The organism is Xanthobacter pollutisoli, from assembly GCF_040044995.1.
GTDB lineage: Bacteria > Pseudomonadota > Alphaproteobacteria > Rhizobiales > Xanthobacteraceae > Xanthobacter.
Map to the genome: position 1 here is coordinate 1 of NZ_JBDZDP010000016.1, position 55898 is coordinate 55898.

The window sequence follows — 55898 nt, forward strand, 5'->3', positions numbered from 1 at the left end:
TGCGGTTGGATCGTCCCAAAAGACGGTTTCTGAAGCCGTCGGGTCAGGGATCAAGACGCAAAACGGGATTGGAATCAGCGGTTGCCCGGCCAGCCTACTCGATCAAATTTCCATCGCGGATTTTGGGTGGTGTCGCTGGAATTGAATAGCCGGATGAATGTAGGTACATTCAATTGGAAATTCTGAATCTGGGAGCTCATCGAACGCAGCGTGATTTCGCTTTTTGGTTGATTTGTTGTATTTATGCAATCCGATGTCCATTTGGCGAGCGCGTGCATCGTGAAGGTTGCGGTTCAAAAATACCACGATGCCCTACCCCCGTCTGATGCGGCGAATGGCCGGATCACCCATTCACCGGCTGTGCGCGACAGCCGTTTACTCGTAGGAAAGGCCTCCATGCCTCGGAGCAAGAAGACCGAAGCCGATAAGCTGGCGAACAGCGCGACCCTACGCGAATCCTCGAAGCGCAGGGAGGAAAACGGCTGGTTCGTGGATCCGCGCGTCACCGGCCTCGTCAAGAGCCAGGTGGAAGACGTGCTGCTGGTCAACCAGCGCAGATCCCAGTTCGTGCACACGGCAATCGAGCTATTCTCCCGCAAGGGCTATAACGCCACGACGGTGAAGGAAATCGCCGACGCCGCGAAGGTCAGTCCCGGCCTCATCTATCAATACGTCACGGACAAGGAAGAGATTCTCTTCCTCGCCCTTCAGCTCATCGTACATACCAACAAGGAAGTCATCCCCGCCGCGATGGCCCCGCTGTCGGATCCGGTTCACAGATTCATCGCCGGGTTCAACGCCTATTGCCGCGTGTTCGATGCCAATCGCCAAGCCTGCATCCTGACGTATCGCGAGACGAAATCCCTGCGCCTGGATCATCGCCATGCCATCAAGAGCATGGAAATCGAAACCAACGAATTGATCGCGGCGAGCGTTCGCGCCTGCATCGAGCAGGGGTTTTTTCGGAAGATCAACATCGAGATTTTTGTTTATCAAACCATCATGGCCGCTCATACTTGGGCACTCAAGCATTGGCGCCTAAGTGAGTTTGTCACACTGGATTCCTACATTCGGGATGTGACTGATAATTTGATGAATACAGCGCTCACCCGAGAGGGGTGGAGCCGTTATCTCGAATATATACGCCTCGACACGATGGTGCCGGGCTGACGCTCCCCAGGCAGACAACCAACCTCGCTTGAGGCGAGGCCCGACCCGGGAGGGGGGTGGCCGTAACGTCGTTTGCTCCATAAGCATTTTGCCGGGCCGTTTCGCCGCTGTATCGCAGCGTGCGTTCGCCTTGTTGGCAAACGTTTTTTGTTTGACAGATCGATTAGCGCATCGTAATGAATGAATAACCATTCAATCGAGCCTCACTGGCTGGGTTTCAATCTTTTCGGTGAGGATCATGGTCCCGCGGGGCGCCGGTTGCGACCCCATAGGATGGGTTTTCGCGTCCTGTGCCGAAAGGGCGATAATGATCAGGAGCGATCAAAGGGAGCCTACTCTCTAAAAGGGAGATCACTCCCCAAGACGTTCAATCGGCTCGATGAAGCTGAACGCATCACTTTGAGGAAAGCCAGGAGCAACTCATGCGCGCCGTTGTTGTCCACGCGTTTGGAACCCCGGAAAGCCTTGCGGTTGAAACCATTCCCGATCCCCAGCCGCGGCCGGATGAAGTCGTCATCGACGTGAAGGCCTCGACGGCGAACTTCGTGGACACTCTGGTCATCGCCGGAAAGTATCAGTTCCTTCCTCCGCTGCCGTTCACGCCCGGCAAAGGGCCTGCGGGCGTGATCTCGGCGGTTGGGTCGAACGTCAAGAACCTCTCGGTCGGCGACCGGGTGCTGACCACCGCAGAGGAAGGTGGCTATGCGGAGAAGGCAGTGGCGAAAGCCAGCCATTGCTATCGGATATCGGACAATATGTCGTTCATCGACGCCGCCTCCATCAGTCTGGCCTTTGACACGTCTTGGTTCGCCCTTCGCGAACGCGCCCATGTCAAGCCGGGCGAAGTCGTGCTCGTGCTGGGCGCATCCGGTGCCGTGGGCACCGCAGCCGTCCAGCTCGCCCACGCCTTCGGCGCCCGCGTCATCGGCGGGGTTTCCTCTCCCCAAAAGGCTGCGGCCGTCCGCGAGGCCGGGGCCTTCGCCACCGTGGACCTGAGCGCCCCCGACCTGCGCGATAGCCTGCGGCAGCAGGTCTATGCGCTCAACGACGGGCGGGGCGTGGACGTGGTGATCGACCCGATCGGCGACCGCTTCCTTGCGCCAGCCCTGAGAACGCTCGACTGGTGCGGACGCTATGTGGTGGTTGGCTTCGCCGCCGGCGAGATACCTACGCTCAAGGTCAATTATCTGCTTCTGAAGAACATTCAGATATCCGGCCTTCAGGTGAGCGATTATCGCAAACGCCGCCCCGAACGGATGAATGAATGCTTCAAGGAGTTGCTGGAGCTTTACGAGAAGGGCGCGATCCGGGCGCCGACCTCGCGGCCTGTACCCCTCGAGCAGTTCGCGGATGCGCTTGATCAGGTCGTCAAGCGCGAAGCTGGTGCACGCTTGGTGCTGACCCCGAGCTGAACCCGGCGCTTTCCCCCGGCGGACCGTCATGGTCGGTCCGCCGCCTCAAGGGAGAGACGGGAGCGCAAGCTGTGAACCCGTAACAGGCAGACGCAACACGGACTGTCCTTCAATGACTGAACGTTCAATTAGCCAACGCATCTTCGACACCGCGGAATCTCTCGAGCCGGCAAAGACGGTGGCGTTTCCGTCCGCAAGCGCAGGCATGGGCGTGCTTCCCATGGCGGAGCGCACCATCGGGCGGATTTTGGCGCGCGCGACAGCGCTTTACGGCACCCGGCCGTTCGTGCGCTGGCGCGGCGAGACGTTCAGCTTCAGCGAGATGAACCGGCGGGCAAACAAGACGGCCAACGCCTTGTCGGCTCTCGGCATTACCCGAGGCACGCGCGTCGCTATTCTCTGCTTCAACCGCCTCGAATATCTGGATCTCTGGTTCGGGCTTGCCAAGATCGGAGCGGTCCAGGTGCCGCTGAACACCGGCTATAGGGCGCCGCAGATTCTCCACACCCTATCTAGGGCGGACATCCCGTTCATTGTGGTTCAGCGCGAACTGGCGGAGGAGTTCACGAAACTTGGCACGGACGTGACCGGGCGCTGTCATGTCCTGACGCTGGATGGTCCCATCTCCACGGGGCTTGCGCCCCAGCAGTCCGCGCTGGAGGGGCTCGTCGCCGCCGCTTCGGATATCGAGCCGCCGGACCCGAAGATCGACGGCACCGATATCGGCGCAATCATGAATACGTCAGGAACGACGGGCCTCGCGAAAGGCGTTCTGCTGCCGCACGCGCAGCAATATTGGCTCGGCTACCGCATCGCAGACGCGCTTTCGCTTCGCGCTGACGATGTGTTCTATAATTTCTATCCGCTGTTTCACAATACGTCGCAGGCCATGATCGTCGTTCCCGTCATGTTGGCGGGCGCGCAATTGGTTTTGACTGAAAAGTTCAGCCTTTCGAACTTCTGGCCGGATGTCCGTTCCAACGGGGTTTCGATTTTCTATTATATCGGCGAGATCCTGCACCTGCTGGTGAAGGCGTCCGCTGGCGACGAGGCGCGGGGCACGCGCTTGCGCGCAGGGATCGGCATCGGCGGTGCGCCGCGCGATGTTGCCGCTTTCCAGCGCATTCATAACGTTCCGCTCGGCGCCTGCTACGGCTCGACCGAAGGCAATGTGCCGGTGTTCCGGCCGCTTGGGGAGGGCGCCGACACCGCGAGCGCCGGCCGTGTCCTGCCGGAGTTCGAGGTTCGCATCGTCGATCCCACCGGCGAGCCCGTGCCGGTGGGGGAGGTGGGCGAGATCGCCATCCGCTCCGATGAGCCTGCCATTGTCTTCGCGGGATACGACGGCGATCCGCAAGCGACGTCGGAAGTCCGCAAGGACGGCTGGTATCACAGCGGCGATGCTGGGCGCTTCGACGCCGAGGGCAATCTCTATTTCGTCGCCCGCATCAAGGACGTCATCCGCGTCAAGGGCGAGAGCGTCTCCGCTTTCGAGGTCGAGGATGCGCTGGTCTCATTCGCCGGCGTGCAGGAGGCTGCCGCCATCGCCGTTCCCAGCGAGATCGGCGGAGACGAGGTGAAGGCCGTGATCGTGCTTTCTCCGGGAGCGGTTCTGGACCCGACCGCACTGGTGGCGCACTGCAACCGCCTGCTGCCGAAGTTTTCCGTGCCGCGCTATTTCGAGTTCGTCGAGGCCCTGCCCAAGACCCTCACCAACAAGATCCAGAAGAACGTGTTGCGCGAGACCCCCTTCACGCCGCGCACGTGGGATCGGCTGCAGGTCACGATATCCAGGGACAAGTGAAGCTCTCGCGGGTCGACTGCCCTCGGGCCGGAAACGACGCGTGACGGGCAAGAAATAAAGGGAGATCAATGTGAACGAAATCGTTGCGCCGGCGTTGCTTCAACGCAAGTCGAAGATCATCGAAATCGACGCTGCGCTGGACCATGTGCGGGACGGAATGACGGTCGCCATTGGCGGTTTCATCAATGCCGCCCATCCGATGCTGGTGGTGCGTGGCCTGATCCGTCGCGGCCTCAAGAACCTCACGGTCGTCGGGGCGGCTTCGGCGGGGCTGGAACTGGACCTTCTGATCGCCTCGGGCTGCGTGGCGAAGGTGGCGGCACCCTATATTTCCGGCGAGAAACTGGCACCCATCGGGCCGGCGTTCCGCGCTGCCGCCGAGGCCGGTCGGCTTTCCGTCTACGAACTGGATGAGGCGCTCTATTATTGCGCGCTGCGGGCCGCCGCCCAGCGGGTGCCGTTCAATCCCTGGAAGGCGGGTGTCGGCACCTCCTTTCCGAAGGTGAACCCGGCGATCAAGGAGATCGACGATCCGATCTCCGGCGAGCGCATCCTGGCGATCCCCGCGCTGAACATCGACGTTGCCTTCCTGCATGCCGCAGTTTCGGACCGCTACGGCAACGTTCAGCATAACGGCCATGGCTATGGCGACCGCGCCATCGCGGCGGCGTCCGATCTGACCTTCGTGCAGGTTGAGCACATCGTCTCCAACGAGGAGATCAAGCGCGATCCGCTGCGCACCACGGTCGCCGGCGCCGACGGTGTGATCCGCGCCCCGTTCGGCGCCCATCCTTATTCCAGCCCCGGCTTCTACCGCGAAGATCAGCAGCACATCCGCGAATATGTTGCGGCCGCGACGACGCTCGCCAAGACCGGTGATGACGGCGCGATCCGCGCTTACATCGCCCATTACGTCACCGAGCCGGCGGATCACGTCGAATATCTAGAGCGTGTCGGACTGCGGCGGCTTCTGTCGCTCGACGAATACTGAACGAAGACTGGTGAGGACGCCGGAATCATGAACATCTACAACAAGCCGGAAACGACGTCCGACGACGTCATGAGCCTGCCCGTCACGGCACGGGAAATCATGGCAACCGTCCTGTCCCGCGACTTGGAGGACGGGCAGTGGGTCGAGGTCGGCGCGAATCTGCCGGTTCCCCGCGCCGGCGTCCTCCTCGCCCATCTCCACCACGGCCCGAACATGACCGTGATGATGGCGATGACAAAAGCCAATCTGCTGAATGAACCTTCAGTCGAAGAGTTCGAGCTGATCACCGACGCGCGGGCCACCCGCTGGGCCGAGGCGTATTACATCCACAACGATCTCGTCGAGAACATGAAGTTCCGCAGGAACGGGGTGTTCTTCGCCGGCGCGCTGCAGATCGACCCGTGGGGCAACAGCAACCTCATCGGTGTCGGCAAGGACTTCAACCGCCTGAAATTCCGGGGGCCGGGCGCCGTCGGCACCACCAACGCGACCGTGATGAATAGCCGCTTCCACCTGGTGGTGAACGCGCACGACACGCGCATCTTCGTGGAAGAGTGCGATTTCGTCTCGTCCTACGGCTGGGGTCGCGGCAAGGGCGACCGCGAGCGCCTCGGCCTGCCCGGCGGCCCACGCTACTGCGTGACCCCGCTCTGCGTGATGGACTTCGACGACGACACACGGCGCATGCGCCTGAAGTCCGTGCACCCCGGTGTCCCGGTGGATGAGGTCGTGGCCAAGACCGGCTTCGAGCTGATCATCCCGGACGACGTGCCGGAAACCCCCACGCCCACGCAACGCGAACTCGAAATCCTGCGCAAGCGGATCGACGTTGCCGGCAACCTGCGCTGAACCCAGGAAGGACATGACCATGGCGAACCATTGGCAAACGAAGATCAGCCGCGTCCTGCCCGGCAAGGTCATCATCCACGGCTACGACCACAAGCACCTCATCGGTGGGCCCTCCTATGCCGCCGGCGTTTTCCTGACGTTCCGCGGCGATCTGCCGACGCCTAAGGAGGAGCGCATGATGGATGCGATGCTGGCGAGCCTCTACGACCACGGGTTCGTCGCGGCGAGCGTGCTCGCGGCGCGCTATTGCGCCTCCGGCAATCCCCAGTTGATCCCCGCGACGGCTGCGGGCCTCCTCACAGCCGGAAGCAACACCATCAACCCGCAGCACGGCTGCGACTTCATCCTGGAGGCATGGGCCCTAATGAAGCGGGAGGGGCTCTCCATGGAGGAGACCGCGCGGCGCGTGGTCGGCGAGCGACGCGCTGCCAAGCAGCGGATTCCCGGGTTCGGCCATCCCACCCACAAGAGCGAGGATTTCCGCGCCACCAAGCTGTGGGAGATCGCCGAGGAGTGTGGCTTCGTCGGTGAGCGCACGCGGCTTTACCAGGCCATCAACGCCGAGTTCCGGCGTGCCACCGGACGCGAGATCTGCATCAACGTGGACGGGGCGCTCGCCTGCATCGGCATGGAGATGGGCTTCAAGCCCATCCATATCGCGGCCATCGCCGCACTCGCCGTGCTTCCCGGCATCATGGCCCACGTCATCGAGGAGATCGAGGAGGGGGTGCCGCTGCGCGTCATTCGCGACGAGGACATGGACTATCTGGGCGCCGCCGAGCGCCCCATGCCCGCCGACGCGGAGCCCGCGCCGATGGCCCCGGTGACCTGAACAGGCGCCCTCAGAATTTCAGGATAATGGAAGGATCGGTTCCATGGGATTGGATAACAACACCATCAAGTGGCAGCACGTCGACAAGTGGTACCAGCGCGAGGCCATCAAGACCAATTGGAAGCCCTGGGGCATGCCCGAGATCGTCGATCCGAAGGGCAGCGCGTTCGCGGATGTCGATACCATGCCGAAATGGAAGGTTCCCGAGAAGATCGCCATCTCGGCGACCATGAACGGCGCCTTCTTTACCAAGAATGCGAACCCCAACGTGCCCACGACGCCCGAGGAGATTATCCGTTCGGCGGAAGAATGCATCGCCGCAGGCGCCAAAATCATCCACTTGCATGTCCGGGATGAGAAGGGCTACAACGTCCTCGACATCGATCTCTTCCGCCGCACCATCGAGCCGCTGCGCGAGCGGCATCCGGATATCGCCATCGATGGCTGCCTTGTCGCGGTGAACGACGAGGAAAGCCAGCAGATGGAGAAGATGATGACCGCCGGTCTGCTGGACGCGGTCCCCATCAACACCTGCGCGATCCTCATCGGCGACAACATGTTCTTCAAGTCGCCCCACGCCATCATCAAGAAGGCGCAGCTTGCGCTCCAGGCGGGCGTGCGGCCGCAGATTGCGGTGTACAGCGATGGCGACATCGACAACGCCCGCCGCTTCCTGATCGACACCGGCCTGCTGGAGCCCCCCTTCTTTTGGCTTGTGCTTCCCGCGCTTCCGGGATGCAGCCCCATGTACAGCCCGGAGTCCATGATCAGCGGCCTGACCCGCTATGTCGGCATGATCCGCGAGATCAGCCAGGAATCCATCATCTCGGTCTGCGCCGCCGGCCGCGCGAGCACCTACCTCACCACGCTCGCGACGCTGATGGGCCTGCACATCCGGGTCGGCATGGAGGACACCATTTACAAGTGGCCCCATCGCGACGACATGCTCACCAGCAATGTTGAGCACTTCCGCCTCGCCAACACGATCGCCACCTCGCTGGGTCGCGAACTGATGAGCGCGTCGGAATATCTCTCGCTGATCGGCGCAACACCCGCCGCAGCACTGCGCGCAGCGGAATAGCTGAAGCCGTCGCATAGGAGCGGAAGATGTCACGCATGGACGGAAAGGTCGCGCTCGTCACCGGTGGCGCGCGCGGCATTGGCCAGGAAACCGCGCTGGAGCTTGCCCGGCGCGGGGCCAAGGTGGCCATCGCCGACCGCAAACTCGACCTCGCCGAGGAGACGGCGGCCACGTGCCGGAAGGAATCCGGTCAGGATGCCCACGCCTTCATGGTCGATCAGGGCAAGGGCGAAGACGTGGAAGCCTGCGTCGCCGCCGTCGTCGAGCACTTCGGTGGGATCGACCTGCTGTTCGCCAATGCGGGCACCGGCAAGTTCTCGCCGCTCGCCGAGATGGCGAAGAAGGACTGGAACCTCATCATCCAGGTGAACCTCAACGGCACGTTCTATTTCTGCCAGGAGGTTGCGAAGGCGATGATGGCCCGTGGGCAGGGCGGCAAGATGGTGCTGACGGCCTCGTCGGGGGCAGAGGTCATCGCCGATCAACTCGGCGCTTATTGCGTCGCCAAGGCCGGCGTGGTGATGCTCATGAAGCATCTTGCTTCCGAGCTCGGCAACTACCGCATCAACGTCAACGCCATCCTGCCGGGCGTCATCGAGACGGCGATTACTGCCGAGAAGATGCAGCATCCCCCGGTTCGTAACATGCTGGTGCGGCAGACGCCGGTGGGGCGGTGGGGCAGCGCCATGGATGTCGCGAAGCTTGTGGCGTTCCTGCTCTCGGACGATGCAGGATACATCAACGGTGAAGGCATCATGATCGATGGGGGCTCGACCCTCCATGGTTATCCGCGCTGGTATGCGCTGGACTACACAGAACAGAACAAAGCCGACTGGGAGGAAATGTTTGACCAATATCCTTACCGGTGACCCCGGCCTCGGTGGCGTGCTGGGCCAGATGCGCCTGAACCCTGTCGCCGCGCAAGAAATCCACGGCAAGGTCGCGCTGGTGACCGGCGCGTCCTCCGGCCTGGGTCTCGGCTTCGCCGAGGCCCTGGCCGGAGCGGGCGCGAAGGTGATCGGCGCGGCGCGGCACGCGGACAAGCTTCAGCGTGCGGTGGACAAGATCAGGGCGGCCGGTGGCACCGCCCATGCCATGACCGTGGATGTCGGATCGGTCCGTTCCATCCGCGAGCTTGTCGCCGCAATCGCAGACGAGGTCGGCCCCATCGACATCCTGGTTAACAATGCCGGCGTCTCGCGGGAGGAAATGCTCCTCGAGGTGGAGGAGGAGGACTTCGACCTTCAGGTCGGGACCAATTTCAAGGGTGCATTCTTCACCGCCCAGGCGGTCGCCAGGCAGATGGTCGCGAACAAGATCGAAGGGCGCATCGTCAATATCGGCTCGATCGCCGGAAGCCGGCCAGTCGGCAAGGTGGGAATCTATGGCGCCAGCAAGGCGGCCGTCGTTCACATGACGCGTCAGATGGCCCGCGAGTGGGGCCGATACGGCATCAACACCAACGCCATATGCCCCGGCTACATCGCCACCGAACTGAACGCGGAGTTCCTGGCCACGGAAGCCGGGCGCAAGATGGCGTCCTCGCTCCCGCGCCGACGCGTCGGCGAGCCCGAGGACCTCAAGGCCCTGCTGCTCCTGCTGTGCGCTGGCCGCTCGGTGCGCCTGCTGAACGGTTCCATCGTCGCGGCGGACGACGGCTTCACCTGCTTCTGAGATTTTGGCGGCGACAGCCTCGCGCCGCCTCAAGCAAGGCATATGACCATGACACAATCCTCGCTCACGCCGGCCTCTCCCGCGCCTCAGCGCGCGAGCGCCCGTTCGATCCTGGAAGTGGTGGACGCGGATGCGCGCCTCGACGATGCCGAAAGCGCGATGATCGATCAGGTCCGCCGGCTCGTCGAGACGCGGATCGCGCCGCGGGCGGCTGGCTATGACGAAAGCGGCGACTTTCCCCGTGAGAACATGGCGGACATCAACGCGCTCGGCCTCAACACCATGTTCCTGCCGGAAGACTACGGGGGCGCCCCGCTTTCCTATGCCGCTTATCTGTTCGCGCTGCGCGAGATCAGCAGCGGCTGTGCGTCGACGGGACTGACCTGGGCGACGAATTTCCACGCCACAAACCCGATCATCGACAGTGCGCCGCCAGAGCAGTTGCAGCGGTTCCTGCCGGTGGTGGCGGAGGGCGGCCTAGCCGCCATCGCCATCACCGAGGCAAGCGGTGGCTCCGACGCCACAGCCATGTCGACGCGCTTCGTTCCCGACGGTGACGAGGTGATCATCCAGGGCGAGAAGCTCTACATCACCAACGGCGATGTGAGCGACATGATGCTGGTGTTCGGCAAATGGGCACCGCTGGGCACCGGCAAGGAGGCGATTTCAGCCGCAGTCGTCACCGGCCGGCCCGTCGGCCTCGAAGTCCGCCGGCGCGAGAACAAGGTCGGTCACCGTGCCTCGAGCACCACAATGCTCGGCTATTGCGACGTGCGAATTCCCCGCGCGAACCTGATCGGCAAGCCGGGCACAGGCCTTTCCATTCTCCAGACCGGCCTCAACAAGTCCCGGCCGAGCGTTGCCGCGCATCTGCTGGGAATCGCCCAGGCAGCTATCTTCGACATGCTTGCCTACGGGGCGGAGCGAAAGATCCGCGGCCGGCCGGTAACCTCATACCAGACGGCGCAGTTCAAGGTCGCCGAGGTCATAAGCGCCTTCGTTCTCTGCAATACCCTCATGTGGCGAGTTGCACGAATGGAGGACCCGTTCGCGCCGGAGTTCGGGATTCTTTCCGGGATGCTGAAGCTCCGCGCCAGCGAGGTCGCGACGCTTGCCACCGAAGCCTCGCTTCAGATGCACGGTGGCGCAGGCTATTGCCGGGAGTTCCGGGCGGAAAGGCTGTGGCGCGACGCGCGTCTCGGCCCCGTGGGGGAGGGGGCCAGCGAGATGCTGCTCGATCTGCTCGGGCGCAGCCTTACCCGCACTGCCTAAGGCAACGCCGATTCGAGGAGGTCACCGCTCATGTCTTCGCCCCTCGCGGACGATGTCCGCCCCTTACGCCTGGGCGTTATCCTGCCGAGCGTGAATACGGTGGTCGAGCCGTGGTTCTCGCGCACGCTGCCCACGGACATCAACCTGCACGCCGCTCGCATGCTGATTCCGCCGACGCTCTCTCCGGAAAGCATCATTGAAATGGATCGGTCCGAGGGCACGCTGGCGGTGCGGCAGATGGCAAGCTGTCGGCCTGCGGTGATCGGGTATTGCTGCACAGCCTCCAGTGTGGTGCAGGGCCAAGCTTATGACGCGCATCTGCGGCAAGAAATCGAACGGGAAACGGGCGCCAAAGCGACCACGGCCACCCATGCCATCCTGAGCGCGCTCTCTGCACTCAAGGCGCGAAGGGTCGTGATCGTGTCCCCCTATACCGACGACATTGATGCGATGGAGCATCACTTTTTCGCCGATGCGGGTCTGGACGTGGTTGGCTCGGCAAATCTCAGCATTACCGACACGTTCCATCTGGCCGAGCCCGGCAAAGCGCAGATCGTAACTCTCGCGCGGCACGGCTGGCGACCGGAAGCAGACGCTCTCATTATCACCTGTCTCAACCTTCATTCCCACTTCGCTGTAGGACAGCTTGAACGCGAACTCGGGAAACCCGTCATCAGCTCCACCACATCGATGCTGTGGCATATGCTCCGACTCGCCGGACGCGCGGACCAAGTAGAAGGCTACGGCCGTTTGCTAACCTTGCATGCGGCGTGAACCGCTGGATGCGGAGTCCCGCCTTCGATTGTCGCGGGAGTGCCGCACGTCGTCGGTAGCTTTCGAGGTTCATCTCGAAGATGGTGGCATGGTGGATGAGGCGATCGACGGCCGCGAGGGTCATGGCGGGGTCGGGGAAGATGCGATTCCATTCCCCGAACGGCTGATTTGCGGTGATCAGCATCGAGCGGCGCTCATAGCGGGTGTCCGCCGTCAGCACCAGTGGCACAGATTTGAGGTTGTGATTTATGGGCCAGATGGGCTTCTTCGACGTTTCGAAGCGCTATGCGGGGCTGGACGCGAAGGCAGATCCGCTGGTGAAGCTGAACGCGATGGTGCCCTGGGACGCGTTCCGGCCCCGGCGGGAGCCAGTCTGGCGGCGGCGCGCCGTCTGGCTCATGTGGTTCAGACGGGCTAGGGCAAACGTTCACGGCACGGAACCGTTACGACAGGAGGTCAGAGATGGCGGAGCAGATGGAAGGCCCGGTTCGGCTCGGCGTCGTCCTGCCCAGCGTCAACACCGTGGTCGAGCCCTGGTTCTCTCGCGTCGTTCGGAGGGCGTGAACGTTCATGCGGCGCGCATGCTGATCCCGACCAAGCTGACGCCCGCGGGCATCATCGAAATGGACCGGAACGAGGGGATGTCGGCCGTCCGCCAGCTCTCGGACTGTCGTCTCGATGTGGTCGCCTATTGCTGCACGGCCTCCAGCGTGGTGCAGGGGCAAGCCTATGACGCGCATCTGCGGCACGAGATCGAAGTGAAAACCGGGGCCAGGGCAACCTCGGCTACCCACGCCTTGCTGAGTGCCATCGCGGCGCTGGGGGGCCGGCGGATGTCCGTCGTGTCGCCTTATACCGAGGAGGTGGACACGTTGGATCGCCAATTCTTCGAGCAGGCCGGTCTCCACGTCGTCAGTTCCGCCCACCTCGGCATCGAGGACGTTCGCGCTCGCGACGCCGACCGCCGCGGACCTGCTGGATCTGGCGCGGCGCGGTTGGTCCGCGGACGCGGATATCCTCGTCATCACCTGCCTCAACACGCATTCGGAGCGCGTGGCGGCAACCATCGAAGCGGAGATCGGCAAGCCGGTCGTCACCTCCACCACCGCCACCCTATGGCACATGCTGCGCCTCGCCGATTGCAAGGACAACATACCAGGATTCGGCCGCCTCCTCGGCTTGGCCTGAAGAGAATCCGGCTGCCGGTCGCAGACCGTCCCGGCACGTCGGTAATCGCAAGATAAATGGGGAGAGCGGCCTTGGATACGTTGCCACTGAACATCCCTCACTATCCCATGCTGCGCTTTGTAACCCGCCACGGTCGGGTTCTGGTGACGCTCGCGGCGATCCTCCTGCTCGCGGCCGGGTTGGTCATGATCCAGCAGATGACGGACTGGGTTCCGGGCCTGGCCTGCGTTGTGCTAGGCGTTATCGTATTCGTGGTCGGCCGCACCCTGGTGGAGATGGTCGAGCTCATCACCGATATGCTGTTGCCGAAATGAATGCGGCAGCTTCGGTCCGTCGCCGCCCCCTGCGCGTGGCTGTCGTCGGCGGTGGCATCGCCGGCATGGTGTTCGCGGTGCGCTCCGCCGAATTCGGCTGCGACGTGGTGCTCCTCGAGCAGGGCGAGGATGCCCTCTACCGCTGCAACAGCCGGTTTACCGGCGGCGCCTTCCACATCTGCTTCCACGACATCGACGAGCCCGCACCGGAGCTCGCAGCGGCGATCAGGGTGACCACAGCGGGCTTTGCCGTCGATGCGCTGGTCGATGCGGTCGCCGAAGATGCGCGAAGCGCCGTGCGGTGGCTCGGCGGCAAGGGCGTGCGGCTGATGAAGGCGGGGCCGGACGCATGGCGCCAGCATATTCTGGCACCGCCGCATTTCATGAAGGCCGGGCTGAACTGGCAGGGCCGCGGCGGAGATGTCCTGCTTCGGACGCTGCGGGCGCACCTCATCGCCGGCGGCGGCCGGATCCTGCTGGGGGCCCGAGCGGTTGGGCTGGTGATGGACGGCGTCCGGTGCGCGGGCGTGGAATATGTGCGCGCGGGGCAGGTTGGCCGCCTGGAGACCGATGTCGTGATGCTTGCCGACGGCGGGTTCCAAGCCAATCTCGACATGCTGAAACAATATGTCAGCCCGGCGCCCGAGCGGCTGAAGCAGCGCGGCGCGGGCGTGAGCCGGGGCGATGCCATCGCGCTCGCGGCGGAGGCCGGCGCGGCGCTGACGGGGATGGAGAGCATCTACGGCCATCTGCTGTGTCAGGACGCCCTGCACAACGAACGCCTTTGGCCATATCCGATCATAGATTCGGTGGCCGGCGCCGCGATTGTCGTCGACCGCAGCGGTCGCCGTGTCATGGATGAAGGCCTGGGCGGGGTCTATATGACCAACTGCTTGGCACGCCTGCCTGATCCTCAGGCAACGGTGGTGGTCTTCGACCGGGCCGTCTGGCAAGGGCCAGCCACCGAGTTCATCCTGCCCGCCAATCCCAATCTGGCGCTGTCGGGCGGCGCGATCGAATCCGCCGACTCGCTTCGCGACTTGGCCATGCGTATGGGCGTGGACCCGTTCGGATTGGAGCGCACCATCGCAGATTACAACGAGGCCCTCGCCCTCGGCACCGCTAGCGCGCTTACGCCGCCGCGAACCGCCGCGAATGCCCTGGCGATCCAGCATCCGCCGTTCCATGCGGTCCGGCTGGTTCCCGGCATTACCTTCACCATGGGCGGCATCGCGATCGATGCGCATGGCCGCGTGCTGCGCGAAAGCGGCGATGCCATTACAGGACTTTACGCATCGGGCTGCTGCACCGGAGGTCTGGAAGGAGGTGTCCGCTCCGGCTATGTCGGAGGACTTGCGAAATCGGCAACCATCAGCTGGCGGGCGGCTGCATTCGTCGCACAACATGCATACGAAAATTGAGAGACGGGGTACCATTGAAGAATCGAAAGGCCGCTGTCTGCCGTCAGCTGTCGCTTGGCACTTAATTGTAAGAATGTGACGGTTAGGCTCAAGCTTGGCACCTAATTGTGAGAATCATTGCTGCATGATTCTCAAATTAAGTGCATCTGCGATGAAGCTTTCCACTTACGACCTCGGGCTATCATGTTCTCGGTGGCGTCAGTGAACCGGACCCTGTTGTCACCCATCATGTGCCCCCGTAGCATCCGGAGCATCTCCGGTCCGGCACGCTCGACGATGGCAACGCCGGCGAGCAGAGCCGGCCGCAGGTGGAGCGGCAGGATCGGCTTTGCAGGTGTAGGCAGGTTCTCCTGTCGCTCGGCGATGACATGGTCGAGATCGGGGATGACTGCGCCGAGCAGCCGGAAGCGCCAGAGGTCGTGCTCGCGGGGTACAAGCGTTGGAACGCGTCGCATCAGGAGAAGCCGAGCAATGTCGGCTGGTGATGTCCAGGTTCCGATACCCCGTTCGGCTTCATCGTCGAGCAGCCTTTCGCCATGAACGGCCGCAACGCGATGTTGCCGGAAAGGGGAGGCGAGTTCGCGACCGCCGGCATCCCGGAGTTGGTTTCCACACAAAGCGCACGTAATACGCCACCCCAGAAGCTGGCTTCGCAGGATCGGCGCCGGTTCCGCATGTCCCGGGCTGCAACTCGTGCAGACCTGCGTTGGCCGCGTGGCGATGAGCCGACGCGATGATTGCGCGACATTTGTGAAGATCATTCGACGCACCACGGCCGGTTCGGTGCCGAATATGTTGGCCAGGCGGATTTCCTGATCACTGCTTAGATGGAGATCGGCCGCGCGCAACGCGGAGGCCTCCGGCAGGCAATGCCGAAGCATGACAAGCGGAGGGACCGCGTAGAAGGCGGCATGGCGACTGATCCAGGAGGACAGGAGTTCATCAGAATGGGGCGGCAAGCACACCGGCAACTGCCGTGGCGGTGGGTTCTCAATCATGCGAATGCCGCCTCGGCATCGAACTCTGGCTCCCAGTTCTCGACGGCTTCGTCGTTGATGTGCTCGCGGCCGCTCTCGATGGCTTCGACGGCCAGGCTGTTGATCACGTGGAAGATGCTGGCGGTGATACCCTCTGTGATCTGCAGGATCCGTCGCAGCGATTTCGGCGTAAGCACCGAGGGTCGACGCAGCGGCGTGTTGCGCAGGATCGAGGCCACCAGGGTCTCGAACTGTTCGTTTGCAGCCCACCGGCTCAAGGTGAACTGCTCGAACCGGCGCGCAAGCTGGACGTCACCACTGATGGCCTCCCGCGCCTCGTTGACACCGAAGCAGACCAGGGAGATCTGCAGACGATTGCTGAGGAAGCGGAGCGTATTCAGGACGATGCGTTGCTCGCGGTAGGATCCGGCGAGGATGTTGTGCACCTCGTCGATGACCAGCACCTGCACGCCGATCGCTTCCATGATCCGCAACGCCGCCTGTTCCATCTGGGCGATGTCGGCGCGAGGCCGCTGCGGCGCGCCGAGAAGGGTAAGTAGTTCGGAGTAGAACCGTCGCTCGCCGGGACGGCTGGTCATTTCCATGGCCAGGACCGGTGTCTTTAGCGTGCCTGTCAGTGGATTGAAGCTCGGCGGGTGCTCGTCCCGGAACCGCTTCATAATCATGGTCTTTCCCATACCGCTGTCGCCATAGATCGCGACCGAGGGCATGCGCGTGCCTCGCGGATGGTCGAGGAGGCCACTCAGCCGGTCGAGCGCCTGCTTGGCGCGCGGGTAGAGAACCCAGCGGCGTGATCGTATCGCTCGAATGCGTCGCTCGTCAGTTTCGGCAAGCAGTGCTGCTGCGCTGGCGGTCAGGTGGGAGACTGATCAAACCCATCCGACAAAAAGCCCTTACCATAGGAGGAGTCCACATATGAATCACCTCGGCTCTGATTTGGGAAGCCCAAACGATTTCGTCCGATCGGCTGCCGCTCTAAGTGAAAACCGACATAAAAACGATAAAACTGTAAAATAATAAAAAATGAAAAATTATCGTTGACTATCCATGAGGCTTGGTCTTTGTTTTCTGCCAAGCGAGCGGTGCCGCAGCAGGGTGTCCTTGGTCCGGGGCGTCCTCCGTCCGAATGTGTGCACGCCAGAAACGAGGCGCCGCCAGCGCCCATAAGACAACGGGAAGGAAACGGTCTGACATGAATATTCATGACAAACATGCGCCTCTATCCGGCCTCGTCGAGGAAAACGGCGGCGTATTTCAGGTCGATAGATCGATCTATACCGCTCAGGACATCTTCGATATCGAGATGAAAACGATATTCGAGGCCGGGTGGGTGTATATCTGCCATGAAAGCCAGATCGCCAACGAAGGTGATTATTATTCAACGGCGATGGGGCGCCAGCCGGTCTATGCGATCCGCGCCAAGGACGGCTCGGTCAATGCCTTCATCAACGCCTGCTCCCATCGCGGCGCGGTTCTGACGCCCATGCGGCGCGGCAATGCCCGCACGCTGACCTGCCGCTTCCACGGCTGGTGCTTCAATCCCGAGGGCCGCTGCGTCAAGGTGAAGAACGAGAAGACCGGCTGGCCCAACGGCGCCGAGAAGTCGCGCTTCAGCCTCGTTCCGGTGCCCCGCGTCGATGTCTACAAGGGCTTCGTCTTCGCCTCGCTGAACGCCGACGTGGAGCCGCTCGCCGACCATCTGGGCGAGGCCAAGGTGTTCATCGACCTCCTCGCCGACCAGTCCCCCGAAGGCATGGAGGTGGTGCCCGGCGGACAGACCTACCTGATCCGCGGCAACTGGAAGCTCCAGGCCGAGAACGGCGTCGACGGCTACCACGTCTCCACCGTCCACCGTGTCTTCGCCGGGGCCATCGCCAAGCGCGAATCCCTGCAGCCCTCCACCGGCATGTCCAAGACCGAGGCCGGACGCATCGCGGGAACCGTGCAGACCGGCTGCTACGATCTCGGCAATGGCCACATGGTGATCTGGGCCAAGCGCGAGAATGTCGGCGCCGCGCCGCTGTCCGCCTCGCTGCCGCAGCTTCAGGAGCGCTTCCCCGACGATCGCATCGAATGGATGCTGCGCCGCGGCCGCAACCTGCTGGTGTTTCCGAGCATCCATCTCATGGACCAGCCGTCCACCCAGATCCGCGTGCTCATCCCGCTCGCCCCGGACCGTACCGAGGCGCGGGTCTACTGCATCGCCCCGAAGGGCGAGCCGCGGGAGGCGCGCGCTGCGCGGCTGCGCAAGTTCGAGGACTTCTACATGATCACCGGCATGGCGACGCCGGACGACATGGCCGCGCTCGAGGACATCCAGCGCGGTTCGCTCGGCACCACCGCGCGCTGGAACCACGTGGACCGCGGGGCCGACCTCGCGACGCCGGGTCCCGATGCGGAGATCGCGCCGCTCGGCGCCCACCCGGTGGCCAGCAACCCCAGCTGGGAAAATGAAACGCTCTACAACAGCTTCTACCGGCGTTGGATCAAGGAAGTGAGCGCCCAATGAACCAGCATTTCGCCCATCCCGCGCCCGCCGCCCCGGCCGCCCCCGCCGTGTCGCTCGAAGCCGTGGAGCAGCTGCTCTTCCTCGAGGCGGACGTGCTCGACCGCCAGCAATGGGACCAGTGGACCCAGCTCTATGCCGACGACTGCCTCTACTGGGTGCCGTCCTGGCGCAACGAGGAGAGCCTGATCGAAGACCCGGAGATGGAGGTCAACATGATCTACATCAAGGGCAAGGCCGGACTGGAGGCGCGCCTGTTCCGCATCACCTCGCGCGATTCCTACGCCTCGCTGCCGCTGGCGCGCACCTCGCACCTGATCGGCAACGTGCGCATCGTGGGGGCAGCGGAGAACGGCGACATCCTCGTCTCCGCGAAATGGGCGGTGGTCTCCGCCGACGGGCGCCGCGGCAAGATGGTGCGCAGCGGCTGGTACGACCTGACGCTGGCCCATACCGAAGACGGCCTGCGCATCCGCAAGAAGAAGATCATTCTGCTCGAAGACATGATCGACGGCACCATCGACATCTTCCAGATCTGAGGGCGGGATGCTTGCAATCTCCAAGGTGGCGGCAGGGCTGAACGGCCTTGCTCTGGTGGACAGACCCGTGCCCGAGGCCGGACCCGGCGAAATCCTGCTGCGCGTCGAAGCAGCCGGCATCTGCGGCACCGACATCCAGATCTACAACTGGGCCCCGCGTATGGCCCGGCGCATGCACCTGCCCCGCATCCTCGGCCACGAGGCGGCGGGCGTGGTGGAGGCGGTGGGCGAAGGCTGCACCCGGGTGCGCGTGGGCGACCACGTCTCGCTGGAGAGCCACATCTTCTGCGGCACCTGCCACCAGTGCCGCACCGACCGGGCGCACCTGTGCGTCGCGACGCGCTATCCCGGCATCGACATAGACGGTGCCTTCGCCCGCTACGTGGCGGTGCCGGAACAGATCGCCTGGGTGCATCCCGCTCCGGTGCCGTTCGAGATCGCGGCGGTGTTCGAGCCGCTCGGCATCGCCGTCCACGCCTGCTGCGAGGGCCGTGGCGTCGAGGGGCTGCCGGTGCTGATCAGCGGCTGCGGGCCCATCGGCCTGATGGCGGTGGCCGCCGCCCGGGCCTTGGGGGCGAGCCGGGTCATCGCCGTCGAGCCGTTCGCCCTGCGCCGCGAGGCCGCGCTGCGCTGCGGCGCCGACACGGCGCTCGATCCCACCGCCTGCGACGTGGAGCAGGAGGTCCGCGCCATGACCGGCGGCAACGGCGTCGAGGTGGCGATGGAGTTTTCCGGCTCGGAACAGGGCTTTGCCGCCGCGCTGCAATGCCTGACCAAGGGCGGCGACTTCCGCATGGTGGCGGCGCCGTCGAACCCGGTCACCCTCGACCTCACCCGGTGGCTGCTGCAGTGCCCGGTGATCTACACCATCCACGGCCGGCGGATCTGGCAGAGCTGGGATCGCCTGTGGGCGCTCTACAGCTCCGGGCGGATCGACCTCGCGCCGGTGCTGAGCCACGTGCTGCCGCTGTCCGAGGGGCAGCACGCCTTCGAGCTCATCCGCCGGGGCGAGGCGCTCAAGCCCGTCCTGATCCCGGCCTGAGACATCCGGTGGACCGATGACACAGCATCACATCACCCTGATCTTCGAGGACGGGGTCACCAGCGTGGTCGCCGCCGGGCCCGGGGAGACGGTCTACCAGGCCGCCGCCCGCCAAAACGTGCCGATCCAGACCGATTGCCGCGAAGGCGCCTGCGCGGTCTGCGCGGCCACCTGCGTGTCCGGCACCTATGACCTTCTCGACTTCTCCGACGAGGCGTTGACGCCACAGGACCAGGCCCGCGGCGGCGTGCTCGCCTGCCGCATGCGGGCAACCTCCGACTGCGTGCTCGAAATGCCCTATCCCTCGGGCGCCATCGCCCTGAAGGACGCAGCGGCGCGGGCGGTGGTGGTGTCCGAGCTGGACGAGGTGGCGCAGAACGTGGTGCGGCTCGTCCTCAACGAGGCCGACGGCGTGCCCATGGCGTTCCTGCCCGGCCAGTACGTGAACATCGAGGTGCCCGGCACCGGGCGGGCGCGGTCCTATTCCTTCGCCAACGCGCCGCTGGCGAGCGGAGGCCATGAATTCTTCATCCGCCGCCTCGACCGGGGCCTCATGAGCGACTGGCTGGCGGCGGGTGCGGCCGCCGGCATCGGCACGCAGATCAGCGCGCCCCGCGGACAGTTCTTCCTGCGCCCCACCGACCGGCCCCTGCTCATGGTGGCGGGCGGCACCGGGCTCGCCCCCATGCTGTCCATGCTGGCCCATATCAAGTCTGGCGGCGGCCCGCGGCCGGCGAAGATTACCGTGCTCTACGGCACCAACACCGCCGGCGAGATGTTCGGCCTCGACCGCCTCGCGGAGCTTTCCGGCGACCTGCCCATCGAGGTGCGCACGGCGGTGGTGAGCCCGCCTTATGCCGGCACCGTCGGGCACGTCACCGGCCTGCTGGAACCGCAGATGCTGGAGGGCGGCGAGACCCAGGTCTATCTGTGCGGCCCGCCGCCCATGGTGCAGGCGGCGCGGGCGTTCCTCGACCAGTCGAACCATCCGGCCCGGCACATCTTCGCCGAGCGCTTTCTTCCCTCCGCGGCCTGACCGCGCCGACGCACAGAGCAAGCAGGAGATACCAGCATGGATGCGGGAGCTGCGAGAGTGGACATGGACGAGCGCCGGCAGCCGCCGGTGGACCGCGTGGTGCCGTTGCCGGTGGCGCGGGCGGCCAAGGTCCGCTTCGTCGGCCTGCGCAAGGCGTTCGGCGAGGGCCCGCGCGCCTTCACCGCCATCGAGAACCTGTCGCTGGAGATAGCCGAGGGCACGTTCTTCGTCATCGTCGGGCCCTCGGGCTGCGGCAAGACCACGCTGCTGCGCATGCTGGCGGGGCTCGACCGGCCGAGCGCGGGGCGTGTGGAATGCGCCCGCTCGGGTTCCGGCCTGCCGCGCATGTCCATGGTGTTCCAGGGTGATTCCATCTTTCCCTGGATGACGGTGTGGGACAACGCCGCCTACGCTCTCACCCTGCGCCATGCGCCGCAGGCGGAGATCCGCGCGCAGGTGGGGCATTATCTCGACCGCACCGGCCTCACCAAGTTTGCCCACTGCTATCCGCACCAGCTCTCCGGCGGCATGCGCCAGCGTGTGTCCATCGCACGCGCCTTCGCCAACGACCCGGAGATCCTGCTCATGGACGAGCCGTTCTCCGCCCTCGACGAGCAGAACAAGACCCTGCTCCAGGAGGAATTGCTGCGGATCTGGGACGAGACCAAGAAGACGGTCCTGTTCATCACCCATTCCGTGGACGAGGCGGTGACGCTGGGCGACCAGGTGATGGTGATGACCGCCCAGCCCGGCAGCATCAAGACCATGATCGACGTGCCGTTCGAACGGCCGCGCAGCGTGCTGGAGCTGCGCGCGACCCCGGCCTACGCCGAGTTCGTCTACCGCATCTGGGGCTATCTGCGCGACGAGGTGCAGCAGGCCCGGGCGCAGGACGACAGCCGCGTCAGCGCCAAGCAATGAAGGCAGAGACGGTGCCGGCGCCCGCCGCCGGGACACCGCAGCACCCAAGGGGAAAGGTGAGGACATGACCAAGCTATCGGCCTCCGCGCCGGCCACGTTCGTGAGCGTGTGCTCCGCCGACGACCGGCGCCGGACCATCTCGCTGCGCTTCCTGATGAGCGAGCGGATCATGATGTTCATCTCGCCGGTGGTGCTGCTGCTGATCTGGCAGGTGGCGGCGGAGCTCGGCGTCATCGACCAGCGCTTCTTTCCCGCCCCCAGCCGGATCTTCGCCAATTTCGAGGAGCTGGTGGCCAACGGCACGCTCTGGAAGAACACGCTCGCGAGCCTCCAGCGCTTCGCTTTGGGCTGTCTCGTGGGTGGCGTGCCGGCGCTTTTCCTCGGCATCGCCATGGGCATGTCGCGGCCGCTGCGGGCGATCGTCGATCCGCTGATCGCGGTCACCTATCCCGTGCCCAAGAGCGCCATCCTGCCGCTCATGCTGCTGATCTTCGGCCTCGGCGAGGGCTCCAAGATCGCCATGGTCGCCATCGGCGCGTTCTATCCCATCGTGATCAACTCCACCGCCGGCGTGCTGTCGATCAACAAGATCTATCTCGACGTGGGCACCCATTTCCGCGCCACCCGCTGGCAGATGTTCCGCACCGTCGCGCTGCCCGGCGCCCTGCCGTTCATCATGACCGGCATCAAGCTCGGGGCGGGCCTCGCTTTGGTCTTGATCGCGCTCGCCGAGATGGTCGGCGCCAACCGCGGGCTCGGTTTCATGATCTGGAATTCGTGGGAAGTGCTGGCGGTGGAGACCATGTATGTGGGCATCCTGGTCATCGCCTTCATCGGCTTCCTGCTGACGATCGTGCTGAACGAGCTCGAGGCCTGGCTCGTGCCCTGGAGCAAGCGGAACTGATGGCCGGCCGGCCCGGGCTTGCGGTCCGGGGCGGGTTTGCTACCCAGGGGCGGTGATCGCCCCTTGAACGATGCTCATGGTTGGACGCCGATGCGAAACATGGATGTCTCAGTCGCCGGGATCCGTAGCGTCGGGAAGAGCCCGCTGCAGGCGGTGGTGCGCCTCTTGCGCGACGCGATCCTGCGCGGCGAGTTCGCGCCCGATACCAAGGTGCGCATCGAGGACCTGCGGGCCCGCTACGGCACCTCCCTCGGCACCGTGCGCGAGGCCCTCTCCTGCCTCCTCGCCGAGGGCCTCGTGGTGGAGGAGGGCCAGAAGGGCTTCCGCATCGCCTCCATGTCGGTCGCGGACATCACCGACATCATGACCACGCGGTCGGTGCTGGAGAGCCATGCGCTCACTTATTCCATGCAGCACACCAGCGTGGACTGGGAGGCCGGCGTCGTCGCCAGCCTGCACCTGCTCAACCGCATCGAGCGCGACAGCGCCGCATTCGGCGAGTGGCTGGCCGCCAACCGGGCGTTCCACCTCGCTCTGTGCTCCGGATGCCCGTCGCCGCGCCTGCGCGACTTCCTCGTCAGCCTGTTCCACCAGTCGCAGCGCTACGGCCATCGCCTCCTGTCCCGCGGCGTGGTGCCGCGACACCTGTCCGACGAGCACGACCAGATCGTGCGCGCCGTGCTCGCCGGCGATGTCGATCTGGCGGTGTCCTGCCTCAAGAGCCATATCGAGCAGGTGAAGGGCGAGCTCGTCGAGATCGCGGCCCTGTCGCCGACACCGCGCGACCCGCCGGAATGACCGAAAGAAGGGATCCATGTCCGACAGCAAGGCGCACCCCGCCGACACCGAAACCGTCGGCACGCTCTCGCAGACCGCCTATCAGCTGATCCGCAGGGACATTCTTTCGGGCGTCCTCGAACCCGGGGCGAAGCTGAAGATCGAGACCCTGCGCGCCGCCTACCAGGTCGGGCCCACCCCCATCCGCGAGGCGCTGTCCCGCCTGTCCGCGGAGGAGCTGGTGCAGATCGAGCAGCAGCGGGGATTCCGCGTCGCGCCGGTCACCATCAAGGAGCTGCAGGACATTTCCGACGTGCGCATCATGCTCGAATCGGAAGCCGTGCGCCGGTCCATCCTGGAGGGTGACTACGCCTGGGAAGCCAATGTGGTGAGCGCGTTCCACAAGCTCGACCGCATGGAGGCGGCCCGGCGCGCGCACGGCGCGGTCGACTTCGACGAATGGGAAGCGCGCAACCGCGAGTTCCACGACGCGCTGGTGGCCGCCAGCGGCTCGAAATGGCTGAACAACCTGGGCAGGCAGCTTTATTCCCATCACGAGCGCTACCGCCGGGCCGCGCTGAAGCAGGAGCACGCGGCCCCGCAGCGCGACGTGCACGCGGAGCACCGCGCCCTGATGGAGGCGTCGCTCGCCCGCAACGTTCCTGCGGCGCTCGACATGGTGCGCCTGCATATCGAGCGCACCGTCGAGGCGGTGCGGGCGAGCCTTGCGGCGGCGCCGCGCCGCGACGCCAGGCAGCGGACCCCGGCCTGAGCGGCGCGCCGGTTTCTCCGGCACGCCGCCATCGTTCGGGACGCGCGATCGCGCGGCGGATTACAGCGCCGGCTTGTAGGGGCCGAGGGTGGACACCGCCGCGTCGGAGAAGCTCATGTCGATCACGCTGTCCAGATTGACCTGACCCTTGATCAGGTCAAGCGTCTTGAAGAACTCGAAGTCCTTCTTCAGGCTGGCCACGTTGACCTTGCCGTTCGGATCGACACCGTTCGGCGTCATCACCTTGAACAGCCCGGGGTCCTGCACCTCGGTATATTTCGCGAGGATCGGGATCACCTCCCCGGCGGTCTTTCCGGCGAAATGGCCGTCGCGCAGGGCGTCGTTGTAGAAGCGCGCGCCGCGGATGTAGGCGCGCATGAAGCGCGTCGCCACGTCGCGCTTGTTCTTCGCGAAATCGCCGCTGTAGAGCACCACGGCGAGCTGGTCGTCCGGATAGACCTCGTCACCGCCGGCGACGCGCACGGCGCTGCCCTCCAGCACCGCGCGGGAGGCGTGGGGCTCGGTGACGAAGGCGGCGCCCAGGGCCTTGTTCTGCAGCGCGAGGGCGAGCTCGGCATGGCCGAGATAGACCACGTCCATGTCGGAGAACTTCAGGCCGCCCTTGACCAGCGCCTCGTTGAGGGTGGAGGCCGCGCTGCCGCCGATGGACTGGCTGCCGAGCTTCATCTTCTTGAGGTCGGCGAAGGACTTGTAGGTGCCGTTGTCCACCAGGTCCTTGCGCACCAGCAGCGGCATGTAGCCGTAGCCGGCAGGCATGGAGCCCTTGTCCGCGACGATCTTCATGTCGATGCCGCGGGCGGCCGAATTGTAGAGGCCGGCGGCGACGGCGCCGGCGGCGACATCGAGCTGTCCCGCACCCAAAGGCGCCACCATCTGGGCCGACGCCTTGAACGGGATGAACTCGACGTCGAGGCCCTCATCCTTGAAGAAGCCCTTCTCGTAGGCGATGTAGAAGGTGCCGTCGCTGATGGCGTTGATGACGCCGACGCGCACCTTGTCCATGGCGAAGCCCGCATCGCTCGCGCCGGCGAGGGTCATGAGCCCGAGGGCGAGAGCGCCCAGGCGGCTCGCCCACCTGCGGCGGCCGGGGGTCGCGGACAGTGGTTCCTTGGTCTGAAACATGGCTTTTCCTCCACCGGATTTCGTGCCGTCGCCTGATCTGCGGTGGCACGGATTGCTTTCGTCGGGCTGTTCTGATTGTTCCCGTACGCCTTCCACTTCACCTTGAACGCCACTTGGTCTTCACCTTCACACCTTGAATGCCCGTCACCGCGCGGCGAAGCTCTTCGCCAGCGCATCGGCGCCCTTGGCGAGGATGCCCACATCCACCCCCACCGCCACGAAGCGGTAGCCCCATTCGATGTAGCGCCGCGCCTCGTCCTCCCGGCCGGTGAGGACGCCGGCGGGCTTGCCGAGGTGCGCGAGGCGCTCGCCCGCCAGCCGGATCGCCTCCTGCACCTCCGCATGGCCGGGATTGCCGATATGGCCCATGGAGGCGGCGAGGTCGGACGGGCCGACGAACACGCCGTCCACCCCGTCCACCGCGGCGATGGCCTCCAGGGCATCGAGGGCGGGGACGCTCTCCAGCTGCACCAGCACGCAGACCTGCTCGTCCGCGCGCTTGAGATAGTCGGCCCGGCGGCCGTAGCGGCTCGCCCGGCCCGAGGCGGTGATGCCGCGCATGCCGGCAGGCGGATAGCGGCAGGCGGCCACCGCGCGCTGCGCCTCCTCCACGCTCTGCACGAAGGGCACCAGAAGGGTCTGCGCGCCGATGTCCAGCAGGCGCTTGATCAGCACCGCGTCGTTCCAGGCAGGCCGGACGATGGGCGTCGCGGTCCCGCCGGCGCTGGCCTGGAGCTGCGTCAGCAGTCCGGGCAGCTCGTTCGGCGAATGCTCGGTATCGAACAGGATCCAGTCGAACCCGCTGTCGGAGACGATCTCCGCGGCGATGTTGCTGCACAGGCTGCTCCACAGCCCGATCTGCAGCCGTCCCTCGACCAGCGCCGCCTTGAATGCGTTCACCTGAAGCTCCATGGCGGCCCCCTCAGACGAACTGCACGGCGAGGCCGCCGAGCGGGCCGAAATCGGCGTGCAGCGTGTCGCCCTTGTCGGCCCAGACCGGACGGGTGAAGGAGCCGGAGAGCATGACGTGGCCGGGCTCCAGCGTGATGCCGAAGGGTCCCACCTTGTTGGCGAGCCAGGCGATGCCCAGCGCGGGATGCCCGAGCACGCCGGCCGCAAGGCCGGTCTCCTCGATCTCCGAGTTGCGATAGAACACGGCGCCGACCCAGCGCAGGTCCACCTCCATGGGGCCGATGGGCCGGCCGCCGAGCACGATGCCGGCCGCCGCGCCATTGTCGGCCACCGTATCGAAGATCCTGCGGGGGTTCTGCACCCGCGCGTCGATGATCTCGATGGCGGGAACCACGTATTCGGTGGCGCGCAGCACGTCGAGCAGGCCCACGCCCGGCCCCTTGAGCGGCTTGCCGAGCACGAAGGCCAGCTCCGGCTCCACCCGCGGCACGCAGTAGTTGGCGTGCGGAACCTTGGCGCCGTCGGCGATCATCATGTAATCGAGGAGATGGCCATAGTCGGGCTCGTCGATCTGCGAGGACTGCTGCATCGCCTTGGAGGTGAGGCCGATCTTGTGGCCGATCAGCCGCGCGCCGCCGGCGATCTTGCGCCGGGTCACCTCGCTCTGGATGGCGTAGGAATCCTCGATCTCGATGGCGGGATAGGTCTTGGAGAGCTGGACCACCGGCGTGCGCGTGCGCTCTGCCTCCAGCAGCAGCTCCACGGCCCGGTGACGGTCACTTTCCGAAAGCATGGGGCGTTCCTTTATTGGCGTCGCGCGTTACAGCTGGACGCAGACGTTGCGCAGCTCGGTGTAGAATTCGAGCCCGTGGACCCCGCCCTCGCGGCCGATGCCCGACTGCTTGGAGCCGCCGAACGGCGTGCGCAAATCGCGCAGGAACCAGGAATTGACCCAGGCGATGCCCACCTCCACCCGCGACGCGACGCGATGGGCGCGGCGCACGTCCTGGGTCCAGATGGCGGCGGCGAGGCCATAGGGGCTGTCATTGGCCGCCGCCACCGCCTCGTCCTCCTCGTCGAAGGGGCGGATGTGGCAGCAGGGACCGAAGATCTCCTCGCGATTGACCACGGACTCCTCCGGCAGGCCGGTCCAGATGGTGGGCTCGATCCACGATCCGGACGCGAACGGGGAGGACATGTCCGCGATGCCGCCGCCGGTGACGATCTCGGCGCCCTCGGCCCGCGCCCGCTCGTAATAGGACAGCACCTTGCGCCGGTGCTCCTGGCTGATCAGCGGGCCGAGGGTGGTGGAGGCATCGAACGGGTCGCCGCACTTCAGCCCCTCGGCGGCGCGCTTCAGGCGGGCCACGAACGCCTCGAAGATCGGCCGCTGCACATAGACGCGCTCGGTGCCGAGGCAGACCTGGCCGCAATTGGCGAAGGCCGAGCGCAGGGTGCCCTGCACCGCCGCCTCCAGGTCGCAGTCGGCGAACACGAGGGCGGCGTTCTTGCCGCCCAGCTCGAACGACACCGGCCGCACGCCCTCGGCCGCCGCCTTCATGATGGCGGTGCCGGTGCGCGTCTCGCCGGTGAAGGTGATGCCGTTCACGCCGGGATGGCGGGTGAGGAACTCGCCGGCGCTGCTCGGGCCGAAGCCCTGGACCACGTTGTAGACGCCGGGGGGAATGCCGGCCTCGTTCATCACCTCGCCCAGCAGCATCGCCGTGGTCGGCGTCTCCTCCGAGGGCTTCACCACCACGGTGTTGCCGCAGGCGAGCGCCGGGGCGACCTTCCAGGTCATGAGCAGCAGCGGCAGGTTCCACGGGCTGATGACGGCGATGACGCCGCGCGGCACGCGGATGGCGTAGTTCAGCGCCTGGCCGCCGTTCGGCGTCGCCATGCGGAAGCTCTCGGTGGCCACCGCCATGATCTGGTCGGCGAACACGTTGAAGTTTGCCGCGCCGCGCGGAATGTCGAGATGCGCGGCAAGGCTCTTGGGCTTGCCGGTGTCGAGGATCTCCGCCCGCAGGAAATCGTCGAACCGCCGCATGATGCCGTCCGCCACCTTGCGCAGCAGGGCGGCGCGCTCCTGCTCGCTCATCCGGCCCCAGGGGCCGCTCAAGGCGCGGCGGGCAGCACGGACCGCGTCGTCCACCTGGCTCTCGTCGGCTTCCGGCACCAGGCTGACCAGGGCGCCGGTGGCGGGATTGCGGTTCTCGAACAGCGCGCCGGTGGCGCAGACGTAGCGCCCGTCGATGAAATGGGCGGCCTGCGGCGGGCTCGCGGTGATGATCTGGTGGGCGGGGGTGCTCATCTTCTGTCTCCGGTGGAGAGGCCCGCCGGCGGCGCGGTCCTGAGGGTCGTGAGGGTGCAGGGGCGCTGCGGGCGGTCCGGAGCGCGGGGGCGGCGCCCCGCCCCGCGGGGCTCAGCCCGCCGCATCGCCTTCGCTCCCGTCGGAGAGGGCGAGGATCGCCCGGCGCACTTCGTCGGCGGTGCGGCCGAGATGCTCCTCGGTCATCCGGCAGGCGCGCAGGGTGTTGCGCGCCATCGCGGCATTGAAGATGGCGAGGTGCTCCTCGTGCACCGACCGCCACTGGCGCGACACGTTCAGGGAGACCCGCCGATAGCGCTCCGACTGGCGGTACAGCAGGTCGCGCAGGCGGATGAGCCAGGGCGAGCCGCAGGCCGAGACGAGCGCCGCATGGAATGCCTGGTTGGCGCTCTCCCACTCCTCGATCAGCTCCTGCGGCAGCGCATCCGCGCTCTCCGGGAGGCGCGCTTCCACCGCCGAGAGGGTCTCGAAGGCGCGGCGGACGCAGGCTTCCCATTCCGCGTCGCCGAGGCGGATCGCCTGGCCGATGGCCTCGGTCTCCACCAGAGCGCGCACCCGCACCACGTCGTCGAGCTCGGCGACGGAGAGCGGCGCCACCCAGAAGCCGCGCTGCCCCTCGGACACCACCAGGAGATCGCCCACGAGGCGGGTCAGCGCCTCGCGCAGCGGCGACATGCCGACCTCGTATTCGGCCACCAGGCCTTCGAGCTTCAGCTTGCTGCCCGCCGTGAGCCGTCCCGACATGATGTCCCGGTGCAGGCTCTTGTAGGCGCGATCGGAAAGCGTGCGTTCGCGGGGTGGCGCGTCGGGTCTCTGCATCATCCACCTCCCACGGGCGGCCGTTGCGGCTGCCGGACGAATTATCGAAAATCTGACGCCGAGGCGTCCGCCAATTTCGAAATATGATGCAAATTGCCGGGGTTTACGCAAGGCGTTTTCATGAAATATCGAAATTAAGTTGACATGCATCGGCGAATGCCTGCCAATAATGTAGGGTCTGCGGGCATGGCGGACGGTCTTCGGAGGGGGTCTGCCGACCCGGCCGCGGAATCCGGACGTATAAGGCACCGCGCGCCGAACAACAGTGGCAGAGAGCTTCCGGCGCAGGCCGGCGGCGATGCAGGCCACGCAAAAAACCGACGAGGCCCAACGGGAGGGGTCGCCATGATCACCATCGAGCAGCTGCGCTATGTGCGCCTCGGCACCCGCGACCTTCCGGCTGCGGCCGATTTCGCGACCCGCATCCTCGGCCTGCAACTGGTGGAGCGCACGCCGCAGCAGGCCACCTTCCGATCCGATTTCCGCGACCACACCCTCGTCTATGTGGCGGGCGATCCGTCCGAGCAGGCGGTGGGCTTCGAGCTCCGCGACGAGGATGCGTTCCAGGCGGCCCTTGCGGCGCTGGCCGAGCGCGGCATCCAAGCGACGCCGGGCACGGCGGAGGAAGCCGCCTTGCGGAAGGTGAAGGCGTTCGCCGCGGTGCGTGATCCGAGCGGCAACCGCATCGAGCTGGTGCTGCGGCCGATGCAGAGCGGCTGGCGCTTCCATCCCACCCGTGATTCCGGCGTGACCGGGCTGGAGGCGGTCGCCCTGCGCGGCACCGCCGGCGAGGCCGACGGGGACTTCTGGACCCGCCTGCTCGGCGGCCGCGTGAGCGACTGGGTCGGAGACGCCGCCTATATCCGCTTCGATGGCGGCGCCCACCACCGCCTCGCCGTCCATCCTGCCGCCACCGCCGGCGTGCTGGCCGTCGAGTATCGCGTGGAAGGAGTCAACCAGCTGATGCAGAACAAGTATTTTCTGCAGGCGTCACAGGTGAGGATCGTCCACGGACCCGGCCGGCGCCCGACTTCGGAACAGATGTTCCTCACCTTCGCGGGGCCCGACGGCGTGCTGTTCAGCTACGTCACCGAAGGCGAGGGGGCCATCGACGAGGCCCGTCACCGGCCGCGCCAGTTCCCCAGGGAGCGCGGGTCGTTCTGCTCCTGGGGCAGTGAAAGCGCCATTCCGGAATTCGCGTAACCGGAAGGCCGGCAGGGAGGAATGCCATGATCAGGCTGCAGGACGTTTCCTATGTGCGGCTCGGCACGCGGGATCTCGACGGCGCGGCGCAGTTCGCCACCGACTATCTCGGCCTAGAGGTTGCCGAGCGCACCCGCGACGCGGTCTATTTCAAGTCGGACGCGCGCGAGCACACCCTGTGCTATTTCGAGGGCGATCCCGCTCTCCACGTGGCGGCCTTCGAGGTGGCGGAGCGGGCGGACCTCGACGATGCCGCTGCGACCCTCGAGCGTCTCGGCCATGCCGTGGCCCGCGGCACGCCGGAGGAGGCCGACCGCCGCAAGGTGCGCGACTTCGTCGCCTTCCGCGATCCCACCGGCAACCTCATCGAGCTGGTGTGGCGCCCCGCCTTCAGCGGCCGGCGCTATCACGGCGTGCGCGATGCCGGCATCACCGGCTTCAGCCATATCGGCCTGTGCAGCACCGACCCGGTGCGGGACGAGGCATTCTGGACCAAGGTGTGCAACGCGAAGGTCAGCGACCGCATCGGCGATGCCCCGCTGCTGCGCATCGACGAAGTGCACCATACCATCGCCCTGTTCCCGTCCACCAAGGCCGGCATCCAGCACATCAACCACCAGGTGGAGACCGGCGACGACATCATGCGCTCGTTCCATTTCCTGAACGACCGGCAGGTGCGCATGGTGTTCGGCCCGGGGCGCCATCCCACCTCCTCGGCCCGCTTCCTCTACTTCGAGGGACCGGACGGCATGGTGTTCGAATATTCCTCCGGCGTCGGCTCCATCGCCGACGAGCTGCTCTATCGCGAGCGCCAGTTTCCGTTCGAGCCCCGCGGCTTCTGCCAGTGGGGCGCCAAGCCCGACATCCAGGAATTTCGGAAATGACGCTGGAAGACGCGGCGCGCTGCGTCCGCCTCGCCGCCCGCGCGCTCGGGCGGCACGGTCTCGTCCACGCCTACGGCCATTGCAGCATGCGCCTCGATGCGGGCTCGTTCCTGGTGTCTCCGCCGCGCCCGCTCGGGCTGGTGGAGGCGGGGGAGCCCTGCACGGTGGTGCCCCTCGACGGCGCCCTGCCCGAAGGGGTGCTGGGCGAGGTGCGGATCCATCGCGAGATCTATCGCCGCCGGCCGGACGTGGGCGGCGTGGTGCGCTCCATGCCACCGAAGGCCATGAGCCTCGGCAGCCTCGGCCTCACCCCGCGGGCGCGCCATGGGTTCGGCAGCTACTTCTTTCCCGGTGCCCCGCTGTGGCCGGACCCGCAGCTGGTGCGGTCCGATCATCAGGCGTCCGAGGTGGCGCGGCAGCTGGGCGAGGCCCGCGCCATCGCGCTGCGCGGCAACGGCCTCGTCACCGCCGGCGGGAGCCTTGAAGAAGCGGTGGTGCTGACCTGGTATTTCGAGGATGCGGCGCGGGTCGAGCTGGATTGCCGCGCCGCCGGGCTGGCCGAGTCCCTGCTGCTGAATGCGGGCCAGGCGCAGGAGCGTGCGACCTGGTCCGGGCGCATCCGCGAGCGCATGTGGGAGTTCCTCACCGCCGGCGATTGCGAGAGCGCGTTCAAACGTCCCGAATAACGGTGTGATTCTGGGGCCTTGGCGGTGCAGCTTCGTCCGTGGCCGGCCGCATAGCAGCGCGGTGACGAAGTGGCAGTTCGATCAAGTGGCCTCTGCCGCGGCCGCGATGTCGAGGAACGCCGGTGCGCCGTCGATTTCGGCGCTGATGACGATGGCCAGCGCGACATCGGTCTGAATGACGAACAAAAACGCGTTTTTGGCGCTCGCAACCTCTCTTGGCGTCCCGTGCCCCAACAGCGCGCGCATCAGAATGCCGATATTGAACCCCGCGACATGGATCAGGTAGCGCTTATGAACGTTCTCGCGCCCGCGCAACCACGCGCGGCGCATGCCGCCGCGATCGAGCACATGGGCGAAGCTGCGCTCGACCATTTCTCCGCGTCGGCGCATCGCGTCCCGCCCGATACCGGATTTCAACCTCGCGCGGTTGGCGTAAATGGCCTCCCGCGCCGCTTCATCGCCATGCCACCGCAAATACCCCTTCGAGGGTTTCGGCTCGGCGATCCGCGTCTTCCAGACGCCGCCGTCGAGGTCCTTCAGCCCCTCGCGTGAATGATGACCTTTGTCAGCCACCAATTCGCAGGGGGCCTCGGGCGTCGGCGCAAGGCCGATATCGGCGAGATTGCGCGCCGCCGCCTCCAGCGTGGGATCGAGCGTCGTCGTATCGCCCTCGTCGGCCGGATGAATCGGGGCCGCCACGATGATGCCGGTGTCGAGATCGACGGCGTGCTCGGGCTTGTAAGCCAGATGCGTCGTCCCGTCCTTCATCCGCGCGATCCTGGCGTCCGGATCGGTCGTGCTCGTCCAGTCTTCGTTCGAGAGCTTCTTGCCCTTCCGCTTGCGGTCGAGCCGGATGAGATCGTCGATCGTCGGCGTTTCGATGCCGCTCTCCTGCGCCATGCGCGTCAGCATCGCGCGATAGGTCTCGCCGCTGTCGCAGCGCGTCGTTGGCTTCCATGGTCGAACCGTCGACGCCGATACGCTCGCCCTTCACCAGACCGCGCGCGGCGACGAGATTCAACACCCAGCCGAACACTTTCTCATGCGCCTCATGCGGCAGGCGCGAGCGCGTCTTCGACAACCACGAATGATCGGGAACCTTGTCCCGGTTCGCCAGACGCAGGAAATCTCGCAGCGAAAAGGAATCCGAGCAACGCCACACAATGCCGCGTTCGCTGTCGATGCCTTCGAAATACCCGACCATGTGCATGCGGAAATATCGGCCCGGCGGCAGCGAGGGCGCGCCATGCGCGGCGCGTAATACGGCTTGCAGACCTCCTCGACGAAGGCGTCGAACCCAGCTTCGATCAGCAAGTTCTGTAGCCTGTCGTAAAAGGCATGCCCCGGCGACCGCGGCATCTCAGCCCATGTCACGACCAGATCACCCTGAGACCCGGTCTCCCGCCGCATCGCCATCCCACACGCCCCGTCCGAATCTCGATGTTCAGACGGAATCAGGCGACTACGACTTCGTCAACGCGCTGTTAGCCTAGGACCACGATGATTGGTCCTGCGGCAGCCGATGATCGGGATCGTGGACCATGACCGTGTCGTCAGCGAGAAGATTGGCTGGAAAGATCACCAGGTTGGTGCCGCCGGCATGGCGAAGTGAGGGAAACAGGATGCCGCGAAGCCCGGCAGTGATCACTCGATCAGCGAGCCTCCAGGATAGAGGGACTTTTCCGTCGATGCGGGCAATGCGGCGCCACGCACAATCCCAGTCCTTCCAGGCGTCATCCCAGACGCTCGGATCGAATCCCTGGGACAGATCCGCGACTTCGCCGAGCGTGACCGTGTAGGCGGCAAGGGTTGCCGGCGGCGTGATGCTGGCGCCTTGCCGGTATTCTTCAAGGGCTGTCTGCGGCGCGCGGGAGAGATAAAGAGCCTCGACGCCGGGCCGGTTAAACCGGCCACCATCTATAGCGGCACCCGCGCCGCTCGTCGGCAGGAACGCCCATTTAGGTGTTAGATAGCGGTGGAATATCTCGTCCGGACCGAGGTGGGCGATCTTCACCCACGGGCTCCGTTCTCGAGATCGCGGATGAAGGCCAGCACCGCCTCTACCTGGCCATCGGCCACGAGCTCAGCCGCCGTGCGATGCCCATAATCGGCGATCGGCTCGTTCCGGTACCAATAAATCGCCTTGTCGATATCCCCGGTGAGTTCCGTGGTTGCCGAGATCACCTTCACCATTTCGCGCATCCGTCCCTGCAGCCGCTCGGAAGAGGGGTTGCGCAAGGTGTTGCGATGAACGCCGGTGAGCTGGGCCAGGTTGGCAACGTTGACGCCGAGTGCCTTAGACAGGCGCTTCGGCGAGATATAGGGCGTCCGGGGCTCCTGAAGGCTGTCGACGAAGCCGGAAACCATTGCAGTGTGAGCTAGCTGAGCCTGGGCCATGGCAGAACCTCGCTTGTGTCATGCACAATATATGCACATTTCAAAGCACATCAAGGTGCGGCTCTGTCCAAGGCGGTCGATAGGCGTTCCACTGCGAAGTCGGGTCAGGGCTGCCGGACTATGGTGCCCACGATATTGACGAGAATACGCGCAGCGGTGAGCGCCGACAGGCCCTCTATGTCGAAGACGGGCAGGTTGATTTCAAGGGCAAGGCGAAAGCCTTCGCCCGGACGTACGCCTTCATCTCGGCCATCCTGCCGTTCACGAACGCCGAATGGGAAAAACTCTCGATCTTCCAGAATTTCCTCGCGCCCAAGCTGCCGGCTCCGCGGGAGGAGGACCTCTCAAAGGGCATTCTCGAAGCGATCGACATGGATAGCTACCGGGTCGAGAAGCAGGCCGCGCAGCGGGTGCAATTGGCGGATCAAGATGCCGAGATCGACCCTGTTCCCACCGATGGCGGCGGCCACAAGGCGGACCCTGAACTCGACCGGCTGTCCAATATCATTCGCGGTTTCAACGATCTGTTCGGGAACATCGCCTGGGAGGACGGCGACCGCATCCGGCAACTGATCGCAAACGAGATTCCGAACAAGGTGGCCGCGAACGCCGCCTATCAGAATGCAAAGCAGAACTTAGACAAGCAGAACGCTCGCATTGAACACGACAAGGCGCTCGGGAGCGTCATCATTGGGTTGATGAAGGACGACACGGAACTGTTCAAACAGTTCAGCGACAATCCTGAATTCAAGCGATGGCTCGCCGATACCATCTTCTCGGCGACATATGACCGGCCGGCGTCACCGCCGCCGTGAGACCGGGGACGTGCCAAGGGCCGATGACGAGACAGACGGGGAATGACGGCGATGCCGGTGCGCAGGGGGCAATAAGCTCGAACGCTGGGAGATCGCCCTGATCAAGGCCATGGTTGCCGATGGGCGATGGCCGAACGATCAGGATATCCTCGCTCACTTCAGCGCGCCGCCGCCGAGGCGGCGATCAGCGCGGGACAGGTGGGGATCCCCCATGGGGCGGGGCCTCCATCGCGCGCTTTCCCGATCGATCAGGCCACCCGCGATCATGCTGATCGTTCGGAGACGCCGGCGGATATCGTGTCCCCGCCAATCCTTCGCGTCGCGATCTTGCTCAACTCGCACAGCCACAGCACCGAACTCGACACCGCGGCACAGAACAGCCAGTCTCCAGCGCCCAGGCTGACGGTCGAGAACGCCTCCTGCAGGACGGGCGTATAGACCACGAAAGCGTGCAGCAGCAGCGAAAGCACAACGGCCCCCCAGAGCCAGTGGTTCGTGAAGAGGCCATGGAATGCGCTGCGATTGTCGGAGCGCGCATTGAAGACGTTGAAGAGCTGGAACATCACCAGAGTGGTGAAGGCCATGGTCTGGCCATAGGCGAGCGTGCCCGTGCCTTCGATCATTCCTCCAGGCAGCGCGGCGTCGAGCACGAGCAGCGTGCCGACCGCCATGATCGCGCCGACAAGGAAAATGCCACCCCACATCCGGCCCGTGATCACGCCTTCGCCGCGCGGGCGTGGCGGCCGGCGCATCACATCGTCGTCGGCGGGATCGACACCGAGAGCCAGCGCCGGCGCACCGTCGGTGACCAGATTGATCCACAGTATCTGCGTCGCCAGGAGCGGGAGCACGACGCCGCCGGTCGCCGCGCCGGTCAGTCCGATCACATCGGCGAGGAGAATGCCGAAGAACATGGTCATGACCTCCCCGATATTCGACGACAGCAGGTAGCGCAGGAACTTCCTGATGTTGGAGAAGATCGCCCGCCCCTCCGCGACGGCGGCGACGATGGTGGCGAAATTGTCGTCCGCCAGCACCATGTCGGCCGCTTCCTTGGAGACGTCGGTGCCGGTGATCCCCATGGCGACGCCAATATCGGCGGCCTTGAGCGCGGGGGCATCGTTGACGCCGTCGCCCGTCATGGCCACCGTCTCTCCTGCGCGCTGCAGCGCTTTGACGATCCGCAGCTTGTGCTCGGGATTGACACGCGCATAAACCGAGACCTCCTGAACGGTTCGGTCCAGTTCCGCCTCGGTCATGGCCGCGAGCTCCGCGCCAGTGACGGCGCGGCCTTCGGCGGTGATGCCAAGCTCGGCGGCGATGATCGCCGCCGTCACTGGATGATCGCCGGTGATCAGGATGGAGCGGATGCCTGCGGCCTGCGCCCGCGCCACCGCCTCGCGCGCTTCCCGACGCGGTGGATCGATCATGCCAATCAGGCCGAGGAAGACGAGATCGTGCTCCGCATCCTCCTCGAAGGCGTCATAGTCGGGACGATCGGCCGGCAGCGAGCGGAAGGCGACGCCAAGCGTGCGCAACGCCTCTTGGGCGAGCGCGTCGTTGCTCGCCATGATCTCGGCCCTGCGCGCATCGGTGAGCGCGACGGTGTCCCGGCCGACAAGTTCCTCGGTGCAGCGCGCGAGCAGAATGTCCGGCGCGCCCTTGGTCACCATGATCAGACGCTCGGGCTGCTCTGCATCGGTATGGACGGTGCTCATCAGTTTGCGTTCGGAGGAAAACGGCACCTCGCCGACCCTCGCGAAGCGCGCATTGAGGGCTTCCGACAGTAGGCCGGCCTTGCGTGCCGCAACGATCAGCGCCCCCTCGGTTGGGTCCCCCTGGACGGACCAGTTGCCGTCGCGCTGCTGCAGAATCGCATTATTGGCCCGCTCGGCGGCCGTCAGCGCGCGCGCAAGCTCGAACTGCAAGGTCTCGCCGGGCGATGGCATGCCGACGAACTCCACATCTCCGTGCGGCGCGTATCCGGTCCCGGACAGGTTCGCGGCGCCGCTCGCCGTCACGACCCGGCGCACCGTCATCTCGTTCCGGGTCAGCGTCCCGGTCTTGTCGGAGGCGATGACGGTCGCCGAGCCGAGCGTCTCCACCGCGACGAGGCGGCGAATGATCGCATTGTTCTTCGCCAGGCGCTGCATGCCGAGCGACAGCACGGCGGTGACCACCGCCGGCAATCCTTCCGGCACCGCGGCGACGGCAAGGGCGACGCCGAGGATCAGCACGTCGAATATTTCCGAGAAGCCGCGGACATCGCTGACAAGGAAGATGGTGCCGATCATCGCGATGGCGATCAGGACAACGGTGACCGCCAGCGCTTTGCCGACGCGGTCGAGCTCCCGCTGCAGCGGCGTGATCTCGTCCGGGGCTTTTTCCAGCATGCCGGCGATGCGCCCCATGGCGGTCCGCGTTCCGGTCGCGGTAACGACGGCGCGGCCATGTCCGTAGACCGCATTGGTCCCGCTGAAGACCATATCGTGCTGGTCGCCGAGCTCGGGCGTGCCGGTGACGGGCGCGACGTCCTTCGAAACCGGCAGGCTCTCGCCGGTGAGGGCGGCCTCCACCGTCTGCAGGGAGGCGGATTCGATCAGCCGCGCATCGGCCGGAATGGTATCGCCTTCCGCAACGAGGACGATGTCTCCGGGCACGAGCTCGGCCGCCGGGATGCTCCGTCTGTCGCCGTCGCGGATGACGCTCGAATGTGTGGCGGACAGTTGCCGCAGGGCCGCGGCGGCGCGCTCGGCCCGAGCCTCTTGAATGTAGCCCATCAGCGCGTTGAGAATCACGATCGCGAAGATCGCCAGCGCCTCGTAGGGCAGCGCCGTGTCGCGCTCCTGCAGCCAGATCGCTGCGGAAATCATCGCCGCGGCGAGCAGCAGAAGCACCAGCACGTCGGTGAACTGATCGAGGAACTTCAGCCATTGCGGACGCGGCGGCACCGCGTCCAGCTCGTTGCTGCCATAATGCGCCAGGCGCCGCGCCGCCTCCGTCGGGCTGAGGCCGGACAGCGGCTGCGTTTTCAGGGCGACAACGACCTCTTCGGCAGTCTGCCGGTATGGCTCATCGATGATCGGGTCGGTGGGTGTGACGGGCATGCCGCAACGATACGCATCCGCGAAGGATTGCAATACGGGACTTCTCTTGGCGCCCTATCTATGCCAAGTCGGCCATACCGCTTCAATGACGAAGGGCGCTCTTCGACGAGATGGACGAAGCCGGTCACAGTCGCGACGGGGACGAAGAACACGAGGTCGTTGCCGAGCGTGTCCAGTTCCGTGGCAATTTCCAGAAGGATTGCATCCTTCATATCCATTGGCCCGACGGATTCAAGAATGCAGCTGCTCCTCGGTGAACGGCGACCAGTCGGCAACAAACAACGCCGCGATCAGAGGACCGATGACGAAGCCATTCATGCCGATTAACGAGAGGCCGCCAACCGTCGATATGAGGACGACGTAGTCCGGCAAACGCGTTCCTCTTCCGACCAAGGCCGGCCGTAGGAAATTGTCGATCGTGCTGATAACCAGCACACCGACCGCCAACAGGATCGCGCCCGTCAAATAGTCCGAGATGAGAGCGGATGCCCATGCCGATGAGAGATCGCCTTCCGAGCACTGCACGCGCTCGAAACCGCCGGGTCGCGCCTCCATGTGCTTGAGGAGACGCTGCTCCATGTCGTAAGCGTCGACGGACGTCGGCCAGCGGTGCGTCAGATAAACGGAACACTGTTCGTTGAGGACCTCGACAGGGCCATGTTGGTTTACTGCCGCGAGCCGACCCTGCACATCTTCCGCGTGGCCGATCTTGAAGAGGTTTCGCTTCCCGAACCTGAATGCATAGGTCGAAGCCGCGCCGTGTCCCGACCGCTCGACCATGTAGTTGGCATCGCCTGGGCGCGGGCCGGTTGTCGGACGATGCCCCTCGTTGAGCCTGCGCATGCGCTTCAGAGTGGGCAATTCCGGAATCAGGAGCCTTTCTGCCGGCAACGCGAGGACTCTGGCAACATCCTCCTCGCCGATCTCTTCGACGCCGGGGGTCGCTACCATTGTGAGCTGGCTCGCCAGGACGTCGGACAGGAGTGGCGGTGGGCCGAAACGCCACGCTTCGGCCAGGGCGACGGCATGCGGAAACTTATAGTTTCCACCGTCGTCGAAATCGCGCGCGTCCAGATCCGCATGATCGACGATCTCTAGCCGCCCTTATTCACCGGCGTATTGATTTTGGCGGCAGGTTTGGCGTCGGCATGAAGGCGGTCGCGGTGCTGCGCGGCGTGTTTTTCACCGCGGCGTGGGCTGGAACTTGGGGAACGGGTTGGAGGGGCGGAGCGGGTTCGCAAGGGCCTGACGCCCGATGGTTCAGGGCACGGCGGGCCTGATCGAGGTTGCCAGGTGGCGGAAGAGGACGGCGTCGGGGCAGGCGCTGGCGAAAGCGACGCGCACCCGGCTGGCGGTCTCGGTGACGCGGGCGGCGACCTTGAGGAGCCGGAGCCGGATTGTCGTGAACTCGGCCTTGGCGAGGGCATGGGCCTTGGGGATGGCGTCGCGCACGGCGAGGATCAGCCAGTAGGCGGCGGTGTGAAGGACAAGCCGCATCTGGTTGGCAGTCGCGGCCCGGCAGCTGGTGCGGTCGGAGGCGAGTTGGGCCTTGTGCAGCTTGATCAGGTTCTCGGCCTGGCCGCGGGCGCAATAGAGGTCGGCATAGAGCCATTCGGCGGTGCCGGTCGCGATGTTGGTGACGACGTAGCGGATGTCGAGACCGAGCCGCGTCGCCTCGATGCGGGCCGAGACGCGGCGCTCTCTTGTCCAGGATTTGGCGGCATGGGTGGTCTCGGCGAAGCCACGCACCGCGTCCTTGTCCTCGATCGCCCGCTCGACGCGGATGTCGTCGGCGACCCCCTCGACCTTGGCAGCGAGTGCCTTCGTGCCAGTGAGGCCGAAGACGTAATCGACGCCGTGCGCCTCGCACCAGTCCATCACCTCCGGCCGGCAATAGTGGCCGTCGCCGCGGATGGTGATGCGGGTCGTCGGCCAATGGCGGCGGATCGCCCGGACGAGACGGCGGACGTGACCGCGCACCTCGGTGCCGGAGGGCGTCTTGCCCGGCCGCAGGATCATCGCCACCGGACGGCCGGTCGCCGTATCGTAGACGTGGATCGGCAGGAAGCAGCGCTCGTCGTAGTGGGCATTGAAGAGCGACAGCTGCTGGTGACCGTGAACCACGTCGACCGTGTCGTCGATGTCGAGCACGACCGCCTCGGGCGGCGTAGAGTAGCTTGCGCAGTAGAGGTCGACCATCACCCGGCCGAGCCTGACGAGGTCGCGCAATCCCGGCGCGTTCTCCCAGCGCGACACGGTCGGCTGGCTCATCAGGTCGGTTCCGCTCTCCGGCAGCCGCCCGCAGGCGAGCTTGAAGGCGGGGTCGGTGCGCAAGGCATCGAGATCGTCGGCGTCTTCGTAGCCGCAGGCGATGGCGAGGATGCGGGCGAGCAGGATCTCAGAGAGCGGGTGAACCACCCGCGTCGGATCACGCCGATCGGGGATCACCGCCGCAAGCTTCTCGGCGATCCCCATCCGTCGCGCTGCCTCGGCGAGCAGCATCACGCCACCGTTCGACGACAGGCGCCCGCCGTCGAACGCGGCGGTGAGCTTCTTGCCCCGGATGGCTGGAAACCAGAACGGCAGAGTCGTATCGTCGGTCATGGCGGGTGTGGCCGGCTCGATGGGGTGGAAAGGGTTGGCTTCAACAACCGAATCCTACGCCACATCAATCGCTTAGGCTACATCCGCCAGCCCCACAGGCGGGCCATCATGAATAAGACGGGCTAGATGCCGTAATAGGCCGGTGCAGGGCGTGCGATCAGAACCGTGCTGGTTAGCCGCCTTGCCTTCCGAAGGCACCCCGATTGTTCGTCCATGGCTGTGCGCTCAGTTCGGAATCGGGCTGGCGCTGCGGAAGCGCATGAACAGGCTCGACGTTGCGGAACCGAAAGCCATCACGTCGTAGGTCTCCGGTTCCATTCCGGCAACGTCCATGCCCGGCGATCCCACCGGCATGCCGGCAACGGCAATGCCGCGTACGGACGGACGCGCAGCCAGGAGCCGGATCAAAGCCGTGGCTGGAACATGGCCTTCGAGAAGGTAGTTTTCGACCTCGGCCGTGTGGCAGGACCAGAGCGCCGAGGGAATCCCAAAGCGAACTTTGATTGCGTTCATCCTTGGCTCCTCGACGATCGTCATGGAAAAGCCGGCCTTCGCGACGTGGTCGGCCCAGGCCCCGCAACAGGCGCAGGACGGATCCTTGTAGACCGTGACCAAAGGTCGGGTGGCGGCCCTGGCAGCCGTTGGCGCGAGCAGTGCCGCGGCAACGAGCAGGAGCATTCGTCTGCGATCCGTGTTCATCGGGTGGTCCTCCGGGGACGGGGAGCGCCGCAGCGCTCCCCGGGATAACAGGATGTTAGTTCGCCTTGGCGATCATGGTGACCGTCAGACGGCCATTCACACGATCGGCCTCGAACTTGACCTTGTCGCCGACCTTGACCGCTTTCAGCATGGCCGGTTCGGCGACGGCAAAGACCATCGTCATTCCATCCATGTCGAGATTTTTGATCGGCCCATGCTTGAGCGTGATCTTGCCCTGGGCCTGGTCGATCTTGGTGACTTGCCCGTCGACCGGCGCGGTCTGTGCCAAGGCGACGGTAGAGAACGCCGAGATCGCAGCTGCCATCATGAATTTGCGCATCATTCTGCTCTTTCTCTTCGGCTCGGTCACTTGACGACAATCTTGCCGAACATGCCGGCTTCTCGGTGACCCGGGATCAGACAGGAAAAGTCGAACTCGCCTGCCTTCGTAAACTTCCACACAATCTCCCCCGTCTTCTTCGGAGCGAGACGCTTAGCGTTGGGATCGTCGTGCTCCATGTCGGGGTTCTTCGCCATTTCGACGGCGTGTTTGAGATTTTCGTCCAGAGTGGCAAGGACGATTTCGTGGTCGAGCTCGCCGTTGTTACGGATGGCGAACTTGACCTGCTCACCCTTGCGGATATCGATCTTGTTCGGGATAAACACCATCTTCCCGTCCGATTCGCGCATGGTGATCTGGATAGTACGTGCCGGTTTCTTGGGATCTCCAGGCTCGCCATAGGCGCGGTCATCCCCATGGGAATGGCCCGCATCGGCTAGTGCTGCGGTCGACAGGGTAAGGGCCGCAAGCGCGGCGATCAGGAATCTTAGTTGCACGTAGGAATCCTTCTCAATGATTGCCATGGGGGGATTTTTTGCCGGGTTTCACGACGTTGAACTCGGCGGTCCTTGACTTGTCGAACGCGGCGGGAGGCTCGCGTTCGGCTCTTTTCGGTTCGCCCTTCCACTCGAAGGCGACCGTCCCTTCCGGGTGCTTGAACCATCCCGGATCCTTGTAATCGCCGGAGGCGAGCCCCTCGCGCACCTTGACGACCGAGAACATGCCGCCCATCTCGACCGCCCCGAACTGGGCGAATCCCGTCATCATCGGCAGCGTGTTGTCGGGCAGCGGCATCTCCATCTCGCCCATGTCCGCCATGCCCGCCGTGCCCATCGGCATGTAGTCGGGGACGAGCTTGCGGACTTTCTTGGCGAATTCCTTCTTGTCGACCCCGATGAAGTTGCGCACGTCGTGGCCCATGGCGTTCATTGTGTGATGCGACTTGTGGCAGTGGATCGCCCAATCGCCGGGCTTGTCGGCGACGAAATCAAAGGCGCGCATCTGCCCGACGGCGCAGTCGATGGTGACCTCGGGCCAGGCCGCGCCCTCCGGCACCCAGCCCCCATCGGTGCACGACACCTTGAAGTCGTAGCCGTGCATGTGGATCGGGTGGTTCGTCATGGTGAGATTGCCGAACCGGATGCGGACCTTATCGCCCTTGCCGGCAACGATGTGGTCGATCCCGGGGAAGACCCGAGTGTTCCAGGTCCACATGTTGAAGTCGGTCATCTCGGCGACCTTCGGCACATAGGTGCCGGGATCGATGTCGTAGGCCGCCATCAGGAACACGAAGTCCCGGTCGACGCGCCGAAATGCGGGATCCTTCGGATGCACCACGAAGAAGCCCATCATGCCCATGGCCATCTGGACCATCTCGTCGGCATGGGGGTGGTACATGAAGGTGCCGCTCTTCTGGAGCTGGAACTCGTAGACGAAGGTCTTGCCGACGGGGATGTGCGGCTGGGTCAGCCCACCGACCCCATCCATGCCGCAGGGCAGCAACTGCCCGTGCCAATGGATGGTGGTGTGCTCCGGCAGCTTGTTGGTGACGAAGATGCGGACCTTGTCGCCCTCGACCGCCTCGATGGTCGGTCCGGGCGATTGGCCGTTATAGCCCCACAGGTGGCCGACCATGCCGGGCGAGAACTCGCGCACCACCGGTTCGGCGACGAGATGGAACTCCTTCCAGTCCCCGTTCATGCGCCAAGGCAGGGTCCAGCCATTGAGCGTGACGACGGGCTGGTAGTCCGGGCCGCTCGTCGGGACGAGCGGCGGCTGCATGACCGCCTCCTTCATGGTTGCGGCTTCGGGGATCGCGGCCGCCTGGGCGCGGCCTGACACGGCGCTTGCGCTGATCAGTGCCATGCCACCGGAGGCGCCGAGGAAATTTCGACGTGAGATCGTCATGATAGTCTCCTTTCTCGGGTCAGTTCCCGCCGCCTTCGGCGGCCGAGGCCATGACGGAGCCTTCGCCAGCCGAGCCGGCTGAACTGCCTCCGCCGACGATCGCGGTCTCGAAGTCCACGGTGGCGATGAAGAAGTCGCGCTTGGCGGAGATCGCCGCGACGTTGGTGGCGATGCTTTCCCGCGCCGTCGTCAGAAGCTCGAAGACGTCGATCAGCATGCCGTTGTATTCGAGCAGAGCCTGCTCGTTGATCGTCCGGCGAAGCGGCAGAATGCTGTTCTGATACTGGCGGGCGATGTCGTAGCTGCCGCGATAGGTGAGATAGGCCGCGCGCGCTTCCGAGCGCACGTTGATGGCTTTCTCCATCAGGCGGTTGACCGCCTGCATGTAGATTTCCCGCGAGCGGCGCACGTTGACTTCGCCGCCGTCAAAGATCGGGATCTGGATTTCGAGCTCGAAGCCGCGCGGCGACGAGCTCTCCCGTACGCCGTCCACGGTCGATCGCTCGTAGTTGCCGCGCCAGCCACCATCGAGCATGGAGATGAACCGCGTCGCCTCGGTCAGCCCGAGAGTCTTGGCCATGGCATCGAGCTCGAGGCGCGCCGCGATAAGATCGACACGCTTTCGAATGGCTTCGACTTCGACCTGCTGTGCCGTCTGGATGCGGGGCATGCCCGGGAGCTGACCCGGCAATCTGTAGTCGACGTCGGCCCCCCACAAGCCCAGCATGCGGGTCAGGCCTTCGCGGTCCGTGCTGACCTTCAATCGAGCCTGGGCAAGCTCGTTGGACACCTCGGCGTAGAAGGAACTCGCTCGCGCCTGGTCGAGTTTCTTCGCGGCGCCGGTTTCGCCGAGCTTGCGCGTGAGGTCGGCGGCCGCGTCGGCGGAAACCCGTGCCTGCTCGAGGAAGGACGCGGTCTGCCGCGACGCCACAGCGCGGTAATAGGCGCGGCGGGTCTCCGCCGCAGTGCGGAAGGTTGCCTCGATTGCTTTCTGCCGGGCGGCTTCGAATTGCGTCCTGGCGATGTCGCTGCGGGCCGGAAGTGTCAGGAGCGCCAGGATGTTGGCGATTACGCGACGTTCGATATCCAGCGAACCGCCGGTGGAGAGCCGCTCGACTCCGATGACCGGATTGGGCGGCAGGCTGGCCTCGACGAAGGCAGCCTCGGAAATGCCGAGCGCATTGTACTCGGCCTGAAGACCGCGATTGTTGATGAGCGCAAGCTGGACGGCGCCGTCCGCGGTCAAGGGCTTGGTCAGGAGTGCCTTGACGCGGCTCTGGACCGCGGACGCCTCGGCGGAGGACACGATCTTCACGGTGTCCTTGCCGATCGCGGCCGAGACCTCCGCCGACACCGGGCTCATGCCGCCGTCCGGCGTGAAGGTTACGCAGCCACCCAGTGTCGTGGCGACGGCGCCGATCGCGACGAGACGCCTCCATGGTGGCGCAGGAACAGGCTTCGCCTGGCTATCGATTGTGAGCGCCATCATTCGCCCCCTGTCTTAGGAGCGACGCGCTCATTGCGCTCGATCCAGGGTTTCGGATCGACCGGACGGTAATCGACCGTTCCCGCGGTGACGGGCGCGTAGCGCAAGGGCTTCACGCTCGAACTCGCATCGGATGGGCTCTGCCCCACCTCGATCGCGGGCGGTCCGGAACATGCGGACAGAGCGACGGCGAAGGCCGTCAGCAAGACAGGTTTCATGGAGATCCTCGGAATCGGCCCAGTCGGCCTGAGCGGCATGGCCGCGCGGCATCGAACAGCGATCTTCAGCGGCTGCGGAGACGCAGCGGCGAAAGCCGTCGGCAGAAACCCGAGGACGGAAACACAGACGGATTAAATCCGTCAGCAGTCAGAGGTCGTGAAGGGAGTCGGCCGACGATCAGACGTCGGTGGATCTTGGCGGGCGCTCGAGGCGCGTCGCGGACGATTCCTTTACACCCGCATCGAGCGACGGATGATCGATGGTCCGCACAAAAGCGATGATCGCCATAGCGCATCCGCTGGCGGGAATTGCCGTGTGGCAGGCCATGGCGCAGCAGGAGTTGGATGCATCGCCGTGCTGATGTTGGGCGGAGCAGGCCGAGCCGTCTGCTTCCAGACAAGCGGAATTCTGGGCCAGGTCGCTGTCGCCGTGCTCATGCGATCCGCTGGAATGGCTGGTCTCGATCGGGGCGTGGTGCCCTTTCCCACCGCTCGATACCATCAAGGTGTTCGCAATACCCCATCCCGTGCTTGTCACCAAAAAGGCGAGCACGGTCAGAAGAACCACGAATGAGCGAAGCGAAAGCATCATATCGCCTCGCAAAATACGGGTGACGCCGTGAATGGCAAGGACCATTTTGGCGTCATGTAAAAAAGCTTCGACGCTGGTCCTCGGCAGTCACACGAAAATCCCTTGCAAGGCTTTCGCTTTATCACCGAGAACATCAACGCTACGACATCCGGCGGCCGCCTGGTCTTCCACGTATTCGGGGCTCTAGTCCGGATTATGCACCAGGGTTGGCGGGCATAGCCTAAGCTGATCGGGGTGCAGCGGGAACCAATGCGCCCGCGACCCCGTCAGCGCCCACGTTGATCCTGCTCAAGGCGGTCCTTTCATGCGCACCTACGATGAGGCATAGTTCGCCGGTGAGGCGATGAGGCACATGCTCAGGCTCAGTTCCGCAGCGGAGTGGGTGAAAGTGCTACCAGCGATCCTGGTGGCACTGGCCATGCTGTTCGCGCCCATCGCCAACGCCTATTCCGCGCCATGCCACGACGAGGATTCGGCATACGCCGTAGCGGTGGATCATCCGCACCAGATCGCCTCGCCTGATCCCGCGGATCATCATTCGGACGAGCCGACCCAACCCGCTGACCACGGAAAGTGCTGCAGCGTCTCCTGCAGCGTCTATGTGCCCGTGGCCGACGGCGCGGATTTGCACGTTCTGGATCTGACCTTTGTGCGACAGCCCTTTGATCTCGCCAACCAGGCCGCAGACGGCCTGGCGGTCTTGCCCGGCCTCGATCCCCCGCGTTTCCAGAGCTGATAGCGGTCTCAACGCATTTCAGGCGTGAGACGGACGCGCGAAGCGGCACCCCTTGAGGGTGCCGGCGCGTCGACGCGCCGCAAGATGCCCCCGAAATCAGCGTCGGTCTCGTGCCGATGGGGAAACGAGGACCTTTCCATGTATGGTCGCGACACGCTTGCCGAGCCTATGGCCGGCACGGCTGCGCTCGGGCAATCCGGACCGACGGGCACCGGAGCCCCGCAGCAAACCCGCAATGCCCAAGCGGGCGCCTTCTTCAGCGACCCCGGAACTTTCGCTCGCGATGTCCTGTCCTATGGCAGGGACGCGGCCGAGCGCTGGATCCTGTTCTGGGACACGCTTCGCCAGCGGGCCGACAACATGCTGGCGCACGAGCGCGCCGGAAAGCCGCCGCTGCTCGACTTCGACTATGAAGTCCTGCTCGATGCCCGCCGGTTTGAGCGTCCGGCAAATTATGCGCTCCTGCGCGTGACCCGCGTCGGAGATCAATGCCTGGACGCTTGCCTGGACGCTGCCAAGCCGCCGGTGGTGATCCTCGATCCGCGGGCCGGCCACGGACCGGGGATCGGCGGCTTCAGGCAGGACTCCGAGGTCGGCCTCGCCCTGCATCAGGGGCATCCCGTCTATTTCGTCACCTTCTATCCCGAGCCTGCCGCAGGGCAGACGCTCGCCGACGTGCTTCACGTGCTGCGGCGGTTCGTCGAGGAGGTGTCACGCCGCCATTCCGGCGCCGCGCCCGTGCTCTACGGGAATTGCCAGGCCGGCTGGGCGGTGACGCTGCTCGCCGCGGACTGCGCGGGGCTGACGGGTCCCGTCGTTCTCAACGGGACCCCTCTGTCCTACTGGGCCGGCGAGAGCGGCATCAACCCGATGCGCATCGCGGCGGGCTTCGAGGGCGGCGCATGGCTGACGCATCTCCTCGCCGACCTCGGGGACGGCCGCTTCGATGGCGCCTTCCTGGTGCAGAACTTCGAAGGGCTGAAGCCCGAGGCGGTGTGGGAGAAGTACGCGAACCTCTATGCCCACATGGACACGGAGCGGGAGCGGTTCCTCGCCTTCGAGCGCTGGTGGGGCGGCTACTACTTCCTGAGCCGCGAGGAGATCCTCGCCATCGTCGAGAACCTCTTCGTCGGCAACCGGCTCGAGGAGGGGCGCCTGCGCATCTGCGCGGGGTGCCATGCGGACCTCAGGCGCATCCGCAACCCGCTCGTGATCTTCGCCTCCTATGGCGACGACATCACCCCGCCCCATCAAGCGCTTGGCTGGATACCGGTCGTGTACCGCGACACCGACGACCTGAAGGCGGCGGGCCAGCGCATCGTCTATCTCGTCAACCGCCATGTCGGGCATCTCGGCATCTTCGTTTCCGCCAAGGTCGCGCGGCTCGAGCACCGGGCGATCCTGCAGAGCCTGCCGCGGATCGAGGCCCTTCCGCCCGGTCTCTACGAGATGAAGATCGACAATCCCTCGGGCGATCCCGATTGCCGCGACGGTGGCTACGCTGTCCACTTCGAGGCGCGTGAGGTCTGCGACATCCGCTTCCCCCGGCAGGACGATGCCTTCGAGCGCGTGCGCGACCTCTCCGAGCGCAACGAAGCCTTCTACAGCACTTTCGTTAGCCCCTGGGTGCAGACACTGACGACGCCATGGTCTGCGGCGCTGCTGGAGACGCTGCATCCCATGCGCACGAGCCGGCACCTCCTGTCGGAAGGCTTCCTGCCCTGGATGCACGGTGTCCGCTGGCTTGCGACGCAACTCGCTGCGGACCGGCATCCGGCCGCACCGGACAATCCCTTCAAGGTGCAGGAGGAACACATCTTCTCCCGTGTCACCGAGGCGATCGCACAGGGACGGCGCCTGCGGGACGCGGTGTGGGAGCGCGCCTTCGACGAGCTCTACAGCGGCGCGGGCAGTACCCGCCCGGTCGATATGGAACCACAGGACAGGAGCGAGAACACAAGGCCGCAAGACACACGGAGCGGTTTGGATTTCCAGGCGGCGGGCATCAGCCGCGCCGCAGCAACAAGAGGGAACTGACCATGACGACGTTTCACAATCTGATGCTCGCCAGCGCGCTGCTGCTTGCTACGCCGGGCTTCGCCGAGGACGCGCACCATCCGCCGGAGGCCCAGCCTGCTGCGCCCCAACCCACGGCGCCCTTGGCGGTCACGCCCACGCCGCAGCCGCCTCAAGCCGCCCCGGCACCCGGTGGTCCTCAAGGCATGATGGGGATGATGGGTCAGGGTGGCATGGGCATGATGGGAGGCGGAAACACAGGGGCCGGCATGGGGATGATGGGCGGAGCCGCCGCCGGCGCCATGGGGATGGGCCAGATGATGGATCCCGGCCGGATCACAGGGCGCATCGCCTTCCTGAAGGCCGAACTGAAGATCACCGACGCCCAGCAGCCCTTGTGGAGTGCGTTCACGGAGGCGCTCAAGGCCAACCGCGCCATGATGGGCGACATGCAGGAGATGATGATGGCCGCGCAGGGCGGCGGCGCCCCGACCGTGCTGCAGCGGATCGACGGTCACGAGCGCATGCTTGTCGCCCGTCTCGAAGCGGTACGGCGCCTCAAGGCCGCGCTCGGGCCGCTCTACGCGTCGTTCGACGAGGCACAGAAGCGCACGGCGGACCAACTCATGATGCCGGGCGGAATGGGGCCCATGTGAGCATCGTGACCATGTGAGCGTCGAGTCCAGGTGAGGATCGAGCCCTTGGGCGGATCGGCATGAACGCGGCCGGTCCGCCTCGAGCAGGCGGGAGGATCATATGTCCTTGCATGACGACACCAGCCATATGCCGCGACCCGGCAACGACAACGGCGCGCAAGTCCGGCACCGAGGATTCTGGCGCTCGCCTGGCGGCATCGTCGCCATCGGCTTTCTTCTCGCGGCGGGCTTCCTGTTGCTCTCGGAGCATCGTGCCCATGCGCTGGGATACCTGCCCTTCCTCCTGCTGCTCGCCTGCCCGCTGATGCACATGTTCATGCATCACGGCCATGGCCACCATGCGGGACACTCACGGAGCAGGCCGGGGCCGGGGCCCGAAGGGGATGTCCGATGATCGAAACGCCGGCCTACGGCCTGTGGGGCCTCGTCATCCTCAACTCGGTGGTCTTCATCCTGTTCGCCGCGAGCTTCACCCGGCTCAGGACGCCGCGGGACTGGCGCACCCTCGGGGCGTTCTCGGCCTTCGTCGTCGCCCTGTTCACCGAGATGTATGGGTTTCCGCTGACCATCTACCTCCTGTCGGGATGGCTCGGCCGGCAGTTCCCCGGCGTCGATTTCTGGTCCCACGACGCCGGTCATCTGCTCGAGACCCTGTTCGGATGGCGCGTGAATCCCCATTTCGGGCCGTTCCACATCCTCAGCACCATCCTGGTCTTCGGCGGCTTCTGGCTGCTCGCGGTGAGCTGGAACGTGCTTTATGCGGCCCAGCGCGATCATCGCCTTGCGACCGAAGGCCCGTACGCGCGGGTCCGGCATCCCCAGTACGCCGCCTTCGTCGTCATCATGTTCGGCTTCCTGCTGCAGTGGCCGACGCTGGTCACCCTCGCCATCTTCCCGATCCTGGTCTGGGTCTATGTCCGGCTGGCGCGGCAGGAGGAAGCGGCTGCCCGCGCCGAGTTTGGGCCCGTGTGGGACGATTACGCCCGTCGCGTTCCCGCCTTTCTCCCTCGTATCGCCATTTCATCCCCATACGCCCCTTCCTCCGGAGACGGTCCTCATGACTGAGCACGACGCGCACGCCGGCCATCATCATCACGACCATGCGGATCATCCGCACGCCGGGGCGGAGCGTTCGCCCGTGGAAGCGGTCAAGGACCCCGTCTGCGGGATGGAGGTGAACCCGGCCACCGCCGGGTTCCGGTCGGAATACGGCGGCAAGACCTATTTCTTCTGCTCCGCGAAATGCCACGACACATTCGAGGCGGCACCCACCGCCTATGTGGCCACGGAAGCTCAGCCGCGCCCCGCCAGGGAGCAGCCGAAGGGGGTGATCTATACCTGCCCCATGCACCCCCAGATCCGGCAGATGGGGCCGGGCAACTGCCCGATCTGCGGCATGACGCTCGAACCGGAGGTGACGACAGGCGAGACCGGCCCCAGCGCCGAGCTTCTCGACATGACGCGGCGCTTCTGGGTCGGCCTCGTCCTTGCCGTGCCGGTCCTGGCTCTGGAGATGGGCGGGCACCTCACCAACCTCCACATGCTGCTCGGGGCGCAGGCGTCCAACTGGATCCAGTTCCTGCTGGCAACGCCGGTGGTGCTCTGGGCGGGATGGCCGTTCTTCACCCGCGCGTGGCAATCTCTGGTCACGCGCCGCCTCAACATGTTCACGCTGATTGCCATGGGCACGGGCGTGGCGTGGGCCTACAGCGTGGTGGCGACCTTCGCGCCGCAGATCTTCCCCGCCACCTTCCGCGCCGCCGACGGATCGGTGGCCATCTATTTCGAGGCGGCCGCCGTCATCACGGTGCTGGTGCTGCTGGGGCAGGTGCTGGAGCTGCGCGCCCGGGAGCAGACCGGCGGCGCCATCCGCGCTTTGCTCGACCTCGCCCCCAAGACCGCGCGGCGCATGCGCAGCGACGGCACGGACGAGGACGTGGCGCTGGAACAGGTCGTGGTCGGCGACCGCCTGCGGGTGCGCCCCGGCGAGAAGGTGCCGGTGGACGGCGAACTGGTCGAAGGGCGCAGCTCGGTCGACGAGTCCATGATCACCGGCGAATCCATGCCGGTCACCAAGGACGTCGGCGCGAAGGTCATCGGCGGCACCCTCAACCAGAGCGGCGGCTTCGTCATGCGCGCCGGCAAGGTGGGGCGGGACACCATGCTGGCGCAGATCGTCCACATGGTGGCGGAGGCACAACGCTCGCGCGCGCCGATCCAGCGGCTGGCCGACGAGGTCTCCGGCTGGTTCGTGCCGGTGGTGATCGCCATCGCGGTCCTCGCCTTCGCGGCGTGGGGCGTCTTCGGACCGGAGCCGCGCTTCGCCCACGGGCTGATCGCCGCCGTGGCGGTGCTCATCATCGCCTGCCCCTGCGCGCTCGGGCTGGCGACGCCCATGTCCATCATGGTGGGCGTCGGCCGCGGCGCATCCATGGGCGTGCTCATCAAGAATGCCGAGGCGCTGGAGCGGTTCGAGAAGGTGGACACGCTGGTGGTGGACAAGACCGGCACCCTGACGGAAGGCAAGCCGAAGGTGGTCGCCCTGAGGACGGCCGGCGGACTGGAAGAGGACGCGCTCCTGCGGCTAGCGGCGACGCTCGAGCGGGCGAGCGAGCACCCGCTCGCGGCGGCCATCGTGGCCGCGGCGGCGGAGCGCGGCCTGCCTCTCGGCGAGGCCCAGGATTTCGATAGTCCCGTGGGCAAGGGTGTGACCGGGAGCGTGGACGGCCGCAAGCTCGTCATCGGCAGCCATCGCATCATGGGCGAGGCGGGCGTGGACCTTTCGGCGCTTTCGGCCGAGGCCGAGGCGCTGCGCGGCGACGGCGCCACCGTGATCTTCGTCGCCGTCGACGGGCGCGTCGGTGGCCTCATCGCCATCGCCGACCCGGTCAAGGCGACGACGCCCGCCGCCTTGGCGGCCCTCAGGGCAGCCGGGGTCCGCGTCGTCATGCTCACCGGCGACAACAGGACCACCGCGCAGGCGGTGGCGCGCCGCCTCGGCATCGACGAGGTGGAGGCGGAGGTCCTGCCGGAGAACAAGGCGCAGGTGGTTGCCCGGCTGCGCCAGGAAGGCCGCATCGTCGCCATGGCAGGCGACGGCGTGAACGACGCGCCCGCGCTCGCCGCGGCGGATGTCGGCGTCGCCATGGGAACGGGCACCGACGTCGCCATCGAGAGCGCCGGCGTGACCCTGCTGAAAGGCGATCTTCAGGGCATCGCCCGCGCCCGGCAGCTGAGTCACGCCACCATGAGCAACATCCGCCAGAACCTGTTCTTTGCCTTCATCTACAATGCGGCGGGCATACCGGTGGCGGCGGGCGTGCTCTATCCCCTGTTCGGGCTTCTGCTGTCGCCCATCATCGCCGCCGCGGCCATGGCGCTGTCATCGGTCAGCGTCATCGCCAATGCCCTGCGCCTGCGGCGCACGCCGCTCGGCTGAGGCGTCCTCGTTCTTGGAATGCAGAGGCGGGTCCGGCTCCAGGGAGGGAATCATGATGAATTTCGACGGTATGATGGGCTCCGGCATGTGGGGAATGTGGCTGTTCAGCCTCCTGATCCTGGTGCTGGTCGTCCTCGGGATCGCGGCGCTCATCAAGTATCTCGGACGATGAGAGTGCGTCCCGAGGACGGAGGGGGTGAGCAGGCCAAGCCGGCCCACCAAATGCCGGGACTAAACAGCCGCCAGAGCCGGTTCGACCGTCTTCGTCCGCCATAGCTCATGGCCTTGTGGCGGGAGGCATTCGCCTTCAGCTTCGTCCCGTCCACCGCCACATGACCGAACTGCACCAGCCCGGCTGCCCGGCACAGATGCAACACCTGCACGAACAACTCCGACAGGGCGACGAGGTGGCGCTTGCGGAACGCCGCGATGGTGCGGACGTCGGGCCGGTTCAGGCCGGTCACCGCCATGACATGGACCCGCTCTTCGCAGGCGCGGGCGAGCTGACGCGAGGAGTAGAGGCCGCGGCACCCACGAGATGCTGTCTGATGCCCAGTGGCGATCCTGTAACAGCCTCCAATCGAATGGAATTTAGGAACATTGAGGTGAGGCAGGATTCCACATGTGATCCGGTTGTTCGGGACTTGTGATGAAATGTCTTCCGGGAGGTGATCGGTCCGATACGCTGCGGGTCGCGGAAATCGCCCCCCGCTGGTTGTAGGGGAGGGCGTAGGCGAATGCTGAGCAATTTGGCCGGATCGCGAACGCTTTGAATGGGGTCGGCCGGCGTCCGATCGAGGAGCACCTGATGACAGAGCAGAGGGAGAGTGCCGGGGCTGATCGTCCGGCGTCACGGCACGTCGATTTCCTGCTCGTGGGCGGCGGGCTCGCGAGCGCGGTCGCGGCGCAGACCTTGCGCGCCGAGGGCGCGACGGGGTCGATCGTGATCCTCTCGGCCGAGGATGTGCCGCCCTATCACCATCCGCCGCTCTCCAAGCACCTTTTGACCGGAACCGAAGGCGAGGCGCGGATCTTCGTCCACCCGGAAAGCTTCTATGGCGAGCACAGAATCGAGCTTGCCCTCGGCGCACGGGTGGTCGGCGTGGATACGGCAAAGCAGACCGTCACCACGGCGCGCGGGGAGGAGATCGGCTATGGCCAGCTCCTCATCGCCACCGGGGCCACGCCCAAGCCGCTCACGGTTCCCGGCGCGTCGCTCCCCGGCGTCTTCAGCCTGCGCCGCAAGACCGATGCGGATGCCATCCGGGCCGCCATCACGCAGGCAAAGCACGCGGTCGTGCTCGGCGGCAGCTTCCTCGGCATGGAGATCGCCATGTCGCTCCTGGACGCCGGCCTCAAGGTGACGATCATCGAGCAGGGGCCGGTGCTGCTGCGGCATCTCGAAGCCCCCGATCTCTCCAGCTACTTCGAACGCTATGCCGAAGGCCGCGGCGCCACCGTGATCCTGAACGACACCGCCGCCGTGCTGCGCGGCCGGGAGCGCGTTCAGGAGGTGGAGACGGCCGCCGGCCGTCACGTGGCGTGCGACCTCGTGGTGGTCAGCATCGGCGTCGCTCCGGCCACGGATTTTCTCGCCGGCAGCGCCATCGCCCTCGAGGGCGGCTACGTGGTGGTGGACGCTTTGCTGCGCACGAGCGCCCCGAACGTCTTCGCCGCCGGCGACGTCACCACCTTCTATGATCCCGTGTTCGCCCGCCGCCGGCACATCGAGCATTGGGACAACGCCGTGAAGCAGGGGCGGCTCGCCGCGCGCAACATGATGGGCCGCCGGCTGCGCTACGACGAGGTCTCCTATTTCTTCTGCGAAGTGGGCGACATCGGCTTCAACGTGCTCGGCGCGACGGAAGAGGCGGATGCCCGGGTCGCTCGCGGCGCCCTCGACCAGGGATCCTTCGCGCTGTTCTACCTGAAGGGCGACGTGCCGCGCGCCTTGTTCTCGGTGGGGCGTCCCGCCGACGAGACGCGCGTGGCCGAGGGCCTGATCCGCTATCGGGTTGGCCTGGGCGATGTGAAGGAGCGCCTGCATGAGGATGCGTTCGTCCTCGACCGCATCCCGACGCAGACGGCGCTGATCCTCCAGGGCGGCGGTGCCCTGGGCGCGTTCGAATGCGGCGTCGTGAAGGCCCTGGAGGAAGAGGGGATCTTCCCGGACATCGTCGCGGGCGTCTCCATCGGTGCCCTGAACGGCGCCGTCATCGCCGGCAATCCCCGCCACGCCGCGCAGGCCCTCGAAGCGTTCTGGGCGGACCTTGCCGTGACGACGCCCAACGTCCCCTTCCCCGAACTCAGGCGTGCGGCAGCGGCGACGAGAATCCTGACGCTGGGCGTGCCCAACTTCTTCACCCCGCGCTGGGGCCTGCCGCCCTACGGCCCTGCGGACTGGGCGGCGAACTGGACCAGCTGCTACGACACGACGCCCATGAAAGCGCTGCTCGCCAAATATGTCGACTTCGCCGCGCTCAAGGACAGTCCCGTGCGCCTTCTCGTCAGCGCCGTGAACGTGATGACGGCGACCCTCGACGTGTTCGACAGCTACGTGGACGACCTGACCCCGGACCATGTGCTGGCGAGCGGCAGCCTGCCGCCGGGCTTTCCCTGGACCATGGTC

53 protein-coding genes and 5 pseudogenes (1 of these 58 running past the window's edge) are annotated in these 55898 nt (G+C 65.6%); 34 read left to right on the top strand and 24 right to left on the bottom strand.

The window, feature by feature from the left end:
- Window positions 1–279 precede the first annotated feature (279 nt).
- From ABLE93_RS21235 to ABLE93_RS21285, 11 genes are all read left to right on the top strand, one after another.
- Window positions 280–1170, top strand: coding sequence for a TetR/AcrR family transcriptional regulator (locus ABLE93_RS21235; protein WP_348841826.1), 891 nt, complete (start codon window positions 280–282; stop codon window positions 1168–1170).
- 422 nt (window positions 1171–1592) lie between these two features.
- The gene (locus ABLE93_RS21240; RefSeq protein WP_348841827.1) at window positions 1593–2582 is read left to right on the top strand and encodes an NADPH:quinone oxidoreductase family protein; all 990 of its coding nucleotides are present in this window, start codon (window positions 1593–1595) and stop codon (window positions 2580–2582) included.
- Window positions 2583–2694: 112 nt separating this feature from the next.
- On the top strand, window positions 2695–4386 hold the full coding sequence (locus tag ABLE93_RS21245) for an AMP-binding protein (protein ID WP_348841828.1): 1692 nt from the start codon (window positions 2695–2697) through the stop codon (window positions 4384–4386).
- A 70-nt stretch (window positions 4387–4456) separates the two neighbouring features.
- Complete coding sequence (locus ABLE93_RS21250; protein ID WP_348841829.1) at window positions 4457–5377, top strand: CoA transferase subunit A; 921 nt, start codon at window positions 4457–4459, stop codon at window positions 5375–5377.
- 27 nt (window positions 5378–5404) lie between these two features.
- Window positions 5405–6226 carry a CoA-transferase gene (locus ABLE93_RS21255; RefSeq protein ID WP_348841830.1) on the top strand — a complete coding sequence of 274 codons (822 nt, stop codon included), beginning with the start codon at window positions 5405–5407 and terminating at the stop codon, window positions 6224–6226.
- Window positions 6227–6239: 13 nt separating this feature from the next.
- Window positions 6240–7058, top strand: a complete 819-nt coding sequence (locus ABLE93_RS21260) for a citryl-CoA lyase (protein ID WP_348841831.1) — start codon at window positions 6240–6242, stop codon at window positions 7056–7058.
- A gap of 43 nt (window positions 7059–7101) precedes the next feature.
- Window positions 7102–8139, top strand: coding sequence for a beta-keto acid cleavage family enzyme (locus ABLE93_RS21265; RefSeq protein ID WP_348841832.1), 1038 nt, complete (start codon window positions 7102–7104; stop codon window positions 8137–8139).
- Between the two features lie 26 nt (window positions 8140–8165).
- Entirely contained in the window at window positions 8166–9008 is an 843-nt protein-coding gene (locus ABLE93_RS21270) for an SDR family NAD(P)-dependent oxidoreductase (protein ID WP_348841833.1), read from the top strand.
- On the top strand, window positions 8986–9813 hold the full coding sequence (locus ABLE93_RS21275; RefSeq protein ID WP_348841834.1) for an SDR family NAD(P)-dependent oxidoreductase: 828 nt from the start codon (window positions 8986–8988) through the stop codon (window positions 9811–9813). The genes ABLE93_RS21270 and ABLE93_RS21275 overlap by 23 nt, the downstream gene beginning before the upstream one ends.
- Window positions 9814–9855: 42 nt before the next feature.
- A complete protein-coding gene (locus ABLE93_RS21280; RefSeq protein ID WP_348841835.1) occupies window positions 9856–11085 on the top strand; it encodes an acyl-CoA dehydrogenase family protein in 1230 nt (409 codons plus the stop codon).
- Between the two features lie 30 nt (window positions 11086–11115).
- Window positions 11116–11859 carry a maleate cis-trans isomerase family protein gene (locus tag ABLE93_RS21285; protein ID WP_348841836.1) on the top strand — a complete coding sequence of 248 codons (744 nt, stop codon included), beginning with the start codon at window positions 11116–11118 and terminating at the stop codon, window positions 11857–11859.
- Here ABLE93_RS21285 and ABLE93_RS21290 read toward each other — a convergent pair.
- Window positions 11759–12061: pseudogene (locus ABLE93_RS21290) on the bottom strand (ATP-binding protein); the annotation flags it as partial. The gene ABLE93_RS21285 and the pseudogene ABLE93_RS21290 sit on opposite strands and share 101 nt — an antisense overlap.
- Before the next feature lie 439 nt (window positions 12062–12500).
- Between ABLE93_RS21290 and ABLE93_RS27020 the strand changes: the two are divergent.
- From ABLE93_RS27020 to ABLE93_RS21310, 4 genes and pseudogenes are all read left to right on the top strand, one after another.
- Window positions 12501–12797: pseudogene (locus ABLE93_RS27020) on the top strand (aspartate racemase/maleate isomerase family protein); the annotation flags it as partial.
- On the top strand, window positions 12736–13047 hold the full coding sequence (locus tag ABLE93_RS21300; protein WP_510183066.1) for an aspartate racemase/maleate isomerase family protein: 312 nt from the start codon (window positions 12736–12738) through the stop codon (window positions 13045–13047). The pseudogene ABLE93_RS27020 and the gene ABLE93_RS21300, both read left to right, overlap by 62 nt.
- 71 nt (window positions 13048–13118) lie before the next feature.
- Window positions 13119–13361, top strand: coding sequence for a hypothetical protein (locus ABLE93_RS21305; RefSeq protein ID WP_348841837.1), 243 nt, complete (start codon window positions 13119–13121; stop codon window positions 13359–13361).
- Window positions 13358–14782: an FAD-dependent oxidoreductase gene (locus ABLE93_RS21310; protein WP_348841838.1), complete on the top strand. Its 1425-nt coding sequence runs from the start codon at window positions 13358–13360 to the stop codon at window positions 14780–14782. The genes ABLE93_RS21305 and ABLE93_RS21310 overlap by 4 nt, the downstream gene beginning before the upstream one ends.
- Window positions 14783–14913: 131 nt before the next feature.
- Here the strand turns inward: ABLE93_RS21310 and ABLE93_RS21315 are convergent, their stop codons facing one another.
- Genes ABLE93_RS21315 through ABLE93_RS21325 form a run of 3 tightly spaced genes read right to left on the bottom strand, consistent with a single transcriptional unit; the run spans window position 14914 to window position 16993 of the window.
- Window positions 14914–15780, bottom strand: a complete 867-nt coding sequence (locus tag ABLE93_RS21315) for a TniQ family protein (protein ID WP_348841839.1) — start codon at window positions 15778–15780, stop codon at window positions 14914–14916.
- Complete coding sequence (locus ABLE93_RS21320) at window positions 15777–16637, bottom strand: TniB family NTP-binding protein (protein WP_348841885.1); 861 nt, start codon at window positions 16635–16637, stop codon at window positions 15777–15779. Before ABLE93_RS21320 ends, ABLE93_RS21315 begins: the two co-directional genes overlap by 4 nt.
- Window positions 16634–16993 carry a hypothetical protein gene (locus tag ABLE93_RS21325; protein WP_348841840.1) on the bottom strand — a complete coding sequence of 120 codons (360 nt, stop codon included), beginning with the start codon at window positions 16991–16993 and terminating at the stop codon, window positions 16634–16636. The genes ABLE93_RS21320 and ABLE93_RS21325 overlap by 4 nt, the downstream gene beginning before the upstream one ends.
- 90 nt (window positions 16994–17083) lie before the next feature.
- Between ABLE93_RS21325 and ABLE93_RS21330 the strand changes: the two genes are divergently transcribed.
- The 8 genes from ABLE93_RS21330 to ABLE93_RS21365 all read left to right on the top strand — a co-directional run bounded on the left by ABLE93_RS21330 (window position 17084) and on the right by ABLE93_RS21365 (window position 24277).
- Window positions 17084–18289, top strand: a complete 1206-nt coding sequence (locus tag ABLE93_RS21330) for an aromatic ring-hydroxylating oxygenase subunit alpha (protein ID WP_348841841.1) — start codon at window positions 17084–17086, stop codon at window positions 18287–18289.
- Window positions 18286–18825, top strand: coding sequence for an aromatic-ring-hydroxylating dioxygenase subunit beta (locus ABLE93_RS21335; RefSeq protein ID WP_348841842.1), 540 nt, complete (start codon window positions 18286–18288; stop codon window positions 18823–18825). The genes ABLE93_RS21330 and ABLE93_RS21335 overlap by 4 nt, the downstream gene beginning before the upstream one ends.
- Before the next feature lie 7 nt (window positions 18826–18832).
- Window positions 18833–19867, top strand: coding sequence for an alcohol dehydrogenase catalytic domain-containing protein (locus ABLE93_RS21340; RefSeq protein WP_348841843.1), 1035 nt, complete (start codon window positions 18833–18835; stop codon window positions 19865–19867).
- A gap of 16 nt (window positions 19868–19883) precedes the next feature.
- Window positions 19884–20903 (top strand): 2Fe-2S iron-sulfur cluster-binding protein, encoded by a 1020-nt coding sequence (locus ABLE93_RS21345; RefSeq protein WP_348841844.1) that lies wholly within the window; start codon window positions 19884–19886, stop codon window positions 20901–20903.
- A 36-nt stretch (window positions 20904–20939) separates the two neighbouring features.
- Entirely contained in the window at window positions 20940–21824 is an 885-nt protein-coding gene (locus tag ABLE93_RS21350) for an ABC transporter ATP-binding protein (protein WP_348841845.1), read from the top strand.
- A 64-nt stretch (window positions 21825–21888) separates the two neighbouring features.
- Entirely contained in the window at window positions 21889–22728 is an 840-nt protein-coding gene (locus ABLE93_RS21355; RefSeq protein ID WP_348841846.1) for an ABC transporter permease, read from the top strand.
- A gap of 99 nt (window positions 22729–22827) precedes the next feature.
- Window positions 22828–23526, top strand: coding sequence for a GntR family transcriptional regulator (locus tag ABLE93_RS21360; protein WP_348841847.1), 699 nt, complete (start codon window positions 22828–22830; stop codon window positions 23524–23526).
- A gap of 16 nt (window positions 23527–23542) precedes the next feature.
- Complete coding sequence (locus ABLE93_RS21365; RefSeq protein ID WP_348841848.1) at window positions 23543–24277, top strand: GntR family transcriptional regulator; 735 nt, start codon at window positions 23543–23545, stop codon at window positions 24275–24277.
- A 60-nt stretch (window positions 24278–24337) separates the two neighbouring features.
- On the opposite strand, the gene ABLE93_RS21370 is transcribed toward ABLE93_RS21365, so the two are convergent.
- The 5 genes from ABLE93_RS21370 to ABLE93_RS21390 form a co-directional block, all read right to left on the bottom strand.
- The gene (locus tag ABLE93_RS21370) at window positions 24338–25420 is read right to left on the bottom strand and encodes an ABC transporter substrate-binding protein (protein ID WP_348841849.1); all 1083 of its coding nucleotides are present in this window, start codon (window positions 25418–25420) and stop codon (window positions 24338–24340) included.
- A 144-nt stretch (window positions 25421–25564) separates the two neighbouring features.
- Entirely contained in the window at window positions 25565–26332 is a 768-nt protein-coding gene (locus tag ABLE93_RS21375) for an HpcH/HpaI aldolase family protein (RefSeq protein ID WP_348841850.1), read from the bottom strand.
- Window positions 26333–26342: 10 nt separating this feature from the next.
- Entirely contained in the window at window positions 26343–27125 is a 783-nt protein-coding gene (hpaH, locus tag ABLE93_RS21380) for a 2-oxo-hept-4-ene-1,7-dioate hydratase (protein WP_348841851.1), read from the bottom strand.
- Between the two features lie 27 nt (window positions 27126–27152).
- Window positions 27153–28646, bottom strand: a complete 1494-nt coding sequence (locus tag ABLE93_RS21385) for a 2-hydroxymuconic semialdehyde dehydrogenase (RefSeq protein ID WP_348841852.1) — start codon at window positions 28644–28646, stop codon at window positions 27153–27155.
- Between the two features lie 111 nt (window positions 28647–28757).
- Window positions 28758–29483, bottom strand: coding sequence for a GntR family transcriptional regulator (locus tag ABLE93_RS21390; protein WP_348841853.1), 726 nt, complete (start codon window positions 29481–29483; stop codon window positions 28758–28760).
- A 345-nt stretch (window positions 29484–29828) separates the two neighbouring features.
- Between ABLE93_RS21390 and ABLE93_RS21395 the strand changes: the two genes are divergently transcribed.
- Genes ABLE93_RS21395 through ABLE93_RS21405 form a run of 3 tightly spaced genes read left to right on the top strand, consistent with a single transcriptional unit; the run spans window position 29829 to window position 32256 of the window.
- Window positions 29829–30686: a VOC family protein gene (locus ABLE93_RS21395; RefSeq protein WP_348841854.1), complete on the top strand. Its 858-nt coding sequence runs from the start codon at window positions 29829–29831 to the stop codon at window positions 30684–30686.
- A 26-nt stretch (window positions 30687–30712) separates the two neighbouring features.
- Window positions 30713–31570 (top strand): VOC family protein, encoded by an 858-nt coding sequence (locus tag ABLE93_RS21400; RefSeq protein ID WP_348841855.1) that lies wholly within the window; start codon window positions 30713–30715, stop codon window positions 31568–31570.
- On the top strand, window positions 31567–32256 hold the full coding sequence (locus ABLE93_RS21405; RefSeq protein WP_348841856.1) for a class II aldolase/adducin family protein: 690 nt from the start codon (window positions 31567–31569) through the stop codon (window positions 32254–32256). The genes ABLE93_RS21400 and ABLE93_RS21405 overlap by 4 nt, the downstream gene beginning before the upstream one ends.
- Window positions 32257–32337: 81 nt before the next feature.
- Here the strand turns inward: ABLE93_RS21405 and ABLE93_RS21410 are convergent, their stop codons facing one another.
- The 4 genes and pseudogenes from ABLE93_RS21410 to ABLE93_RS21420 form a co-directional block, all read right to left on the bottom strand.
- Entirely contained in the window at window positions 32338–33168 is an 831-nt protein-coding gene (locus ABLE93_RS21410) for a transposase (RefSeq protein WP_348841857.1), read from the bottom strand.
- Window positions 33169–33328: 160 nt separating this feature from the next.
- A pseudogene (locus ABLE93_RS27025) lies at window positions 33329–33577 on the bottom strand (transposase family protein); the annotation flags it as partial.
- Between the two features lie 168 nt (window positions 33578–33745).
- Entirely contained in the window at window positions 33746–34270 is a 525-nt protein-coding gene (locus ABLE93_RS21415; RefSeq protein ID WP_348841858.1) for an RES family NAD+ phosphorylase, read from the bottom strand.
- Window positions 34267–34653, bottom strand: a complete 387-nt coding sequence (locus ABLE93_RS21420; protein ID WP_011993008.1) for a hypothetical protein — start codon at window positions 34651–34653, stop codon at window positions 34267–34269. The genes ABLE93_RS21415 and ABLE93_RS21420 overlap by 4 nt, the downstream gene beginning before the upstream one ends.
- A gap of 371 nt (window positions 34654–35024) precedes the next feature.
- Between ABLE93_RS21420 and ABLE93_RS21425 the strand changes: the two genes are divergently transcribed.
- Complete coding sequence (locus ABLE93_RS21425; RefSeq protein ID WP_041578039.1) at window positions 35025–35468, top strand: hypothetical protein; 444 nt, start codon at window positions 35025–35027, stop codon at window positions 35466–35468.
- A gap of 263 nt (window positions 35469–35731) precedes the next feature.
- Here the strand turns inward: ABLE93_RS21425 and ABLE93_RS21430 are convergent, their stop codons facing one another.
- From ABLE93_RS21430 to ABLE93_RS21475, 10 genes and pseudogenes are all read right to left on the bottom strand, one after another.
- The gene (locus tag ABLE93_RS21430; protein ID WP_348841886.1) at window positions 35732–38575 is read right to left on the bottom strand and encodes a cation-translocating P-type ATPase; all 2844 of its coding nucleotides are present in this window, start codon (window positions 38573–38575) and stop codon (window positions 35732–35734) included.
- A 231-nt stretch (window positions 38576–38806) separates the two neighbouring features.
- A pseudogene (locus ABLE93_RS21435) lies at window positions 38807–39046 on the bottom strand (AI-2E family transporter); the annotation flags it as partial.
- A 789-nt stretch (window positions 39047–39835) separates the two neighbouring features.
- Window positions 39836–41179, bottom strand: a complete 1344-nt coding sequence (locus tag ABLE93_RS21440; RefSeq protein ID WP_348841859.1) for an IS1380 family transposase — start codon at window positions 41177–41179, stop codon at window positions 39836–39838.
- A gap of 225 nt (window positions 41180–41404) precedes the next feature.
- Window positions 41405–41857, bottom strand: a complete 453-nt coding sequence (locus ABLE93_RS21445; RefSeq protein ID WP_348841860.1) for a DUF411 domain-containing protein — start codon at window positions 41855–41857, stop codon at window positions 41405–41407.
- A 76-nt stretch (window positions 41858–41933) separates the two neighbouring features.
- Window positions 41934–42218, bottom strand: coding sequence for a copper-binding protein (locus ABLE93_RS21450; RefSeq protein WP_348841887.1), 285 nt, complete (start codon window positions 42216–42218; stop codon window positions 41934–41936).
- A gap of 26 nt (window positions 42219–42244) precedes the next feature.
- Window positions 42245–42742 carry a cupredoxin domain-containing protein gene (locus ABLE93_RS21455; protein ID WP_510183064.1) on the bottom strand — a complete coding sequence of 166 codons (498 nt, stop codon included), beginning with the start codon at window positions 42740–42742 and terminating at the stop codon, window positions 42245–42247.
- The gene (locus ABLE93_RS21460; protein ID WP_348841861.1) at window positions 42729–44126 is read right to left on the bottom strand and encodes a multicopper oxidase family protein; all 1398 of its coding nucleotides are present in this window, start codon (window positions 44124–44126) and stop codon (window positions 42729–42731) included. Before ABLE93_RS21460 ends, ABLE93_RS21455 begins: the two co-directional genes overlap by 14 nt.
- A gap of 19 nt (window positions 44127–44145) precedes the next feature.
- Window positions 44146–45612, bottom strand: coding sequence for a TolC family protein (locus ABLE93_RS21465; RefSeq protein ID WP_348841862.1), 1467 nt, complete (start codon window positions 45610–45612; stop codon window positions 44146–44148).
- Window positions 45612–45830, bottom strand: a complete 219-nt coding sequence (locus ABLE93_RS21470) for a hypothetical protein (protein ID WP_348841863.1) — start codon at window positions 45828–45830, stop codon at window positions 45612–45614. Before ABLE93_RS21470 ends, ABLE93_RS21465 begins: the two co-directional genes overlap by 1 nt.
- A 178-nt stretch (window positions 45831–46008) precedes the next feature.
- On the bottom strand, window positions 46009–46467 hold the full coding sequence (locus ABLE93_RS21475) for a hypothetical protein (protein WP_011993016.1): 459 nt from the start codon (window positions 46465–46467) through the stop codon (window positions 46009–46011).
- Between the two features lie 307 nt (window positions 46468–46774).
- On the opposite strand from ABLE93_RS21475, the gene ABLE93_RS21480 reads away from it, so the two are divergent.
- From ABLE93_RS21480 to ABLE93_RS21505, 6 genes are all read left to right on the top strand, one after another.
- Complete coding sequence (locus tag ABLE93_RS21480; protein ID WP_348841864.1) at window positions 46775–47158, top strand: hypothetical protein; 384 nt, start codon at window positions 46775–46777, stop codon at window positions 47156–47158.
- 138 nt (window positions 47159–47296) lie between these two features.
- Entirely contained in the window at window positions 47297–49195 is a 1899-nt protein-coding gene (locus tag ABLE93_RS21485) for a DUF3141 domain-containing protein (RefSeq protein WP_348841865.1), read from the top strand.
- A gap of 2 nt (window positions 49196–49197) precedes the next feature.
- Complete coding sequence (locus ABLE93_RS21490) at window positions 49198–49830, top strand: Spy/CpxP family protein refolding chaperone (RefSeq protein WP_348841866.1); 633 nt, start codon at window positions 49198–49200, stop codon at window positions 49828–49830.
- A 100-nt stretch (window positions 49831–49930) separates the two neighbouring features.
- Complete coding sequence (locus ABLE93_RS21495) at window positions 49931–50224, top strand: DUF2933 domain-containing protein (RefSeq protein WP_348841867.1); 294 nt, start codon at window positions 49931–49933, stop codon at window positions 50222–50224.
- Window positions 50221–50895: a methyltransferase family protein gene (locus ABLE93_RS21500; RefSeq protein WP_348841868.1), complete on the top strand. Its 675-nt coding sequence runs from the start codon at window positions 50221–50223 to the stop codon at window positions 50893–50895. Before ABLE93_RS21495 ends, ABLE93_RS21500 begins: the two co-directional genes overlap by 4 nt.
- Window positions 50888–53269 (top strand): heavy metal translocating P-type ATPase, encoded by a 2382-nt coding sequence (locus ABLE93_RS21505; RefSeq protein WP_348841869.1) that lies wholly within the window; start codon window positions 50888–50890, stop codon window positions 53267–53269. Before ABLE93_RS21500 ends, ABLE93_RS21505 begins: the two co-directional genes overlap by 8 nt.
- Before the next feature lie 237 nt (window positions 53270–53506).
- Here ABLE93_RS21505 and ABLE93_RS21510 read toward each other — a convergent pair.
- Window positions 53507–53796, bottom strand: a pseudogene (locus tag ABLE93_RS21510) (transposase); the annotation flags it as partial.
- Between the two features lie 281 nt (window positions 53797–54077).
- Between ABLE93_RS21510 and ABLE93_RS21515 the strand changes: the two are divergent.
- Window positions 54078–55898, top strand: partial view of an FAD-dependent oxidoreductase gene (locus tag ABLE93_RS21515; RefSeq protein ID WP_348841870.1) — the 5' portion only. The gene runs 477 nt beyond the window's last position; only the first 1821 of its 2298 coding nucleotides appear in the window; its start codon is at window positions 54078–54080; its stop codon lies off the right edge, out of view.

Coding starts and splice junctions, on each gene's coding strand:
- ABLE93_RS21240 (WP_348841827.1), top strand. CDS start 1,593: ATGCGCGCCGTTGTTGTCCACGCGTTTGGAACCCCGGAAAGCCTTGCG.
- ABLE93_RS21245 (WP_348841828.1), top strand. CDS start 2,695: ATGACTGAACGTTCAATTAGCCAACGCATCTTCGACACCGCGGAATCT.
- ABLE93_RS21255 (WP_348841830.1), top strand. CDS start 5,405: ATGAACATCTACAACAAGCCGGAAACGACGTCCGACGACGTCATGAGC.
- ABLE93_RS21260 (WP_348841831.1), top strand. CDS start 6,240: ATGACCATGGCGAACCATTGGCAAACGAAGATCAGCCGCGTCCTGCCC.
- ABLE93_RS21265 (WP_348841832.1), top strand. CDS start 7,102: ATGGGATTGGATAACAACACCATCAAGTGGCAGCACGTCGACAAGTGG.
- ABLE93_RS21270 (WP_348841833.1), top strand. CDS start 8,166: ATGTCACGCATGGACGGAAAGGTCGCGCTCGTCACCGGTGGCGCGCGC.
- ABLE93_RS21280 (WP_348841835.1), top strand. CDS start 9,856: ATGACCATGACACAATCCTCGCTCACGCCGGCCTCTCCCGCGCCTCAG.
- ABLE93_RS21285 (WP_348841836.1), top strand. CDS start 11,116: ATGTCTTCGCCCCTCGCGGACGATGTCCGCCCCTTACGCCTGGGCGTT.
- ABLE93_RS21310 (WP_348841838.1), top strand. CDS start 13,358: ATGAATGCGGCAGCTTCGGTCCGTCGCCGCCCCCTGCGCGTGGCTGTC.
- ABLE93_RS21315 (WP_348841839.1), bottom strand. CDS start 15,780: ATGATTGAGAACCCACCGCCACGGCAGTTGCCGGTGTGCTTGCCGCCC.
- ABLE93_RS21325 (WP_348841840.1), bottom strand. CDS start 16,993: ATGTTTGTCATGAATATTCATGTCAGACCGTTTCCTTCCCGTTGTCTT.
- ABLE93_RS21330 (WP_348841841.1), top strand. CDS start 17,084: ATGAAAACGATATTCGAGGCCGGGTGGGTGTATATCTGCCATGAAAGC.
- ABLE93_RS21335 (WP_348841842.1), top strand. CDS start 18,286: ATGAACCAGCATTTCGCCCATCCCGCGCCCGCCGCCCCGGCCGCCCCC.
- ABLE93_RS21340 (WP_348841843.1), top strand. CDS start 18,833: ATGCTTGCAATCTCCAAGGTGGCGGCAGGGCTGAACGGCCTTGCTCTG.
- ABLE93_RS21345 (WP_348841844.1), top strand. CDS start 19,884: ATGACACAGCATCACATCACCCTGATCTTCGAGGACGGGGTCACCAGC.
- ABLE93_RS21350 (WP_348841845.1), top strand. CDS start 20,940: ATGGATGCGGGAGCTGCGAGAGTGGACATGGACGAGCGCCGGCAGCCG.
- ABLE93_RS21355 (WP_348841846.1), top strand. CDS start 21,889: ATGACCAAGCTATCGGCCTCCGCGCCGGCCACGTTCGTGAGCGTGTGC.
- ABLE93_RS21360 (WP_348841847.1), top strand. CDS start 22,828: ATGGATGTCTCAGTCGCCGGGATCCGTAGCGTCGGGAAGAGCCCGCTG.
- ABLE93_RS21365 (WP_348841848.1), top strand. CDS start 23,543: ATGTCCGACAGCAAGGCGCACCCCGCCGACACCGAAACCGTCGGCACG.
- ABLE93_RS21370 (WP_348841849.1), bottom strand. CDS start 25,420: ATGTTTCAGACCAAGGAACCACTGTCCGCGACCCCCGGCCGCCGCAGG.
- ABLE93_RS21375 (WP_348841850.1), bottom strand. CDS start 26,332: ATGGAGCTTCAGGTGAACGCATTCAAGGCGGCGCTGGTCGAGGGACGG.
- hpaH (WP_348841851.1), bottom strand. CDS start 27,125: ATGCTTTCGGAAAGTGACCGTCACCGGGCCGTGGAGCTGCTGCTGGAG.
- ABLE93_RS21385 (WP_348841852.1), bottom strand. CDS start 28,646: ATGAGCACCCCCGCCCACCAGATCATCACCGCGAGCCCGCCGCAGGCC.
- ABLE93_RS21390 (WP_348841853.1), bottom strand. CDS start 29,483: ATGCAGAGACCCGACGCGCCACCCCGCGAACGCACGCTTTCCGATCGC.
- ABLE93_RS21395 (WP_348841854.1), top strand. CDS start 29,829: ATGATCACCATCGAGCAGCTGCGCTATGTGCGCCTCGGCACCCGCGAC.
- ABLE93_RS21400 (WP_348841855.1), top strand. CDS start 30,713: ATGATCAGGCTGCAGGACGTTTCCTATGTGCGGCTCGGCACGCGGGAT.
- ABLE93_RS21405 (WP_348841856.1), top strand. CDS start 31,567: ATGACGCTGGAAGACGCGGCGCGCTGCGTCCGCCTCGCCGCCCGCGCG.
- ABLE93_RS21410 (WP_348841857.1), bottom strand. CDS start 33,168: ATGCTGACGCGCATGGCGCAGGAGAGCGGCATCGAAACGCCGACGATC.
- ABLE93_RS21420 (WP_011993008.1), bottom strand. CDS start 34,653: ATGGCCCAGGCTCAGCTAGCTCACACTGCAATGGTTTCCGGCTTCGTC.
- ABLE93_RS21425 (WP_041578039.1), top strand. CDS start 35,025: ATGGATAGCTACCGGGTCGAGAAGCAGGCCGCGCAGCGGGTGCAATTG.
- ABLE93_RS21430 (WP_348841886.1), bottom strand. CDS start 38,575: ATGCCCGTCACACCCACCGACCCGATCATCGATGAGCCATACCGGCAG.
- ABLE93_RS21440 (WP_348841859.1), bottom strand. CDS start 41,179: ATGACCGACGATACGACTCTGCCGTTCTGGTTTCCAGCCATCCGGGGC.
- ABLE93_RS21445 (WP_348841860.1), bottom strand. CDS start 41,857: ATGCTCCTGCTCGTTGCCGCGGCACTGCTCGCGCCAACGGCTGCCAGG.
- ABLE93_RS21450 (WP_348841887.1), bottom strand. CDS start 42,218: ATGCGCAAATTCATGATGGCAGCTGCGATCTCGGCGTTCTCTACCGTC.
- ABLE93_RS21455 (WP_510183064.1), bottom strand. CDS start 42,742: ATGGCAATCATTGAGAAGGATTCCTACGTGCAACTAAGATTCCTGATC.
- ABLE93_RS21460 (WP_348841861.1), bottom strand. CDS start 44,126: ATGACGATCTCACGTCGAAATTTCCTCGGCGCCTCCGGTGGCATGGCA.
- ABLE93_RS21465 (WP_348841862.1), bottom strand. CDS start 45,612: ATGGCGCTCACAATCGATAGCCAGGCGAAGCCTGTTCCTGCGCCACCA.
- ABLE93_RS21470 (WP_348841863.1), bottom strand. CDS start 45,830: ATGAAACCTGTCTTGCTGACGGCCTTCGCCGTCGCTCTGTCCGCATGT.
- ABLE93_RS21475 (WP_011993016.1), bottom strand. CDS start 46,467: ATGGTCCTTGCCATTCACGGCGTCACCCGTATTTTGCGAGGCGATATG.
- ABLE93_RS21480 (WP_348841864.1), top strand. CDS start 46,775: ATGCTCAGGCTCAGTTCCGCAGCGGAGTGGGTGAAAGTGCTACCAGCG.
- ABLE93_RS21485 (WP_348841865.1), top strand. CDS start 47,297: ATGTATGGTCGCGACACGCTTGCCGAGCCTATGGCCGGCACGGCTGCG.
- ABLE93_RS21490 (WP_348841866.1), top strand. CDS start 49,198: ATGACGACGTTTCACAATCTGATGCTCGCCAGCGCGCTGCTGCTTGCT.
- ABLE93_RS21495 (WP_348841867.1), top strand. CDS start 49,931: ATGTCCTTGCATGACGACACCAGCCATATGCCGCGACCCGGCAACGAC.
- ABLE93_RS21500 (WP_348841868.1), top strand. CDS start 50,221: ATGATCGAAACGCCGGCCTACGGCCTGTGGGGCCTCGTCATCCTCAAC.
- ABLE93_RS21505 (WP_348841869.1), top strand. CDS start 50,888: ATGACTGAGCACGACGCGCACGCCGGCCATCATCATCACGACCATGCG.